At 41.0% G+C, this 49,588-nt stretch carries 40 protein-coding genes, 1 tRNA gene and 4 pseudogenes; 15 read left to right on the top strand and 30 right to left on the bottom strand.

Features of this window, described 5'->3' with window-relative positions; translation table 11 throughout:
* Positions 1 to 118: 118 nt before the first annotated feature.
* Together IQ244_RS24445 and ssuE are read left to right on the top strand one after the other, a co-directional pair.
* Positions 119 to 1,054: pseudogene (locus IQ244_RS24445) on the top strand (LLM class flavin-dependent oxidoreductase); the annotation flags it as partial.
* Between the two features lie 82 nt (positions 1,055 to 1,136).
* Entirely contained in the window at positions 1,137 to 1,703 is a 567-nt protein-coding gene (gene ssuE, locus IQ244_RS24440; protein ID WP_193898799.1) for an NADPH-dependent FMN reductase, read from the top strand.
* A gap of 365 nt (positions 1,704 to 2,068) precedes the next feature.
* Here the strand turns inward: ssuE and IQ244_RS24435 are convergent, their stop codons facing one another.
* Positions 2,069 to 2,434, bottom strand: a complete 366-nt coding sequence (locus IQ244_RS24435) for a hypothetical protein (protein WP_193898797.1) — start codon at positions 2,432 to 2,434, stop codon at positions 2,069 to 2,071.
* Positions 2,435 to 2,772: 338 nt separating this feature from the next.
* Between IQ244_RS24435 and IQ244_RS24430 the strand changes: the two genes are divergently transcribed.
* Positions 2,773 to 4,428 (top strand): alpha-keto acid decarboxylase family protein, encoded by a 1,656-nt coding sequence (locus IQ244_RS24430; protein ID WP_193898795.1) that lies wholly within the window; start codon positions 2,773 to 2,775, stop codon positions 4,426 to 4,428.
* 145 nt (positions 4,429 to 4,573) lie between these two features.
* On the opposite strand, the gene IQ244_RS24425 is transcribed toward IQ244_RS24430, so the two are convergent.
* The 4 genes from IQ244_RS24425 to IQ244_RS24410 all read right to left on the bottom strand — a co-directional run bounded on the left by IQ244_RS24425 (position 4,574) and on the right by IQ244_RS24410 (position 11,583).
* Complete coding sequence (locus tag IQ244_RS24425; protein ID WP_193898793.1) at positions 4,574 to 5,179, bottom strand: DNA-3-methyladenine glycosylase; 606 nt, start codon at positions 5,177 to 5,179, stop codon at positions 4,574 to 4,576.
* 60 nt (positions 5,180 to 5,239) lie between these two features.
* A complete protein-coding gene (locus tag IQ244_RS24420) occupies positions 5,240 to 8,542 on the bottom strand; it encodes a GAF domain-containing protein (protein ID WP_193898791.1) in 3,303 nt (1,100 codons plus the stop codon).
* Positions 8,543 to 8,866: 324 nt separating this feature from the next.
* The gene (locus tag IQ244_RS24415) at positions 8,867 to 10,054 is read right to left on the bottom strand and encodes a TRC40/GET3/ArsA family transport-energizing ATPase (protein ID WP_193898789.1); all 1,188 of its coding nucleotides are present in this window, start codon (positions 10,052 to 10,054) and stop codon (positions 8,867 to 8,869) included.
* 281 nt (positions 10,055 to 10,335) lie between these two features.
* The gene (locus IQ244_RS24410; RefSeq protein WP_193898787.1) at positions 10,336 to 11,583 is read right to left on the bottom strand and encodes a glycosyltransferase; all 1,248 of its coding nucleotides are present in this window, start codon (positions 11,581 to 11,583) and stop codon (positions 10,336 to 10,338) included.
* Between the two features lie 255 nt (positions 11,584 to 11,838).
* On the opposite strand from IQ244_RS24410, the gene IQ244_RS24405 reads away from it, so the two are divergent.
* A complete protein-coding gene (locus tag IQ244_RS24405; protein ID WP_193898785.1) occupies positions 11,839 to 13,245 on the top strand; it encodes a serine/threonine-protein kinase in 1,407 nt (468 codons plus the stop codon).
* A 107-nt stretch (positions 13,246 to 13,352) separates the two neighbouring features.
* Here IQ244_RS24405 and IQ244_RS24400 read toward each other — a convergent pair whose 3' ends face one another.
* The 4 genes from IQ244_RS24400 to IQ244_RS24385 form a co-directional block, all read right to left on the bottom strand.
* Entirely contained in the window at positions 13,353 to 13,754 is a 402-nt protein-coding gene (locus IQ244_RS24400) for a hypothetical protein (RefSeq protein ID WP_193898783.1), read from the bottom strand.
* Positions 13,755 to 13,913: 159 nt separating this feature from the next.
* On the bottom strand, positions 13,914 to 14,912 hold the full coding sequence (locus IQ244_RS24395; protein ID WP_193898781.1) for a glycosyltransferase: 999 nt from the start codon (positions 14,910 to 14,912) through the stop codon (positions 13,914 to 13,916).
* 6 nt (positions 14,913 to 14,918) lie between these two features.
* Positions 14,919 to 15,581 carry a DUF6391 domain-containing protein gene (locus IQ244_RS24390; RefSeq protein WP_193898779.1) on the bottom strand — a complete coding sequence of 221 codons (663 nt, stop codon included), beginning with the start codon at positions 15,579 to 15,581 and terminating at the stop codon, positions 14,919 to 14,921.
* Between the two features lie 382 nt (positions 15,582 to 15,963).
* Positions 15,964 to 16,227, bottom strand: a complete 264-nt coding sequence (locus IQ244_RS24385; protein ID WP_193898800.1) for a helix-turn-helix domain-containing protein — start codon at positions 16,225 to 16,227, stop codon at positions 15,964 to 15,966.
* Between the two features lie 474 nt (positions 16,228 to 16,701).
* On the opposite strand from IQ244_RS24385, the gene IQ244_RS24380 reads away from it, so the two are divergent.
* The gene (locus IQ244_RS24380) at positions 16,702 to 17,679 is read left to right on the top strand and encodes a carbohydrate kinase family protein (protein ID WP_193898777.1); all 978 of its coding nucleotides are present in this window, start codon (positions 16,702 to 16,704) and stop codon (positions 17,677 to 17,679) included.
* Positions 17,680 to 17,790: 111 nt separating this feature from the next.
* Here the strand turns inward: IQ244_RS24380 and sfsA are convergent, their stop codons facing one another.
* The gene (gene sfsA, locus IQ244_RS24375; protein ID WP_193898775.1) at positions 17,791 to 18,516 is read right to left on the bottom strand and encodes a DNA/RNA nuclease SfsA; all 726 of its coding nucleotides are present in this window, start codon (positions 18,514 to 18,516) and stop codon (positions 17,791 to 17,793) included.
* A gap of 98 nt (positions 18,517 to 18,614) precedes the next feature.
* Positions 18,615 to 19,796: an RtcB family protein gene (locus tag IQ244_RS24370; RefSeq protein ID WP_193898773.1), complete on the bottom strand. Its 1,182-nt coding sequence runs from the start codon at positions 19,794 to 19,796 to the stop codon at positions 18,615 to 18,617.
* 409 nt (positions 19,797 to 20,205) lie between these two features.
* On the opposite strand from IQ244_RS24370, the gene IQ244_RS24365 reads away from it, so the two are divergent.
* The 3 genes from IQ244_RS24365 to IQ244_RS24355 all read left to right on the top strand — a co-directional run bounded on the left by IQ244_RS24365 (position 20,206) and on the right by IQ244_RS24355 (position 21,993).
* Positions 20,206 to 21,108, top strand: coding sequence for a class I SAM-dependent methyltransferase (locus IQ244_RS24365; RefSeq protein ID WP_193898771.1), 903 nt, complete (start codon positions 20,206 to 20,208; stop codon positions 21,106 to 21,108).
* Positions 21,105 to 21,833 carry an HAD family hydrolase gene (locus IQ244_RS24360; RefSeq protein WP_193898769.1) on the top strand — a complete coding sequence of 243 codons (729 nt, stop codon included), beginning with the start codon at positions 21,105 to 21,107 and terminating at the stop codon, positions 21,831 to 21,833. The genes IQ244_RS24365 and IQ244_RS24360 overlap by 4 nt, the downstream gene beginning before the upstream one ends.
* Before the next feature lie 87 nt (positions 21,834 to 21,920).
* Positions 21,921 to 21,993 (top strand) — tRNA-Ala (locus IQ244_RS24355).
* Here the strand turns inward: IQ244_RS24355 and IQ244_RS24350 are convergent.
* The gene (locus IQ244_RS24350; RefSeq protein ID WP_193898767.1) at positions 21,967 to 24,531 is read right to left on the bottom strand and encodes an ATP-binding protein; all 2,565 of its coding nucleotides are present in this window, start codon (positions 24,529 to 24,531) and stop codon (positions 21,967 to 21,969) included. The genes IQ244_RS24355 and IQ244_RS24350 overlap by 27 nt on opposite strands.
* Positions 24,532 to 24,739: 208 nt before the next feature.
* Positions 24,740 to 25,753 carry an AAA family ATPase gene (locus IQ244_RS24345; RefSeq protein ID WP_193898765.1) on the bottom strand — a complete coding sequence of 338 codons (1,014 nt, stop codon included), beginning with the start codon at positions 25,751 to 25,753 and terminating at the stop codon, positions 24,740 to 24,742.
* Between the two features lie 282 nt (positions 25,754 to 26,035).
* Here IQ244_RS24345 and IQ244_RS24340 point away from each other — a divergent pair, with 282 nt between their 5' ends.
* Together IQ244_RS24340 and IQ244_RS24335 are read left to right on the top strand one after the other, a co-directional pair.
* On the top strand, positions 26,036 to 26,596 hold the full coding sequence (locus IQ244_RS24340) for a hypothetical protein (RefSeq protein ID WP_193898763.1): 561 nt from the start codon (positions 26,036 to 26,038) through the stop codon (positions 26,594 to 26,596).
* Between the two features lie 258 nt (positions 26,597 to 26,854).
* Positions 26,855 to 29,137: an FUSC family protein gene (locus IQ244_RS24335; RefSeq protein WP_193898761.1), complete on the top strand. Its 2,283-nt coding sequence runs from the start codon at positions 26,855 to 26,857 to the stop codon at positions 29,135 to 29,137.
* A 214-nt stretch (positions 29,138 to 29,351) separates the two neighbouring features.
* Here the strand turns inward: IQ244_RS24335 and IQ244_RS24330 are convergent, their stop codons facing one another.
* The gene (locus IQ244_RS24330) at positions 29,352 to 29,756 is read right to left on the bottom strand and encodes a peptidoglycan-binding domain-containing protein (RefSeq protein ID WP_193898759.1); all 405 of its coding nucleotides are present in this window, start codon (positions 29,754 to 29,756) and stop codon (positions 29,352 to 29,354) included.
* A 410-nt stretch (positions 29,757 to 30,166) separates the two neighbouring features.
* Between IQ244_RS24330 and IQ244_RS24325 the strand changes: the two genes are divergently transcribed.
* Both IQ244_RS24325 and IQ244_RS24320 read left to right on the top strand, forming a co-directional pair.
* Positions 30,167 to 30,370 carry a hypothetical protein gene (locus tag IQ244_RS24325; RefSeq protein ID WP_193898757.1) on the top strand — a complete coding sequence of 68 codons (204 nt, stop codon included), beginning with the start codon at positions 30,167 to 30,169 and terminating at the stop codon, positions 30,368 to 30,370.
* 92 nt (positions 30,371 to 30,462) lie between these two features.
* Positions 30,463 to 30,897 carry a cyclic nucleotide-binding domain-containing protein gene (locus IQ244_RS24320; protein WP_193898755.1) on the top strand — a complete coding sequence of 145 codons (435 nt, stop codon included), beginning with the start codon at positions 30,463 to 30,465 and terminating at the stop codon, positions 30,895 to 30,897.
* 171 nt (positions 30,898 to 31,068) lie between these two features.
* On the opposite strand, the gene IQ244_RS24315 is transcribed toward IQ244_RS24320, so the two are convergent.
* A complete protein-coding gene (locus tag IQ244_RS24315) occupies positions 31,069 to 32,475 on the bottom strand; it encodes a cobyrinate a,c-diamide synthase (protein WP_193898753.1) in 1,407 nt (468 codons plus the stop codon).
* 127 nt (positions 32,476 to 32,602) lie between these two features.
* On the opposite strand from IQ244_RS24315, the gene IQ244_RS24310 reads away from it, so the two are divergent.
* Both IQ244_RS24310 and IQ244_RS24305 read left to right on the top strand, forming a co-directional pair.
* Positions 32,603 to 32,842: a type II toxin-antitoxin system HicB family antitoxin gene (locus IQ244_RS24310; RefSeq protein ID WP_193898751.1), complete on the top strand. Its 240-nt coding sequence runs from the start codon at positions 32,603 to 32,605 to the stop codon at positions 32,840 to 32,842.
* Positions 32,839 to 33,072, top strand: coding sequence for a type II toxin-antitoxin system HicA family toxin (locus IQ244_RS24305; RefSeq protein ID WP_193898749.1), 234 nt, complete (start codon positions 32,839 to 32,841; stop codon positions 33,070 to 33,072). The genes IQ244_RS24310 and IQ244_RS24305 overlap by 4 nt, the downstream gene beginning before the upstream one ends.
* Before the next feature lie 290 nt (positions 33,073 to 33,362).
* On the opposite strand, the gene opcA is transcribed toward IQ244_RS24305, so the two are convergent.
* The 9 genes and pseudogenes from opcA to IQ244_RS24260 form a co-directional block, all read right to left on the bottom strand.
* Positions 33,363 to 34,733, bottom strand: a complete 1,371-nt coding sequence (gene opcA / locus IQ244_RS24300) for a glucose-6-phosphate dehydrogenase assembly protein OpcA (RefSeq protein WP_193898748.1) — start codon at positions 34,731 to 34,733, stop codon at positions 33,363 to 33,365.
* A 117-nt stretch (positions 34,734 to 34,850) separates the two neighbouring features.
* A complete protein-coding gene (zwf, locus tag IQ244_RS24295) occupies positions 34,851 to 36,380 on the bottom strand; it encodes a glucose-6-phosphate dehydrogenase (RefSeq protein ID WP_193898746.1) in 1,530 nt (509 codons plus the stop codon).
* Between the two features lie 118 nt (positions 36,381 to 36,498).
* The gene (gene tal, locus IQ244_RS24290; protein WP_193898744.1) at positions 36,499 to 37,644 is read right to left on the bottom strand and encodes a transaldolase; all 1,146 of its coding nucleotides are present in this window, start codon (positions 37,642 to 37,644) and stop codon (positions 36,499 to 36,501) included.
* A 379-nt stretch (positions 37,645 to 38,023) separates the two neighbouring features.
* Positions 38,024 to 39,073, bottom strand: a complete 1,050-nt coding sequence (gene fbp, locus IQ244_RS24285; protein ID WP_193898742.1) for a class 1 fructose-bisphosphatase — start codon at positions 39,071 to 39,073, stop codon at positions 38,024 to 38,026.
* 564 nt (positions 39,074 to 39,637) lie between these two features.
* Complete coding sequence (locus IQ244_RS24280) at positions 39,638 to 39,937, bottom strand: RNA recognition motif domain-containing protein (RefSeq protein WP_193898740.1); 300 nt, start codon at positions 39,935 to 39,937, stop codon at positions 39,638 to 39,640.
* 476 nt (positions 39,938 to 40,413) lie between these two features.
* Positions 40,414 to 40,632 (bottom strand): hypothetical protein, encoded by a 219-nt coding sequence (locus IQ244_RS24275; protein ID WP_193898738.1) that lies wholly within the window; start codon positions 40,630 to 40,632, stop codon positions 40,414 to 40,416.
* A 133-nt stretch (positions 40,633 to 40,765) separates the two neighbouring features.
* Positions 40,766 to 41,836 (bottom strand): annotated as a pseudogene (gene nrdJ / locus IQ244_RS24270) (ribonucleoside-triphosphate reductase, adenosylcobalamin-dependent); the annotation flags it as partial.
* 471 nt (positions 41,837 to 42,307) lie between these two features.
* A pseudogene (locus tag IQ244_RS24265) lies at positions 42,308 to 43,534 on the bottom strand (ribonucleoside-triphosphate reductase, adenosylcobalamin-dependent); the annotation flags it as partial.
* A 168-nt stretch (positions 43,535 to 43,702) separates the two neighbouring features.
* On the bottom strand, positions 43,703 to 44,089 hold the full coding sequence (locus IQ244_RS24260; protein ID WP_193898736.1) for a hypothetical protein: 387 nt from the start codon (positions 44,087 to 44,089) through the stop codon (positions 43,703 to 43,705).
* 124 nt (positions 44,090 to 44,213) lie between these two features.
* Between IQ244_RS24260 and IQ244_RS24255 the strand changes: the two genes are divergently transcribed.
* Positions 44,214 to 44,795 (top strand): Npun_F5749 family FMN-dependent PPOX-type flavoprotein, encoded by a 582-nt coding sequence (locus IQ244_RS24255; RefSeq protein ID WP_193898735.1) that lies wholly within the window; start codon positions 44,214 to 44,216, stop codon positions 44,793 to 44,795.
* A gap of 70 nt (positions 44,796 to 44,865) precedes the next feature.
* On the opposite strand, the gene cynS is transcribed toward IQ244_RS24255, so the two are convergent.
* The 6 genes and pseudogenes from cynS to IQ244_RS24225 form a co-directional block, all read right to left on the bottom strand.
* On the bottom strand, positions 44,866 to 45,306 hold the full coding sequence (gene cynS / locus IQ244_RS24250; RefSeq protein WP_193898734.1) for a cyanase: 441 nt from the start codon (positions 45,304 to 45,306) through the stop codon (positions 44,866 to 44,868).
* A gap of 67 nt (positions 45,307 to 45,373) precedes the next feature.
* Positions 45,374 to 46,072, bottom strand: a complete 699-nt coding sequence (locus IQ244_RS24245; RefSeq protein ID WP_193898733.1) for a L,D-transpeptidase family protein — start codon at positions 46,070 to 46,072, stop codon at positions 45,374 to 45,376.
* Positions 46,073 to 46,089: 17 nt separating this feature from the next.
* The gene (cysE, locus tag IQ244_RS24240) at positions 46,090 to 46,854 is read right to left on the bottom strand and encodes a serine O-acetyltransferase (protein WP_193898732.1); all 765 of its coding nucleotides are present in this window, start codon (positions 46,852 to 46,854) and stop codon (positions 46,090 to 46,092) included.
* A 111-nt stretch (positions 46,855 to 46,965) separates the two neighbouring features.
* Positions 46,966 to 47,844, bottom strand: coding sequence for an NAD(P)-dependent oxidoreductase (locus tag IQ244_RS24235; RefSeq protein ID WP_193898731.1), 879 nt, complete (start codon positions 47,842 to 47,844; stop codon positions 46,966 to 46,968).
* 388 nt (positions 47,845 to 48,232) lie between these two features.
* The gene (locus tag IQ244_RS24230; protein ID WP_193898730.1) at positions 48,233 to 49,429 is read right to left on the bottom strand and encodes a class I SAM-dependent methyltransferase; all 1,197 of its coding nucleotides are present in this window, start codon (positions 49,427 to 49,429) and stop codon (positions 48,233 to 48,235) included.
* Positions 49,430 to 49,447: 18 nt separating this feature from the next.
* Positions 49,448 to 49,588: pseudogene (locus IQ244_RS24225) on the bottom strand (IS982 family transposase); the annotation flags it as partial.

The raw sequence follows: 49,588 nt of genomic DNA, 5'->3' as shown, positions 1-49,588 counted from the left end.
TGTTGGGTGAGCGTCTCGACGTAAATGTTTCAGGATTTGTAATTCCACATCCATTGCCCTGCTTACCTTCCAGAGTTTTTTCTTTTAATCCTTTTATTTAGAATACTCGGAAAGTGACAGAAGAGGGTTAATGTCGCCAGCTGTAGCAGCAAGGATGGCGGCGACGTTTGACCGCCTTTCTGGGGGAAGGTTGCTGATTAATGTCGTGACTGGTGGTGATCCAGTGGAGTCAGCCGGAGATGGCTTGCATTTGAGTCATGACGAGCGTTATGAATTAACAGATGAATTTTTGACGGTATGGCGATCGCTAGTTAGGGGTGAAATAGCTAACTTTCAAGGCGATTACTTAGATATTAAACAAGGCAAAATCCTCTTTCCGCCTGTACAGCAACCCTATCCACCGTTGTGGTTTGGTGGTTCCTCTGGGATTGCCCAAAAAATTGCCGCCAAGCACGTAGATGTGTATTTAACCTGGGGTGAACCACCCGCGCAAGTCGCCGAGAAAATTGCCGCAGTTCGCCGACTGGCAGAATTAGAAGGTAGAACTCTGCGGTTTGGCATTCGTCTTCATGTAATTGTGCGCGAAACCGAAAGCGAAGCTTGGGATGCAGCTGATAAATTAATTCGCTATGTAGATGATGAAGCGATCGCCAAAGCCCAAAAAGTTTACGCCAGAATGGATTCTGAAGGGCAACGTCGTATGAGTCAGTTACATAAAGGTAGCCGGGAAACACTAGAAATTAGTCCAAATTTGTGGGCTGGTGTGGGTTTAGTCCGCGGTGGCGCAGGTACAGCCTTAGTAGGTGATCCTGATACAGTAGCCGCCAGAATGTTGGAATATGCAGACTTAGGTATTGAAACTTTCATTCTTTCCGGCTATCCCCATTTAGAAGAAGCTTATCGTGTTGCTGAGTTACTATTTCCCCGATTACCTTTAGAGAATTTGCCCACAGTCGAGACACAACAAATCTTGAGTCCCTTTGGGGAAATTGTTGCTAATGAAGAATTCCTGAAACAGCAGTCTCAGCAAAAAACTGCCTCTATATCCTCATAAATCAAGGAATAGAAGGTTAGCTGACGCAGACCAAAACTACAAAATCACAGTGAATTACTTAACCAATTAGGAGTTTAATTACATGACTCGAATTTTAGCGATCGCCGGTAGCCCTTCCCATCCTTCCAGAACCTACGGAATTTTGGAATACACAGCCAAACTATTAGAAAAGGAAGGCTTACATATAGATATTATTTCCGTGCGAGATTTACCTGCGGAAGATTTAGTGTTTGGCAAATATGACAGCCCCGCCTTAGAACACCCCAAAGCTTTATTAGCCCAAGCCGATGGTGTAATTATTGCCACCCCAATCTACAAGGCTGCTTACACAGGCATACTCAAAGCCTTTTTAGACTTATTACCACAAAAATCATTGACAGGAAAAGTCGTATTACCTCTGGCGACTGGTGGCACAATTGCACATTTATTAGCTATTGAATATGCCCTCAAACCCATCTTGGGAGAGTTAGGCGCACGGCATATTCTCGCCACAGTGTATGCAGTAGATAAACAAATTCAACGGCAAGCTGATGATAGCGTCCAGCTAGATGAAGAACTCGAACAAAGGCTAAAAGATGTTCTGCAAGAATTCGTCAAAGCTGTGAAATTTTCTGCTATTGAATCTCCACAACTAGCACACGCTAACTAAACCACAAGTTTATACCTCCGCTTACTTGCTACAGATGGGTAAATTTTATCCATCTGTTTACTTTTGGCAACAAATATCTTGCTTATTTTTCCGACAGCATCCCATAAATTTCTCGTTTTCTCCATGAAGATGCACTTAATTTTTTTACGAACCGCCAAGAACGCCAAAAGCGCCAAGGAAGACGAAAGTAATTATTTAGTGCAAGCTTACAGAGATTTGGTATAACGGCGAATGAATGAGGCAAAAATTATTGTTTTTCAACATTCGGGCAAAAAGTCTACGAGGCTGTTTGAAATAATAAGATGCCAAAGTTAACCTTGACATCTTTTAGCCTAATAGTTGTTATTTACCTATTATCTTTTTAATTATTTCTGAGATTTTTTCCCAATACTTTCTGAAGAATTTTGCGCTTGTTCCTCTTTTAGATTCTTTTCATAAGCCTTTTCTAAAGTATTTAAACTTTTTGAATCTTTAATTGCTTGCTCATAAGCTTCTTGGCGCTCTTCTTCTTGAATACCCACCCCTGGATCATATTCATAGGCACGGTTAATTTTTTCTTCAGGTTTAGGCTTATACTCAGGAGGTATTAGCTTTGTTTCTTCTAGTGTAGTTGCATAGCTAGGCTGTTGAATACCTATGAATCCACTTGATATACCGATAAAAATCAAAGAACCAAAAATTACGATACTTGCGCTTAATACCTGCTTTAAAGATAAGAAAAGTTTTTGCATTTTATCCTCGTGTGATTATGATATTAGCTGTCTTGTGATTGATTGCTCAAATCAACCACATCTTCAAGACTCAGAGGCATCCTAAAATTTTGATTATATTTTGACTTCTATCTAGAGATACATTAATTATAAAAGTCACCCTTTATTATTTTGGGTTTGATTACTGGCAACTTAAATTACAGTATTAAACTCATAATTAGAAATAATATAAAAATATGAAAAATGGAACTATACAACTAAATTTGTATAACTTATTCTTAACTCCTATTCTTACTTTCGGGATAAATTTCCTGGTTAAAGATTTCATACCCTAAAAGGGTAAAATCCAGGCTGACATCATGGGAAGCTTTACTATTGGCGACTATTTAGTACATCGTCTAGCACAGATTGGCATCAAGCATATATTTGGGGTGGCGGGAGACTACAATATGGAGTTTCTCGACTCAATTGTTAAGCACGATCGCATTGAGTTAATTTCTACTTGTAACGAACTCAACGCCTCCTATGCTGCTGATGGCTATGGTCGAATTAATGGTGTTGCAGCATTGGTAACTACCTTTGGTGTTGGTGAACTCAGCGCTATCAATGGTGTAGCTGGTGCTTACGCTGAACACGTTCCAGTTATAGCCATTACGGGTTCTCCGTCCACGAAAATTCAAGCATCTGGCTCACTGGTTCATCATACCCTTGGTACTGGTGATTTCTCTTTGTTTGCCCGAATGTATGAACAGGTAACGGCCGTGCAAGCATATTTAACTACAGAAAATGCCACAACTGAAATTGACAGAGTTTTGGGTATCTGTCTTTTGAAGATGTTACCTGTTTATATTTCTATCCCGATGGATGTGGCTCAATATGAAGTGAATGCACCATCTGATTCCTTTATACCTCCAGTAGTTGAGAGCGATCGCACTACTTTAGCTGAAACAATTGATATCTGCGTCAGCATATTGGAAAAGGCTTCTCAACCCGTAATTTTGGCTGATATTGGTGTAGCTCGTTATCACTTGCAAGCCCAATTGCGAGAACTACTCAAAGTTACTGGATACCCTTATGCCACGATGAATATGGGAAAAGGACTGCTAGAAGAAACACACCCCCAATTTATCGGCATATATAATGGTGCAGCCAGTGAAGAATCTGTCAGACAAAGAATTGAACAGGCCGATTGTGTTTTGAGTATTGGTGCTTTGATGACTGATTTCAACACAGGTAAGTTTTCTGCCAAACTTGATCCTGAACGCACAATTGAAGTGCATGGACAATATGTCAAAGTTAAAAATGCTTTATACGAAAATGTAGCTATGGCAGATGTGCTTTCTGCTTTATGCCAACGCTTACAGCACCGCGATGCTCAAACGCTAAATTTCAAGTCAGCAACAGAGAATTTAGATGCTGGTTTTACAGATACTTTCACAGCTAAAGAGTCTGCACCAATTACACAACGGCGTTTTTGGCATAGATTTGCTCAGTTTCTCCAAGAAGATGACATAATTGTTGCCGAAACTGGAACTTGTTTATTTGGCGCTGCCATAGTTCCTTTACCCAAAGGAGCAACCTTTATTGGACAAGTACTTTGGGGTTCCATTGGCTACTCTGTTGGTGCATTACTTGGTTGTGCGATCGCATCTCCACAACGCCGTTCTATCCTACTGGTTGGTGATGGGTCTTTTCAAATGACTGCACAAGAACTTTCCACTACATTACGCTATGGTCTTAAACCCATTATTTTGCTGATTAACAACGATGGATATACGATAGAACGTGATATTCACGGTGAACGAATGCCTTATAACGACATTCAACCTTGGAAATATTATCAGCTTCCTGAAGTTTTCGCTGGTAATAGCTGGGGAATTAAAGTTAGTACTGAATCGCAGTTAGAGACAGCATTCCAAACAGCCGAGCAAAACCACGAGCAACTTGCTTTTATTGAGGTTGTTATGGATAGAATGGACAACCCAAAAAATCTCTTGAAGATGTTGCAGCAATAAAGCAGGCTATTGACAACAAAATAAATCATCTATCTAAAGTAGGAGATTTTACAAAATATAAACATTGATGCGATCGCTCAAATGATATGCTTAAATAGAAGTAATGAATAATACAGGTAGACGAAATATTACTGAGAGCGATCGCTCATCCTTTTTTAGATACAGCCTGACTGTTAAATAAATACCAACGCCAAGGCAAGTCTACTCCTTTGGTTAAACCAATCCGGGTAGTCTGAATTAAAGTGAGATTTCCTTGTTCTAACTGTTGTTGAAATTCAGGATGACGGTGTTCTAACCATAGCGGTTGACCAAACTGTAGCAGTGTTGCATTCAATGTCAAATCAATTTTCAATGCGCGGCAAAGTTTCCCCGGCCCAGCCGCAATGCGATGCGGTTTCAATTTTGCTTTATGGTCAACCCAGATAGGTACTTGCTCTAACTCCAAAGCGCGGAGAAGCACTGCACTAGCAACTCCATCTTGGTCAGTGACAACGTTGAAGCAGTGGTACATCCCATAAATTAAGTACACATAAGCTTTACCAGCAGCGCCAAACATCACTTGATTGCGAGTAGTCCGGCCACTATAAGCGTGCATTGCCGGATCATCAGGTGCATAAGCCTCTGTCTCGACAATCATTCCCCGCAAGATAGTACCGTCTGGCATTTGCCGTACTAGAGTACAGCCGATAAGTTCAGGTGCCAATACAGTTGAGGGACGACTCAGCCAAGTTGCATCAATCCCAGCCCTCATACTCTTTCACCACAAAAGTGCTGATCATTCACAAGTAAATTTTACTCAACACTCAACACTTTAAGTATGAATACTTTGCTCAATTGGCACTTCAATGCGAAATTCTGTACCTTGACCGGGTTGTGAATTGCATTTAAAACTACCGCCATGCTTTTCTACCACAATCTGGTAACTAATGGATAGACCTAAACCCGTACCTTTCCCCACTGGTTTAGTCGTAAAAAATGGGTCGAAGACACGGTTTTTCACAGCATCCGGGATGCCTACTCCATTATCATTGATGTAAATCACCACGCTAGGTATATTTTTATTCATCTCACCAACAATTGTGCGAATGGTAATTTGATGTTGATGAGTTGCTGATTCTGGCTGATATTCTAAAGCGTCGATCGCATTGCTCAACACATTCATAAATACTTGGTTGAGTTGTCCTGCATAGCATTCTACTAATGGCAAATCACCATATTCTTTGATGACTTGAATATCAGTACTATCTGATTTCAATTTCAGGCGGTGCTGTAAAATTAATAGCGTACTGTCCAGACCTTCGTGAATATTCACTACCTTCATTTCTGCTTCATCAAGGCGGGAGAAATTACGTAAGGACATGACAATTTGCCGGATACGTTCCACACCAACGCTCATAGAAGAGAGAGTTTTCGGCAAATCTTCCGAGAGAAATTCTAAATCAATATCTTCCAAGCGATCGCAAATTTCTAAACTGGGCTTGGGATATTGTTTCTGATACAGATGTAATATCCCCAATAAATCATCAGCATACTCCCGGACATGAGATAAATTGCCATAGATAAAATTCACGGGATTGTTGATTTCATGGGCGACACCAGCTACTAACTGACCCAAGGAAGACATTTTTTCGTTCTGGATAAGTTGGGTTTGGGTTGTTTGTAATTCATGTAACGCCTCAGCCAACTGTTGGGCTTGTTGTTTGGTTTGGGATAGTAAATCAGCTTGTTCTAGTGCTACAGAAAGTTGCGCTGCTACTTGAGTTGCAAATTGAATTTCCGAAGCTTGCCATTCACGCGGTTGGTCGCACTGATGAATGCACAATAAACCCCAAAGTTCATTTCCTTTAGCGAGGGGAACTACCAAATTTGCTTGTATTTGCAGCTTCTCCAGCATATTCAAGTAACAAGGGTTGTGTCCAGAATTGTGAACATCTGTAATTACATGCACCCTTCCCAGACGATGTAAAGCTACATATTTTTGCTTAAAGCAAGTGTCTTGAATTTTTAAAGCGATCGTCGAGATAAACCCAGGTAAAATATCTTCGGCAACTACTTCACCTTCATCTAGTTGGGAATTGGTATCAAAGCGATAAACTACAACGCGGTCAGCATTCAAGGTACGCCGAACTTCATGCGCTGTGGCTGTAAAAATTGTCTCTAAGTCCAGAGATTCTCGTAATTTAGCAACTACTTCAAACAATATCTGTCGTTGTTCGGCTGCTTTTCGCAAATCAGCAGCTTGTTGCTGAGTTTGTATAAGTAACTGAGCTTGTTGGAGTGCTATGCCTAATTGAGCCGCAATTTGGCTGAGAAAGTTCACTTCTGAAGGTTTCCAGTCGCGGGGGCCAGAATGTTGGTAGGTGCAAAGTAAACCCCAGAGTTTTTGCCCAACAAAAATAGGCGCTAAGACAAAAGCATGAATTTGATAATGTTCTAGATTATCTATGTGGCACTGAGTAAAGCCCATTTTGTAGATATCATCGACGGCAAATGTTTCGTTGTAACGGTACCGTCCTCCCTCGGTTTTTTGCAGGTAGGTGTCATTCCAAACCGTGTTTACCCGAATTTTGGCTTCATTTGTCCAATTGGGACTAGCAGCCTCAAAATCTCCGACAAATTCCCCACCCCATTCTTCTGTAAATCGATAAACCGAAACGCGATCGGCTTTGACTAATTGACAGACTTCTTTGGTGGTGATTTGAAAAATTGTGTCGGTATTTAAAGACTCACGAATTTTGCCAATTACACCAAACACAGCTTGTTGCTGTTCATGGGTGCGTTGCAGTTCAACTGTCCGCCTTTTGACTTGATGTTCTAAATTGTGATTAAAGCCTTGGACTTGTTGATAAAGTTCATATTGTTGAATTGCTGAAGCAAAATGTTTGGCGATTTCTCTAGCTAATTCAATTTCTGCGGCTGTCCATTGTTGAGCTTGGGCTGTTTTTGATTCTTTCCAGATATCAAATGACAGACGGGGATAAAGCTGGCGGCGATCGCGGTCAATTTGACCAGCCCACAAGGTTTCTGTGTCTATTTCATTCCGAAAAATACTCAAGTAGCCAACTAACTGCTGACGATAATAGAGGGGAATCATTAGCAGGCTGCGAATTTTGGTTGGTTGAAAAGCCAATTGCAAAGTTCGCAAATTGGCGGTTTGATAAATATCGTTAATTGCCCAAACGTCGTATTCACCAGACTGATAATGTTGTTGCCAGACGCTATATTGCTCCATCAATGGATAGATCGTATCTTCGGGAATTTCTGGCTGTTGTCCACAGGTGTAGACCTGAATGCAATCACTACCTGGAATTAAACATTCGTTGAGACTCTTAATTTTGCCATTGGAGAGTTGAAAAGCCTCGTTTCTGATGCAGAGTCTACCACCAGAACCTTTAAAGGCTGCCACAGCTTCTTCTAATGCTGGTTGTAAAACAATGGTAGGAAGTGAATGTAGCAGGGTAGCAATGCGATTAATTACACTTTCCCGTTCTGCTTTGGCGCGGGCTTGTGTGAGTAGATTACTTTGAGCGATCGCCACTGATAATTGATCTACTACCATTTGCATCGCTGCTAATTCATATTCTGAAATAGAATGCCCTTGGGAATGGTGAGATACTAACAACCCCCAAAGTTGTTCTTGATGGAAAATTGGCGCTACTACACAAGATTTGACACCCATCGCCGTTAAATATTCCGCATGGCAAGGATCTACGGGGCGGTAACGGATATCTTCTGGTTTCAGTTCGCCTGTTTCTAAAGAAATTACGGGACTGTGGCCAATCTGTTGCATTTCCACATTCACCACAGAACGTACCCTCGACTTCATAAACAGTTCACGGGCGTGGGGCGGAATATCATCGGCGGGAAAATTTAGTCCTAATAGTGAAGGTAAACGCTGTTCATAAATTGACTCACCAACAACTTGACCACTACCATCAGCATGAAATTGATAAATCATTACTCTGTCAGTACCGAGTAAGTAGCGCACTTCTGCTGTTGTTGTTGCAATAATTTCTTCTAACTCTAATGTTTGACGAATACGATTTGTAATCCGGCGTAGGAGACTCTCTTGATCAGGTCTTGTCCGCAAGTTTAGATCAGCTATTTGAGACATTGTTTTTAAATTTTAAAAAAATCAGAAATTAAATAACGAGTCATCCATAAATCTAAAATCATTGTGAGTTTTCTAGAATCTATTTGTCTACAGTAAAACCACGGTCAAAATACAGTAAATACTCTGAGGTTTTTGTTACAGGTTTTTACATTATTTTTTTTATAAAAAAGTTTTCATCTATTTATATATTTTTGATGAATTTTTGTTTGTTAACAAGTTTAAAAAGCAGCTATTTATATTTTTATAAAAAAAGTAGAGACCAGAAAAATCTGATGTCTCCACTGTTGAGGTTTAATTTCTATTTGAGCCTTTTTACCTAGAAAATTAAACTCTGGTATTATTGGCAAAACGAATTCTTAAATAGTCTTCTTCCATCTTGGCACCAGCAGGTTGTAGTGCTGCCAAAGCTTGGGGCAGAACAAGATTACGGCGATGGTTGCCAATTGTGATGTTTAATTCATCACCTACTTTACTGAGTTGAATTTGGTGTTTGGGAATACCTGGTAAATACAGTTCTAAACTATATTCGTTTTGTTCTTGTATCACTCTAACTGTTGTTTCTTTGTAATAAACTTGACTAGGGTCTTCGTCTTTGTAAAGAATATCCTTGAGTCTTTCTAGTGCAGGCAAGCCACACATTTCTTCTGAAAAAAGCGGCACTTCTTTCACAGGTAGAGGATGGAAATTTTCGTGAATTTCGTGACGATATTGTTCTTGATTTTGTTTCCAACGCTGGAAGAATGGATCTTCTACCTCTGGGGGAATAATCCGATTAGCAACTACTAAATCTGTGGCTACATTGTACAAGCTTAAGTAAGCATGAGCGCGTAGCGATTCTTTAATCACCATCTTCTCTGGATTAGTGACAAGACGCACAGAAGTTTGGGTATTATCTGTTAATACTTTTTCCAGGGCTTCTATTTGTTCATAAAACTCGTAAGGTGCATCCATTACCTCTTTATCTGGTAGAGAAAAACCGACAATGGGTTTAAAAAATGGTTCCACTAAAGGACGCAGTGCTACCGAGATATTTTGAAACGGTTTGTAGAAGCGGCGCATATACCAGCCACCAACTTCTGGTAAACTCAACAAACGCAAAGCTGTGCCAGTGGGGGCTGAGTCAATGATTAAAACATCAAAATCGCCTTCATCGTAGTGGCGTTTCATTCTTACCAAGCTGAAAATTTCATCCATACCCGGTAATATGGCTAATTCTTCCGCCTGGACTCCTTCTAAACCTCGCGCCTGTAAAACTTGGGTAATGTAGCGCTTCACAGCACCCCAGTTACCTTCTAGTTCTTGTAGTGCATCCAGTTCAGCGCCCCACAAATTTGGGCGAATTTGTTTGGGTGCATGACCCAGGTCTAAATCAAAACTATCAGCTAGGGAGTGGGCGGGGTCTGTACTCAAAACTAGTGTGCGGTAGCCGAGTTCTGCACAACGAAGTCCGGTAGCAGCAGCAACAGAGGTTTTACCCACACCGCCTTTGCCTGTCATCAAAATTACGCGCATTATCTCGAATTGGTAAGGTTTTTAGCTTGTGAGTCCTCTAAAATGCTTAATTAATGCTCAAAGAGGCAATCATTAGTTTTTAGCGAGATATTAAGTATGAATTTTATAGCAGCAGACAGAAGTCAGGAGGCACGAGACTGGAGTATGAATATTCCTGGTATTCATGCTGAAAAATATCCTAATTTATCTGAGCTACTAGCTATATGTTCAATATCTCTGCTAAAAAAATACTCATCTTTTATTATTACGTAATTTTCTAACTCACAAGTTGCCCGCAGTCTTTACCTCATCAATCCTATCTCGTATAAACCTTGGCGCAGTCTTTTGGCTTCTTCGAGATTCTGCTGCTGTTCGTGTAGCAAAATCGCATTTTTAAAAGCTGTCATACTAGCTTGGAGATTGCCAACTTTTAGCTGCACTACACCTAAATTCTGATATGCTTCGGCGTAGTAAGGATTCAAGCGGATGGCTTTTTGATAACAAGCGATCGCATCAGTAAACAAATTCAAAGCTTTTAATGTCATCCCCAGGTTGTAATGTCCGGTAGCAAAATCTGGGTCAATCTTTAAAGCTGTTTCGTAAGCTTTTTTGGCGCTGTTTAAATCTCCTGCATCTTTGAGTAAGTTACCTAAATTGTTATATGCTCCCAATTTGAGGATATGATAAATCGGCAATTTAATGGCAGCTTGATAGTGTTCTAGGGCTTGTTGGGGCTTTTTTAAATGATTATAAGCAATGCCTAAATGATAGTGCAGTTCATATAAGATTTCGTAGTTTTCTTCTGATTGATTTACCGCCATACAAGCTAAATTTGTTTTCTCCATCGACTGACCCATTGCTTGGTTGAGTCCACGTTGCAATAACTCAATACCTTGAGAGACTTTGCCAGTTTCAACGTATAGCGCCCCTAATTTACTGCAAACATAAGGATCATTGGGATGGGTGGAGAGAAACTCTAACATTGCGGCTTGCGCTTTGACCGATTTATTATTTTGGGCGATCGCTCTTTTTTGATATCCTGTATGCAGAATCGCTACACCCTGCAAATAACCCACTTGCCAATGAGGTTCTTTTTTGATAATTGCCGCTACACTGTCATCCACTAAGGCATGATAAGGCCGTTCAAAGCGAATTTCTGGATGATTGCGAAACAACCGCGAAACTAAAGAATAGGGAGATTGAATTGCCCCAACTTCTTGGCGAATCAGGTTAATTAAGATATATTCATCACTTTCGATTGCTGCCTGCATCTGTGGCACAATGCTGGGTGTAAGAATTTCATCCGCATCTAAAACCAGCACCCAATCACCCGTAACATATTTTAAAGCTGCATTGCGGGCAGTACTAAAGTTATTCGACCATTGAAAATGATGCACTTTTGCACCAAATTGTTTAGCGACTTCGGGAGTGCGATCGCTAGAGCCTGTATCTAACACTACCATTTCATCAACAAAACTTTTCACACTATTTAGGCATTTCGGTAGCGTAGTTTCTTCGTTTTTCACAATCATGCACAGACTAATACTCATAAGCAAACTTCAACTTATTTATTTCAATTTATTAAGCATAGGAGATGCACTTTCAAAAATTCCGACACAATTTAGCAATTCTCAATGAGTTACCCACATATCTACTCCCTGTCTCTACGAGTAGTTTATAAATCCAACAGGATAGCTATATGTCAACTCTACTGGCTGCTAGTCAGCACTTAGCACTTTATTATGTGCAAAAATCAAGATTAACAAATCAGTGAGTGAGTTATTCTCAAAGAGAGGGGAAACTTCATGCTGGGTCAAACGGTCGGAGGACGCTACCAAATTCTGACTCAATTGGGGCGAGGAGGATTTGGCACGACTTTTGTAGCTCAAGATATGCAACGACCGGGAAATCCCCAGTGTGTTGTCAAGCAATTTAAACCACTTGCTAATGATCCCTACACCTTAAATGCCGCTAAACGCTTTTTTGATTTAGAAGCAGATATTTTAGAAATGTTAGGGAAACATGACCAAATTCCGCAATTATTGGCGCACTTTGCTGAAAATGAAGAATTCTTTTTAGTGCAAGAATTTATTCCCGGTCATGATCTCAAACAAGAACTCCCGCCTTACAGTGATAAATTAACTGAGTCTGCTGTTATTCAACTGTTAAAAGATATACTGCTTGTTTTAGCATTTGTACATCAAAATCATGTTATCCATCGTGACATTAAACCTGAAAATATTCGCCGCCGAGAATCAGATGGCAAAATAGTTTTAATTGACTTTGGGGCAGTGAAACAAATTAGTACCCAAATGACTAACACCTCTGGGCAAACAAGTTTTACTGTTGCTATTGGTACTCCTGGTTATATGCCCAGTGAACAAGCTAATAGTAATCCCCATTTAAGTAGTGATATCTATGCAGTGGGTATCATTGCTATTCTGGCTTTAACAGGTATAAATCCGGCAGGTGGTAGTCATTCATTACCTAAAAACCCAGCTACAGGCGAAATTGATTGGCGTGACAAAGTAAAAGTTAGCCCAAAGTTTGCCAGTATTTTAGATAAAATGGTGCGCTATGATTTTCGTCAGCGTTACCCTACAGCCGAGTCAGTCTTGCAAGCATTAGAAATGCTAGACAAAGCACCATTAACTAAATTACAACAATCTTTGCCCAAAAGATTGTTTATGGGTTTGGGAATTACAGTCACAGCAGTTGCAGTCGGGTTAATAATTTTATCTCAACTGACAATTAACAAAACTAACTTTTTAAACTACGCTGCTCAGGGAATAAAAATTAACTATCCTGATAACTGGGCGGTACAAGCAACACCCAATGCTGTGACTCAAGATATAGTGACATTTTTATCACCTAAGCAAAATGATGCTGACCAATTTCAAGAACTTTTGACTATTAGAGTAGAACCACTTTCTAGTACTTTAGATGAGTCGAAAGATTTATTTATTCGGGAAATTCAAAATACTGTAGATGATGTTCAAATAGAAAGTTCTAGTGAAACAACACTAGCAAATAAACGGGCAAATCAGCTAGTGTTTTCCGGGAAGAGTGATGGTGGTCGGTTAAAAAGCCTGCAAGTTTGGACTTTGCAAAATGATAATGCATATATCATTACTTATACGGCAAACGTTGAAGACTATCATAAATTTTTACCAGTAGTGGAAAAAATGATTCAATCTTTTGCCATTGAATAAAGCCTAAAATTGTTAATTTCTCAAAAACCAAATCCCCGACTTCTTGATTAAGTCGGGGATCTAAAGCTGACTAATTTTCACAAATCAATATTTAGTTGGAGATTGTTTTAAAACTGTGTAACTGTCAAACTGACACCACCAGAATCTAGACGAGGAACTTTTAAGTAATCTACTGGTTCGCCGTTACGCTGATTCGGTTGGCTATTATTTGGTTTTTCGCATTCCTTAATTGCTGCTTCAGGATCATTAAGAATTTCTAAAGGTTTGATATTTTTACATCCTTTTTCTTCGTGGACTCGGCCGATAGAGTTAGCAACTTGTCTTAAGGTATGAGCGCGATCGCTGTCGTTAACTGCGCTACTGTTGATTGTAATTGGTTCAGTAATTAGGGTAGCAGCTTCGTTGCGTTCAATAGTTAATGGAGTGAGTTCGGCTGTTTGAGCTTGGACAGGACGAGCAAGGGCGATCGCACTGACAACCACAGCTAAAATTATAAATGGGCGTTTCATACTTTACCCCCTGAATGAAGTTATATGTGATACCTACAAGTGCAATTCCATGTTATCCGCAACCAACTCAAATGTAATCTCCTATAAAGCTTACTATGTTCCATTAGAGAAACTGGCACAGATAGCTAAAGATGTAAGTATTTTTTCTGAGATATACAATTAAACTCGCAAATATTTTTTCTTTACTTTATTAAGTATACTTTTAATAATTAATGTGCTTAATCTTATTTGCGTCAAACTTTTGATATTAGATTGATGATGCTGTTTGTGGTCAAAAAACTCATTTAATTCATCGAGAATTACTTGCAGTCTTTGCAGTATATTTTCATGGCGGTACTCTTGCAGCACATGTTCCGACAAACTTAAACCTGTTGAAGATTGAATTACTTTGAGAATCCTACCAACATCATACTCTTGGGAATAACCAGCAATTTTATAACAATTAAATCCCGGATCTAAATAATCGGCAAGCCCACCATTGATGCTAGAAAATACCTGACACCCGCAAGCTAACGCTTCCATTGGTTGCAATCCAAAGCCTTCACTTACAGCCTGTTGCGCCCAATATTCTGCCGAATCGTAAAGGTAAACCTTAGCTCGATTAAATAATCCCGGTAAATCTTCTACATAAGAATCCACAACCTGCACATTGCATTTTTGTTTTAATGTGGGAATTAACTCAGTTAATAAATACTCAGAAGATTTTCGCGCCTGTACTAACACATCTATATCTCGCGCTAGATGTAAATTTTTAAATTCAGGACTAATTTCATTTGGTAAATAATAAAGTAACGTATTGGGTGACTTTTGACCCCAATAACCCAAGGTGTTGCGGCTCACAGTAATAATGGGAATACTCGCAGGTAGATTAAATTTGTAACCAGAACTGTGGGCATGATAAACCACATTGTATGGCTTGAGTTTGGTTGCTAATTTAGCTACATCAAATCCCCAACTAATCACAAAAATTACATCATCTAAATTTGCTTGTTTGAGCAAATCATTCAAGAACACCTTACCTGTTTCCCTTTGGCGGTAAGTGACAACTTCCGCGCTACAAATTTGTTGAGTAAGTTTCAATGTTTTTAATTCTGCCCAGAGACCACCACAGGCAAATTTGCCACTGGTACCAGGAAGCAGGAAGTACAATTTTCGCATGACAAATTACAAATTAGGTTCTTGCCATTTTACCTTGACAAAATGCCCTTGCCTGCCCCAAACATCACGCGTGATAGTAATATTTTCTACCGTCAGATTAAAAGGAATAGCTGTTGTCAGATAACGTTGGGCTATTGAGCCTATATCTGGGGCAATTTCTGCTGCTGTTGTAGCGGCTAGTCCTAAACCAATTAATTGTTCAACTGGGCGGAAGGGTAACAACAAATGCACACCTACAGCCAGTCCCGCTGTTAACAACATTGTGACTGATACATTTGTCCCGCAACGGGGATGAACTGCCAAATCCCATTCACCATGTGTCAGGCGATGAAGGGCTTGGCTAACGGCACGCCGCAAGTTGCTAATATTGACTTCACCATAGAGATAAAATCCTTGATCAGTGGACAAACCACCTAATAATTCATTATCGAGTTGAATGGTATTGGGTCTTCCTGGGGGAGTATGGGCGTTTTTTGTTTCACTCAGAATCCAGACAGTAGCGTGTTCTAGGGCGTGAACTTGCCGTAGCATGAGTATTTCTTTCAAACCCGGAACGAATGATAGCTGTCTGGCTAAATCAGCATCTAGGGTAGATTGAGGTGTAGTGAAGTCAAAGTTAAAAAAGTTAAAGGAAGACAAGCCACCTTGAATAGAAGCAGAAGTTTCCATAGCAACACTGCGCCTCAAACTGATGGAGCAACATAGATTTCTTACAAATGTAGCGTTTGTGGCCAGGGTTTATTGCTAATTTTTATTGATGACTGGATAAATATCTTTTTAAATATGGTGAAATGTACCATTGATCCAGTTTTGTCAAACTGAATCAATGGTAACAGTCTTGCACGATAACTAATAACTGAGTAATCTGTTCTGCTTGGTGTTGATGCGAGCGAGAACTAAGGTTCACGCTGAAATAGATGCGTGAGGAGGAAAACAAGCAGTGAACCGTCTAAATGTCGTAACTGCACGCCAGACGAAATTTATCGCAATATGAGACGCGATTTATGGCATCTGCCAAACGCCATTGACCGCATCTGTACTAGGACATAACTCATTCGTTCGGGTTAGGTAGAGAACAGCAATTCACATCATTCAAGCAGACCTTACCCCACTGTAAAGCCCAGCGGACAAGAGCCACTCGGTTTTCGGTTTGGGTTTTGGTGAGAATATTGCTGATGTGGTTATCAACTGTTCGTTTGCTAATTTCCAATTTTGCTGCAATCTCTTGGTTAGTTAAGCCAGCGGCCACTAAGTCGATAATTTGCAGTTCTCTGTCTGACAGAGTAACAGGGGTCTGAGACTCGCCACCAGCCATGACTGATTCTATCCTCTCTTGGTATATGTACTTAATCACTCTATTTAATTCTAGAAGATTCTTTTGTTGGTAGGGATTTGAAGTGTTAGCTGCAATACGATTGACAATAATTTTTTTCAAGTTCAACTGAATGAAAAATTTGACCTTTGGAGGATACAAGTATTTTTTGGCACTTATTTTTACAAAAAAATAAGTATTCTTATCAAGAAATAAAAGCAGAAATTATAGCCTACACATTCTGTAAGAGTAATAAAAATTGCTATTGAATTCTATGAAGGACTGGCGACAGATAATGAAGATTATTGTAGATTTTATACTGACCTCACAATAACTGAAAAGTCAGGGGTCAACAGGGAAAACTCAGAATTTAAAATTTAAAGTTCAGGCAAAAAAACTCTGAAAAGCATTTATTTTTGAATTCTGACTTCAGGATTCTTCTCAACTTTCTCAACCAAATCTAAAATCTAAAATCAGATGAGCAATCCCCGTGTTTTGTGTCTTGGTGAAATTCTGTTCGATTGTTTAGCCGATCAATTGGGACTAAAGCTGGAAGAAGTGCAATCTTGGACTCCTTATCCAGGAGGAGCGCCAGCTAATGTGGCCTGTGCTTTGGTGAAACTGGGAACTTCCACCGGATTTGTCGGAGCCGTGGGTGAAGATGAACCAGGAAATGCACTGGTTCAGTTACTACAAGAAGTTGGTGTAGATATAACGGGTGTACAACGTCATCCGACTGCGCCAACGCGACAAGTGTATGTGACACGGGATTTAGCAGGCGATCGCACTTTTGCTGGGTTCGGTCAATATGATACAGCTGAATTTGCCGACACCCGCCTACAAGCCAAGCAATTACCTGTTTCGCTGTTTCAAGAGGCAGATTTTCTCGTTTTGGGTACTTTGGAGTTAGCCTATCCCGACAGTGAACAGGCTGTTCATCGGGCTTTAGATTTAGCAGAACAATTCGACCTGAAGATTATACTGGATGTCAACTGGCGACCAGTATTTTGGCAAGATGAAAATATCGCGCGGCAAAAAATTCACGACACATTTAAGCGCGTTGACTTTCTCAAACTCTCCAAAGAGGAAGCAGAATGGTTATTTGATACCGCAGATGCAGGAGCTATTACTTACCGTCTAGGTTCTGTAGAAGGAGTGTTGGTGACAGATGGAGATAAAGGTTGCGCCTATTGTTTAGGTGGTAGTGAAGGTGTCTTACCTTCTTTCCCTGTGAAAGTAGTTGATACAACTGGTGCAGGAGATAGCTTTTTGGCAGGATTTATCCACCAACTAAGTCAGCATGGTATCCAGAGATTAGCAGATGCAGACACAGTAAAGCGTATTGTTACTTATGCTAGTGCGGTGGGAGCATTGACTACGATTAAACCAGGTGCGATCGCTTCTCAACCCACCGCCGCTGAAGTCGAAGTTTTCCTCGTGGCTTATCAGCTTTAACAGGACTTTTGTCTGTTGAGAATTGGTTTGAGGGGGTAAGGGTTTTGAAAATCTACACCCCTCACCTCCACTAAAACCTTGATTCTTCGTCTGACTGCATACGTCCTGAGTTTAAATTATGAGCTTTGCCAAACCTAAATAACGAATACCTTCGGGGGAGATATCAAACCGACAAGGCAATACTTCTAAACCAAGGGCGATCGCTTGCCGCAATAATTGACCATATACTGGATCTGTAGTATCACCAGGGGCAAACTCTGTACAATCACCCCGGTTGATAAAGTACAGCATGACAGAACGAGTTGCAGGTAGCAGCGCCATTAATTCTCGTAAATGCTTTTGTCCTCTGGTGGTTTCTGTGTCGGGGAATAATGCTAAAGTTCCTTGCGCCCAAGTTGTATTTTTTACTTCTAAATATATTGAGCGTTCTACATCACTACCTGTCAACAAGAAATCTACACGACTTTTTTTATTTAAGCCATAAACCACTTCACCTTTAATTTGGCTGTAGTTTCCTAATTCGGGGAATAAATATTGTGCTAAAGCTAATTTGACGATGCGATTAGGTAAGGCTGTATTGACACCAACCCAAGTTGGTTCGTTATCGTGTACTTGAATTAGTTCTAGTGTATGAGCTAGTTTACGCTTAGGATTCTCACTTTTAGACAACTGCACCAGACTCCCAAGGGTTGAGACTCCAGTCATTGGCCCTGTATTGGGACAGTGTGCGGTCACTATTTCCCCATCAGTCAGTTGCACATCAGCAAAAAAGCGCTTGTAGCGCTTGAGTAAAATACCAGGGTAGAGAGTAGGGTAACAATAAAGCCAATCAAGCATTATTTTGCAAAACCAAGCGCAACGCGCTTGGTGGATTTTGTTTGTACAGCCGAGCTAGTTGAGTAAAATTCGGGTCTAAGTCTTGAATTTTACCTCAATTAACCCTTCACGCAAACAACTTGCTTGAGTGTGGCGACAACTTCCACCAGATCAGATTGATTTTCCATTACTTGCTCAATTGGTTTATAAGCACCGGGAATTTCATCTAAAACATCATTATCTTTCCGGCATTCTATACCTTTAGTCTGCTCAATTAAATCATCAAGTGTATAGACATTTTTTGCCTTATTTCTTGATAATAATCGGCCTGCACCATGAGCGCAAGAACAAAAACTCTGGGCATTACCTTTGCCTTTGACAATGAAAGATTTTGCCCCCATTGAACCAGGAATAATCCCATAATCTTCTGTTTGAGCGCGGACTGCACCTTTACGAGTTACATACACATCTTCGCCAAAATGTACTTCTTTTTCGGCGTAATTATGATGGCAATTTACCTGTAATAAAGGTTTAGTCACTTTTCCACCCGCCAGATGTTTTTCAATGATGTGCTTAAAACGCGCCATCATGACATCTCGGTTGAAACGTGCATAGTCTTGCGCCCACTGCAAATCATTCCAGTACGCTTGAAATTCTGGTGTACTAGCAATAAAGTAAGCTAAATCAGGATCAGGTAAGTTATTACCTGCCATCTTGGCTAATTCTTTAGCAGTACTAATATGGCATTGGGCTAATTTATTGCCAATGTTACGTGAACCAGAATGTAACATTAGCCAAACTTGATTCTCTGTATCGAGGCACACTTCAATAAAGTGATTTCCGCCACCGAGAGAACCCATTTGTTTCATCGCTTTATTTTCTAAATCCTGCACACCTGGATGCAAGTATTGAAAATTATGCCAATGTTGCCAGTTAGTAACTGATTTTTCAATCTCCTTGTTTTCGTTGAAACCTGTAGGAATTGCAGCTTCAATTTCTAAGCGAATTTTCTTGAGTTTGCCTTCTAGTTTTTCGCCTGTGAATGGCATTTTAATGGCACTCATACCGCAACCAATATCCACGCCCACAGCGGCAGGAATAATGGCATCTTTGGTGGCAATTACAGAGCCAACTAAAGCACCTTTACCTAAATGCACATCTGGCATTAATGCTACGTGTTTAAAGACAAATGGTAGAGATGCCACGTTTTTAGCCATCTTGGTTTCATCACTGCCTAAAGGATGATTTGCCCAAGATAAAACGGGTGCTGGTGTATTAATTTCTAAATTTTCGTAGGGCATATTTTTTTGATATTTAGATATGTTCTGTAGTGATAATTTGCATGATAGTAGTTATTAGTCATTTGTCAGGTTTTGAGACATATTTGTATTGCTTAATACCAATTCTCTATAAAGATGCACTTAATTTTTTTACGCACCGCCAAGCACGCCAAGGAAGACAAAAATAATTATTTAGTGCAAGCTGACAGAGATTTGGTATAACTAAGTTCTATTTCTTTCCACCGACTGATTTAAATCAAGTTTTGCATTAGGTTCTGCTGATGGCTTGCATGATTTTACTTGTAATACAGTTGTAATATGAAAGAATGCTACGTGTCAATCCTCACGGCTGGGAGGAAAAGCAGATTTTGGCGAGATGTATTAAAATTTGTAAATAAAAATACTAATTTATCAAGTCAGAATTGATTTTATGGCATCAGGTCAAGATACAATCTGGGCGCGTTTTCTATCTCCAGTAGTCAGTTTTTTGATTGATGAGGAGAAACTAAAACAGTATGCTTTAAGTATTGATTGGGAAAGAGAGATTAGTCGTCTCAGTTCTGCCAATGTGACAATTCCTGCGTACTACAAGCAAAATTTTCACGGTATCAAAGGCGGATATCTCAATTCTAGTGCGGCGGTGAGTTACGACCCAATTACGGAATACGTCCTACCACCGAATGAAACTTGGGTGCGTCAAGGGTTGATCAATGCGGTAAAAGTTCAACCACGGCGCATACTTGATTTAGGTTGTGGTACGGGTTCCACCACTTTGATGTTAAAGCAGGCTTTCCCCCAAGCAGAAGTGATTGGTTTGGATCTATCACCATATATGCTGGTTAGAGCAGAAGATAAAACGATAACAGCGAATTTAAATATTCTTTGGCGACATGGAAACGCAGCGCAAACTCATTTCCCTGATGCTTCTTTTGATTTAGTCACAGCGTCTCTGCTATTTCACGAAACACCTAGTGCAGTTACTCAAGCAATTTTACAAGAGAGCTTTCGCTTATTAGTAGCTGGTGGACAGGTTTTAATATTAGATGGCAATCAAAAAACCCTGCGCCAGTTAGATTGGCTGAATAATATCTTTGAGGAACCGTATATTTATGAGTATGCTGCTGACAGTCTAGACGCGCGCATGGGTGCGGCGGGTTTTCAAGCAGTACGCACCGAAGATATTTGGTGGATACATCAGGTAAGTAGTGGGATAAAACCAACTCTTATTACAGGTTCATCGGTACAAGCCACAAGTCAGAGATCAATAGACAGCACAATAGATAATAATGATTTGGAGGGTTTAGGATCTCCAGTTTTTGGCATAACAGCATGAGTTTAAAGGCAATTCTGTTTGATTTTAATGGTGTCATCATCAACGATGAGCGAATTCACCTGCAATTAATAGATGAGATTCTCATTCAAGAGAATCTCCAACCCCAAAAACCCCAAGAACGACAGAATTCTCTAGGAAGGAGCGATCGCGCTTGTTTTCAAGAACTGCTGGCAAATCGCGGTAGAGTAGGAAAAGAAGATTATCTCAATCAGCTACTTAACCGCAAAGCTGAAGCTTATGTGCTGGAACTGGAAAAATTAGAGAAACTGCCAATATATCCAGGTGTAGAAGATTTAATCTATCAGGTTCGTTCCCAAAATATCAATTTAGGCTTAGTCAGTGGCGCACTCCGCAAAGAAATTGAATTGGTACTCAAGCGCACCAAACTCACAGAATACTTTAAAGTTATCATTGCCGGTGACGACATCACCACCAGTAAACCCCAACCGGATGGTTATCTTTTAGCAGTCGAACGCTTAAACCAACAATATCCCGAATTAAATCTGCAACCGTCAGAATGTTTAGCCATTGAAGATACCCCCGCAGGTATCCAAGCAGCCAAACTAGCACAGATGAAAGTTGTGGGTGTAGCGAATACCTATCCCTTTCATATGCTTCAGCGTTGTTGTAACTGGACGGTGGATTATCTGACCGATTTAGAATTAGATCGAGTGCAGAATGTATTTTCTGGCAGAGAACCGCAGCCCAGCGTAAGTGAATGTTAGAATGTCAGATGATGGCAGAGCGTTGATTGAATTGCTAGTAAGTTTCTTAACTCAGCACATACAACTCAGCACTCAGCACTATTTTAAGGGGAATTAGCTCAGTTGGTAGAGTGCTGCGATCGCACCGCAGAGGTCAGGGGTTCGAGTCTCCTATTCTCCATTGCACAACGGAACGACGTAATAGTTCTACTATAATTCGCCAACTTCCCTCAGTTTCTGCAACTACATCATGACGTTTTAAAGTATCTAACGCTGCCTGTAAACTATGACCGTTCATATCTGTAGACTGAGCTAAGATATCAAAACTTAACCCTTCTACATGAGGTGCAAGTACCCTTAATATATCCTGCTGACCCTCAACATCTTGTGCCGCTTGACCCCAAACCCCATCAAAATAGTAGCGTCCGCGCTGGAAAAACTCAGGGTCATTAATCACAGCTTCTACATCTTCAATTGTAAAAACAGGGTCACGCGATCGTCCTTGCTCAAATACTTGGTCATTGTAGCGCCGCACTAAATAAAATCCCACCAGTTGCACTAAATATGGTTGACCATGAGTTAAAGCATAAATTTCGTCTAAAGCTTCTGGGGTGTAGTCAAGGAGAAAATCTTCATCTGGGTTAGCTAAAATTTGGCGAGTAGCTGCATATTCTTGAAAATTGACATGAATAGGAATAATGCTGGCGAAAAAAGGTTGAAAGTAATCTGAGGTCATTTCTTCTAAAGTGTGCAAGCCAGCAAAAGCAAAAGCAATTTTAGAACTCATTTGCACCAACCCCCGCAAATAACCCATAAAATCTGGAGGTATTTTTCCGGCTTCGATAAGTTCCTCAATTTTTTCAAATTCGTCTAAGGCAATAATTAACCCGGTTTCTAAATTTGTTTCTACCTGTTTTAAATAACGTTCAAAAGTTCTATAGGGAAGATTCAATAAATCTGCATCATTTGGTGACGGAAGTTTCACTGTTTGAGCAATTTCATCACTAATTGCTATTAGCACCTCACCCACACCTTGGGGTACATTTCCCAACCGCAGCAGGTTGACGTAAGCTAACTGGATGCCTGAACCTAAACATTGAGATGCATTCAGCAAAATTGAAGTTTTACCCATGCGTCTGTGACCATAAAGAACTACAGACTGGAGTTGATTACCCATCACCCAGAGTTCTTCTAGTTGTCTGATGATATCGTCCCGCCCAACAAAGAGATTACCTTGCACTGGGTCGCCTATGATATATGGATTATTTACAGGCTTGGTAATGGAAATTTCCCCGACTTCGCCAGCGATTTTTAATAGGCTTTCTTGCCAAGTTTGAGCAATATCTATAATTAAGCCGCGCTCGGCTTGTGGTAAGTTATCGGCTTTATTTAGAATGTTTATAAGTTCACCTAAAGCACGGTTAAGAGCGAAAGACCGTGCTGAACGAGATACACTTTTGTTAACAAATTGGATATCTTCTATTACGCGACTTAGAGAGGTAAGAACTTTCCAGGTGTTTGGGAGTAAAACTGGTTCTTGTGGAAAAGCTGGTATTTGCAGATTAGCAATAGTAATTACTTCTTGTGCATTTTGAAATATTGCCAAAGTTTGGGCAAGAATGTACATTTCCTCCCCATAAAGCAAAGAACGTACTTCAGTAAAAGCCTCCTGTGCTTCTTCTGGTTTTTGTTTATGGAGATACCAAAAACCAGCCGCAGCTGTACGAACAGGTGTATTTAAGCGAAGAGAAATTGAAAAACTACCTATAAATCGTGATTTTAAGCTTACCTTTAAATAATTTGAAGCAAAACGTACTATATTCCAGTCAAAAGGAGATTCAGCCAACCGAGAAACACGCCAAATAATTTGCTCTGATGGAGTTGTGGCAAGTACTTTATTAACTGCTTGAATAACAGGAATAAATTGCAGTGTATATGCTAACAATTGATTAGTATTATATAAACCTGTTTCCCAATCTTGTTGCAGCCAATTTTGCAAGCGCCTATTCAGATTCGGCAGAGGAATTGGACTAATACGTGGGAGTAAGTAACTACTTTGGATGCTTTGCAGGTTGAACAGTAAGCCAATTAACCAATTTTCTGGACGCATAATTGCTAAGCTTACCGCCAAGCCTCCCACTAAGCCTCCCACCACGTCAAACGCCAAGTTTGCCGTTACACCTAACGCTATTCCTATCAAGGCTTTAGCCCCATCTCCGGCCAAGGCTGCTGCCACGCCTCCGGCCAAGGCTGCTGCCACGCCTCCCACCACGCCAAGCGCCACGCCAAACGCCACGCCTCCCACCAAGCCAAACGCCAAGCCAAACGCCAAGCCAAACGCCACGCCTTCCGCAAAGCCTCCCGCAAAACTTACCGCCAAGGCTACCGCCACACCTCCCGCCACACCGAACCAATCAACGCGAAAGTTAAGCGCCTGCAAAATTAGCCCCACAACCACAGGAGTTACAATTGTCAATACCAATCCTTGCAAAAGCAATTGACGCTGGATAGGATTTTTCCGCAAGAATTCCAATCCCTTTCGCCAGTTCATTTCTTTTTCAGCAATATACCCACCCCCAAACTTATCCACATACCACCGCAAAGCCTGGGGAAAGAAAAACACCCAATACAACAGGTGTAGATAATCTAAGGGGTTCCACAGTGAAAGGGGTCGCTTCAATTTTGGTGCTAAGTTGAGGCGAGGTACAGGAGATGTCATGATTCAGCCTCCACCTTTATCTGTAACAGACCTAACTTCCCTATAAGCGAAACTTTACCCCTCCCTAACCCTCCCCTTATAAATGGGAGGGAACTATATTTTCTTATTTCCCCCCTTGGAAAGGGGGGATGAAGGGGGGTAATTTTACTTGTGTATACACCGTAGAGAGGGGTAATTCGAGGTAGGGAAGAAGACAAAATACTACCTTTCATCTCGCACCTGCCAAATAACGCGAGTAAGTTTGATAACACAACTGCATCAGTTTGCGAGGATGTCCACCACTTTGTTGAATCAGTTGTATGATTTCTTCCTCCGTAAACCTGACTGAAGTCATTGCTAGACGACTGGTAATCAAATCACGGATGCTGGTTTCATCCCACAGCTTAATATTTTCCTCTTGGCAAATACCTGCTAATGGCGATGTTTTACCATTATCTTGACTATCGTTAAATAGCTGATCTAAAGGTTCAGTTGCAGCTAAAGCCAACCGCAAATTACTACCCTCAGCTAAACCCCGCAAATAATCTCGCACTTGGCGAGTAAACCCTTGCCAAGTCAACTTACCCACATTATCTATAGCCAGCAGCACTCGTTTATCTTTTAAATTGCGATTCAGCATATAACCCTTACTTTCAGGGATACCTATCTCATGGCATAAAGCTTGATAAAATTCTTCTTCATCATTAACACAATTCAAATCTAAAAATGCTGACTGACGCTGAAGCTGATTTTCTGCCTGCTGACAAATCGCCCATAACAGAGAAGATTTCCCAATTCCTTCTTCCCCTACTATAACTACACTACTCCCACTGTTAAACAATTCAAATATCCGTTGTATTTCCTGCTTCCTGCCGAAAAATAAATTTGCATCTTCTACTCTCACTTGTTGGGGAATAAAAGGGTTAGTCAGTTCTAAGGTTGATGGTAGAATATTTATAATTTGTGTAGATTGCTGGTTATATATTTTCTCTACTGAAGATTTAAAGTTATGTTTCTGAACTTTGATGTTTTCTTGAGAAAGTTTAGAAATTTTATTAAATAATTTATTATTGGCTATTTCTTTTACGTATTGTTCCGTCAAAGAGATTTTTTCAGCAATGACAGGGTAAGTCTTCCCTTGCCAGATTCCTAGAAACACGGCTTTTTCATAATCACTCAGACCAGCCCTTTCGTTGGCAGCAACAAGGCGATCAATCAAATCAAATGCGTCTTCTCCGTTCATTAGTTGCAGCAAATGACTGGTAGTTACTCATACTACACCAAAACTGAAGATATTTTTACACAACAAATCTTAGTCAATCTTAAATCAATCGTGGTGTCAAAGATGCCCGACTTCTTTAAGAAGTAAGGGATATCATGCTACTTGAACCTACCTAAACCTACTTTTACCTACCTACTTTAAAAAATAGCATTAGTAATTATTCCTACGCTCACATACTGCTAAATGATAACTACCCAGATAAGGTAATACATAAGAAAGAAAAATTCCGGGAGTTATCCAAATATGAAACTTTCTCAACCAAGCATTAATGATACTATTCTGGTTGCCCTTATTAGTGGTTGTGCAGCTTTAGGAGTAGCTTTAATCAATAAAAATAGTCCACAAGAAAATATTTCGCCTAATCCCACTTCTACTAATCTATCAACTTCTCCTACTGCACAATGCCATTCAACTATTGCTCATAAAGTATGTATTGCTAACTTGACTGTGCAGATTAACAGCAATGAACCGCAACAAGTTAGATATGGTGAACGTCTGCCGCTAAAAACAGAGGATAAATTGAAACTGTTAAATTTAACTTTTTGCATCCCCTCTGAAGCTAGACTCAATAAGTTAGAAGCAAAGGCATATTTATTTAACAATGGCATTGAGAATTACCAAAATATGCTGTCAACTCCTAGCAATTTTCCGATTAATGTAGGCTGTCATAATATCAGCAATTTTCCACAATCATGGACAATTGCCGCAGGGCAACACACAGTGATAATTCCTATGATTAAAACGGACGGCAGTTATAGAGTTGTTGATAAAAGCTTTTACCTGAACTTAGATGTGGGTGATTAATAAGCAGTTATAGCCTTTCCGACTCTGGTGAGGTACAAAATTACCCCTCCCCAACCCTCCCCTTGGCAAGGGGAGGGTTGGGGAGGGGTGTATTTCATGTGCTTGGAAATTGCTATATGCGATCGCTCTCATCTTGTATTCACACTACTATTTTTTGGCGATCGCAGTTTTAATCCCTGAGACATATTCCCTAGAGGCGCTGATTTCTGCACAATAAATCAGTAATCAAACTGGATTTTTCTCGTCGCCAGCATCATAATGCCATCCAAAAATAAACGTTCTTTTAGTTGGTTGTTGCAGCAGTTTCAACTTAAGCCAGGGAAACCCGCTATTTTCTTAGGATTTCGGAGTCTTTTAATTCTGGGTGTCCCCATTGGCTTTGGCTTCATGAGTGGGAATGCAGCTGCAAGTGCGATCGCTACTATGGCTGCTTGGTTCGTGGGGATGGTAAATGTTGACGGTACTTATCGCCAGCAATTAAGGGCGATGATTGCAACTACCATTGCTGTAACAACGGTATTTTTAATTGCTAGTTTGGTCAGTGGTCATCCCTGGTTAGCTATCCCGGCGACGTTTGTGGTGATATTTATCGCAGGTTTAGCTGGTCTGTATGGCAATGTAGCCTCATCTATCAGCTTGGTCACTTCCATTATGTTTGTGATTGCATTGGCTCGATTTGCTACATTTACCAATTTCGCAACGCTGATTCAACACTGTGGGCTATGTCTAGCTGGGGGAACATGGACAATTTTGCTGTCATTAGGAGTTTGGGCGGTAAGTCCCCATGACTTAGTAATGGAAACTGTTGCTAATTGTTATCTCTCCTTGAGTAAATTCGTTGACTTAGCCAGGGAAAGAACATTAAGTTACCACGATCGCCAGCAGTGGGCAGAACAATTTTTACAAGCGCAAGATACTGTCATTCAAAACTTAACATCGGCGCGGAGTCTTTGGACTGCTAAGTGGACTGTGCAGAAAGGCGCGAACCAGCAGGGAAATAACTTATTGGTGTTGATTGAAGATGTCAATCAAATTGTCAATTCTGTTGTGGCTTTAAGTGAATTATTAGCGATCGCCTCTGAACATGAATTATTTTCTCAGTTACAAACCGAAATTCACCAAGTTATCGAACAATTGGCAATTTCCTTACAAATGTTGTCAAAAGCCATTGTTCAAGGCAAAAACTCAGTTCATCTTGGAGATTTAGACCGCACCGTTGAAGCATTACAACACCAATGGCAAGTTCTGCGTTCTCATCTCCTCCATCCTACAGCTAACCCCCACACAGATGACTATGGCGATTTAATTCATTTGCGGAAGATTACTACAAGCTTGATGAATTTGGCACAGCAAATTCATACTGATGCAGAGATTATCACAGATTTAAGTCAAGGAAAACAGCGTCCCATTACTCAGGAAGACATTTCCCTTCCGTCTCCATCAACGCCTTTGGCAATTATTGATACATTGCGAAATAACTTCACGTTTGATTCCATCATCTTTCGCCATGCCTTACGTTTAGCAATAATTACAACATTCGCCGAGTTTCTGGCTTCAGTATTGCAACTACCCAGAGGTTATTGGATAACTTTAACAGCCTTGGTTGCCCTCAAACCCAACTTTGGCGGCACATCTGAGACGACAGTGCAAAGAGTCATCGGTAGTATTTTGGGCGGGATGATGGGGATTGTGCTGATTTTATTAGTTCAAAATCAAAGTGCGATCGCCTTGTGTTTACTGCTGTTAGTGTTTATTGCTATGTCGGTGCGGCCTTTAAGCTACAGCATCTTTACCCTATTGCTCACCCCTGCCATTATCTTACTTCTCAACTTAATTAGTGCAGGTGGTTGGCAGGTAGGAGTATTACGGATTATCGATAGCCTATTTGGGGGTGTTTTAGCCTTGCTTGGTAGTTATGTATTGTTCCCCAGTTGGGAACGACAGCAACTTCCAGCACAATTAGAAAAAACAATCCGCGCCAATCTTGCCTACTTTCAACAAGTTATCGCTAATTATCTACATCCAGAACAAAATGTATTTGCTGCTATCAATAGCCTACGCCATCAAGCAGCCCTAGAGAACGCCAACGCTACCGCTGCGGCTCAAAGATTATTTAGCGAACCTCGTCATGTTCAAGGAGAAATCGAACCTGTAATGACGTTAATGCTCTACATTCGTGGCTTTTTCAGTTCGGTAACAACATTAGCAGAACATCTCCGAGAATTTAGCGGCGAGTATCAATTTATTGAACTCCAGCGACTTACAGATATCATTGTGCAAGTTTTGGAAAACTTAGCAGATGCGGTGAAACAGGGACAGCTACCCCAACCATTACCAGTACTGGATAATTATCTTGAAGTCATACACAACCAAATTGAACAGTTACATACTGCTCGTTTATCAGAAATTGCCACAAATACCCACACTTTAACTCCCACATTAAAAGCTGTGCGAGAACAGACTACTCTATCTATAGAACTAGAGCGCATTATTAATGAAATTAAAGTGCTGCACTGTGTAATTGCTCGTCTCCAAAGTTGAATAATTTAGAATTCATCTCAATTCACTCAAATCTTGATACATATAAAAGTAGGGGCGTTCGCTCTTAGCGTTCCCGTAGGGTACGGCCGTTCGCCTAGTTAATTTTAGGCAGTTCAATTGAAATTATTGCAGTATTTCAATATGCTTTTATCCACTATTTATGCACAATAAATAGTGGATTTTAATTACTGAATTATGAATTATATTTAGCTAATTATTTAAGAGCAGCTAAAGTTCTATTGCCAATTATGCCATCTGCTCTTAATTTTTTAGACTTTTGAAATTTGATAACTGCTGCGCGTGTATTCTTATCAAAGACACCATTAACACTGGCGGTATAGAATCCTTGCTGCTTCAACAGATTCTGAGCAGTTTTGACTGACTCTCCCTTACTCCCAACTGTTAATACAGTACTGCGGCTGGCGACATTAGTCGAGTTGCGTTTAACATTGGGCTTTTGGACAACAGGAGTCTTTTTCGCCGTAGTAATTGGTTGGGTCTTTTGCGGTGTTATGTGGGTATTAGTAGTTGGATTCGGGGCTTTTTTAGTTAAAGAATATGCAGGTAAAGTAGTAGCTAAAGCGAGAGCCGGGATTAAAGCAATTACTTTCCAATTCATTTTGTTGTTCCTTCTTAAATATGAGTCATCTTGCAACTGTGATTTGAAGAGTTAAATGAAAGTATGTGCATCATTTAACTCTTCTGCGTCAACTGGAATGAACTTAATACATCCATCCAGAGCTATAGCATCACATATCCTATTGACAGATCTATTGCAAAACTATGACGAAGCTATGAATTGTTTATTAAGGATTATGTCGGCTTAAACTTGGTTCTAGATTGCAGAAAATATATGTCAAGTTGTCTCGCAATTATTAATATGCTATGACGCTGCTTCACCACTGTTATTCTCTAGACTGAATAGCAAAATAACACCAGTGAACATAAGCGATCGCAGTTTCTCCGCATTAAGTCTATATTTTAAGCTAGTAATTATTGTTACATATAAGTATAAATACGTAATAAAAAATGTTGTGCCTAGCAGTCAAAATTCGGACTAAGCTTGGTGGTATCAATGTTAACGGAATCTACTTCAGAACACCCAATTCGTCCTCTGGTCGTGATAGATTTAGCTACAGCAGCTACCAGCCTCATTGTTTAATGGATGTAGTTGTGGTTTTGGAGAACTGGGTAGAAAAATATGATCATCAAATTAATGAGACTCTGTACTGAGTTGTGATTTTTATCGGTTAATATGGCGATCGCATATTCAAAAATACTAAAATTGCCCGATATCTTTCATGGGTGTGTCTTAACTCTTAATTATGCTCAGTAGTGTTGACCGATTGTTATTTGTGCGACGAGTCCCGATTTTTAAGGAATTGCGGGATGATTTTATAGTGCGCCTGACTTCAGTGATGCACGAGTTGTCATTTCCAGCAAATTATACGATTTTTCGACAGGGAGAAGAAGGGCGATCGCTTTACATTGTGGTATCAGGTAGAGTTAAAGTCCACATTGGCAATAAATTTTTGGCAGAAGTAGAACAGGGAAAATACTTTGGCGAAATGGCAGTATTTGATACACAGCCCCGTTCTGCTACCGCCACCACCATCGAACCTTGTGAATGTCTAGAACTCACACAAGAACAACTTTATGACGCGATTGAAGAAACTCCCGAAATTGCAGTCAATATCATTCGTGAGTTATCCCGGCTCATCCGCAGATTGAATGAGAGTATTGAAGTAACTCATTCATAACAGTCATATTAATCATTTCTCCAAATGATGCTGGGTAGATGTCCATACTCATCTCAGAACTACTCACCCGCGTGGGCGTTTATAAACCAGCTTCATTCAGTGCCAGACTAAAAACATCAACTAAATTTAACTGTTCAGCCCATTCTGTCAGGTATGTGTAATTCTGGGGATTTATCGACATTGCTGAATAAATCTTTGGGGAATCTCTAAACTAGCGCCCCAATGTAAATGTATATATGAAGCGTGAAGATTGACAGGTAAATTCCAGCCTTCAAACCCCATATTTTCATCACAATCATAGCGATAAGCTTGAAACAATGGTTGAGGGGAATTAACTCTTAAGCTTGAGCGATGAAATTCATGTCCGTAAATATTTGTTCCAGCATTTACTAACAAACTATCTTGTAAAGCTACGGCTCGACGATAACCCAAAGTTAAACGTTTATCCATACAAGCAGATGTAGGAATTACGCCTACCATTGGGTAACTTTTACCCTCAAAATCAATGATTTCTTCGCATAAATACATTAATCCACCACACTCGGCAATTGTGGGCATACCTTGAATAATAGCTGTTTTGACTGCCTGAAGAACATTGGTAGTTGCTGCTAATTGTTCAGCAAAAACTTCCGGGAAACCACCGCCGAAATACATTCCCTGGATATTTTGGGGTAATTCTGAATCGGCTAAAGGACTCCAAAAAACTAACTCTGCACCTAATTGTTGGAGTATATCGAGATTATCTTGATAATAAAAATTAAAAGCGCGATCGCTTGCAACCGCAATCCTAACTTTATTAAGTGCTGAGTGCTGAGTGCTGTTAGCGGTAGCGGGGCGTTCAGCCCGTACTGAGTGCTGAGTGCTGAGTGCTGAGTTAGGAGTTTTTAATAAAGGTAATAAACTTTGCCAGTCGAAGCAATTATCACCTAAATCAGCTAGACGTTCTACCACAGCATCCAGTTCGCTGAGTTCGGCGGTGGGGACTAAACCGAGATGGCGGTCAGGAATTGTAATATTATCTTGACGACGCAATACACCAAGAATGGGTAATTGTAGAGATTGTAAAGCATCTTTGAGTAAAGAGAGATGGCGATCGCTCCCAACGCGATTTAGAACTAAGCCAGCTATTTTAATTTTAGGGTCAAAGGAACAATAACCGTGAGCGATCGCCGCCACAGAACCCGATAACCGACTGCAATCAATTACCAACACTACAGGTAAATCTAGTAACCGCGCAACATGAGCCGTACTAGCAAAAGTGAATGGGTGTAGACTAGCTTCTTCTGTACTCCCCATCACCCCATCAAACAACCCCATCACTCCTTCCACCAAAGCATATTCACTTGCTTGGTGATGTTTAGCAAAACATTGCTGAACGTAGGCTTCACTAGTCAGAACTGGGTCTAAGTTGCGACAAGCAAGACCAGTCACGTACTGATGAAACATGGGGTCAATATAATCCGGGCCGACCTTAAAAGATTGCACCTGACCACCACGACGACATAAAGATGCTAAAAGGGCGAGTGTGACTGTTGTTTTACCCACCCCGCTGCGTTCGCCAGCAATTACTAAAGCCATTGAAAAAAAATACTTTATAATCTAGTTTAACTTGCGATCGTACTGTTTTTATCAATATTTAAAAGCGTTTATTATAAAATTCAGCATAAGCTAAAAGTAGCTAAATCACTCATGAATTAAAAACATAATGCAGAATCACAGCAAACAGATTTACAATTATATCGTTCTTTTAGAAAAAGAATCAGATGGAGGTTATCACGCATTTTGTCCTACCTTAAAAGGCTGTCATTCTCAAGGAGATTCTTTTGAAGAAACGATTGAGAATATTACAGAAGCTATGGAATTATATATTGAAAGTTTAAAAGCTGATAATCAACCTATTCCCAAAGAAGATTTAATTGTTAAGCCTTTGAGTATACTAGTATGAGTAATTTTCCTAGTGTCAAAGCGAAGGATTTCATTAAGGTTGCCGAACAATTAGGCTTTTATTTCGACCGTCAAAAGGATAGTCATGCTATTTACAAAAATAGTCAAGGACATAGGGTTGTAATTCCTATCCATGCTGGAAAAGACATAAAACAAGGAACTCTAATGGGTATGATTCAGGATATAGGCATTGACAAGGAGACTTTCTTTAAGTTGCTAGGAAAATTATAGTATCATGTAAAGTCTATAATGCTGTACCCTGGATTGATGTTTCAGAAGAAGAAATGCTTGATTGGATGGTAGATTACTACAACGAAATAGTTAATTACTATGAAGATACTGTTAGACAACAAAAAGCACTCCTGCTTTATTTGACGTAACTAAATATTGAAGTAAAAGTACGAATTATCTTAATAAAACCTTCGCACAACTTTGCGCCAACCTCCACGTATCTTTGCGTTTAAAAAAGCCCCCCATTGTAAAAATTGGGAGGCTTTTTGGAAAAATTAGCTGAGATTAATCTAACCTTTCACTAAAGGTTTAACAGTTTGGGCAATAACTCCTAAGCTATCTTCAAATAGAGTCTCACGTCCCCAGCGTTGTACTTGCTGACTCAGCAGTGCTTCCGCCTTTTGTTCTGACAGTGAACTCACTTGTTGGAACAAACCAGCAGATTGAGCGCCGCCGTGGGTTTCCATCCGCATACAACCGCCAGTTTCCGAGCAAATTACTGTGCTACAGTCGGCTTTGGTATTAGTGGAACTCAGACGTAAAGCAATCAAGTCACCGGAGATATCACCTGCATCAGCAACCGGAACTCCAGCTAACTCGGCTTCTATTTGTTTTTGGTCTTGAGCCACAAAACGAATCCGCGTGATATCGTAATCATTGCTTTCCTTTTGATAGGAAATCGGCATCCATTCTAAGCGACTAGCCAACCAACCTAAAAATAATAGTGCTTGGGCAGGGTTGCCTTTTTCATAATCAATTGTTACGCGGTCAATGTCTTTTAAGGCTGTGCGACGATGCGGGGGGTCATAAGCTTCCGCAGTTAATTCTTGCCATGCTGCTAAACGCCGCCAATTCAAGTCAGCCACAGGTACGTTAGTTTCGACTAACTCATATAAGCTGAGTAAATCGCTTTCTGGTTCGTTAAAGTTGCAAGAATCAACTATGACGTTATTGCAAACGGCTGCCAGTCTCTTGAATAATGGGTTGTTGGGGTCGGGAGTAGCTTTCCACCAGAGAAACTTCGGCAGACCACCAATTAATAATGCCGGAATCATCCCCCCAATTCTTTCTAAAGCTGAGGCTGTACCAGAAAGGGTGATGTATTCACAACAAACAAGGGTGCTGGAAGATTGTTTTTGGATCGGGCAGTAAGCAGAAACTTGTGCTTTTACACCTTCATCTTCGCCGGCGATGGGACATAGGGCAATGATGCGGCAAGGGTTACGTAAAGCAATTTCATCAGCAATTCTGGGGCTGGTGACACTGACGTTATAGGAACCATTGCCATTTTCCGCAACAACTCCATTACCTTGGCGTTTGGTGTATTCTTCCCGCAATTTTACCAAAGTTTCTGGTGTAGCCGTACCAGTTTCTAGTAGTTCATATTTTTGTTGGGCTTGCCGTAGTGCGATGTCTGTCTGTGGCCCTAAAATCCCATCAATGGGGCCGTTATAAAATCCTAGAGATGCCAATAGATATTGGGTTTCTTCTGGTTCGTAAACCACTAAGGTAAAAGTTGTGGCACGAGTAGCAGCAGGTAAGCCACCATCTTCACCAGTGATGCCGTAACTTTGCCAAATTTGATTCAGTTCCGCTTCGATTTCATTCAGCGAAATGTCCTTGGGTGCCTGAAGTGAAAAAATGGTAGGAGCTTGGGTCATAGCTTTTGAAGTATGAATTGTGAAGTATGTAGACACCCTTTGGGTGGCTTCCCGGAGGGTAGTGTGAATTATGAAGTCTGAAATTTTTTCAGACTTTAGCCTTCAGACTTCAGACTTTTACAGTCTGCGCCAGCGACGGCCGTCTTGGTTAATCAACAATTCGGCTTCTGCGGGTTCCCAAGTACCGGCTTCGTACTGAGGAATAATTGTTGGGTCTGTGGGTGCATCCCAAACGGAAAGCGCGGGGGTAACTATTTGCCAAGCTGCTTCCACTTCGTCTGCCCGTGTGAACAATGTTTGGTCGCCCATCATACAATCTAAGAAGAGGCGATCGTAGGCATCAGAAGTACCGGAAATTCCAAAAGAACCGTAGCTAAAGTCCATATCTACGGAACGGGTGCGGAATTCTGCCCCTGGCATTTTCACATCAAAACGCAAAGAAATTCCTTCGTTGGGTTGAATCCGCATTGCCAGTACGTTGGCGTTTCTCTGTTGGGCGGCAGACTGGAACATCCGTGAAGGAACATCGCGGAAATGAATCGAAATTTCGCTGACTTTTTTCGGCATCCGTTTGCCAGTCCGTAGGTAGAAGGGTACACCTTGCCAGCGCCAGTTATCCACCATGAATTTCATGGCTACATAAGTGGGTGTACCGGATTTGGGATCAACTCCTGGTTCTTGGTGATACCCTGGTACGGGTTGTCCTTTCATCCAACCAGCACTATATTGACCGCGAATGGCGGAATGGGACAAATTGTGAATATCGGCTAGGCGGGTAGCTTGGAGTACCTTGACTTTTTCTGTGCGAATACTGTTAGCATCCATTGAGTTCGGTGCTTCCATTGCCGTCAAACAGTAAAGTTGCATTAAGTGGTTTTGCAACATATCTCGGAGTGCGCCGGCTTTTTCATAGTAACCAGCCCGGTCTTCTACCCCTACGGTTTCAGCAACGGTAATTTGTACGTGGTCAACAAATTGACGGTTCCACAATGGTTCAAAAATCGCATTGGCAAAGCGGAACACGAGCAAGTTTTGCACGGTTTCTTTACCTAAGTAGTGGTCAATGCGATAGACTTGATTTTCTTTACAATACTTCTGCACAATCAGGTTGAGGCTCTGGGCAGAAGCCAAGTCTCGACCAAAGGGTTTTTCAATTACTAGGCGGTGTTTTTCTGGATTGTCCAGCATTCCGCCTTCCCCTAGTTGCTTGATGGCTTCGGGGAAAAAGTTGGGAGCGACGGAAAGGTAGAACATACGATTACCGCGTGTTCCCCGTTTTTCGTCTAATTCGTTTAATAGGGTTTTGAGTTTTTGGTAACTTTCTGGGTTATCTATATCACCAGGACAATAGAACAAACCCTGAGAAAAGTCTTGCCAAAGTTCTTCTAGTTCCACACCACCGTGTGCTTCTTCCATGCCTTTACGCATTTGTTCGCGGAAGTAGTCGTGGCTCCATTCCCGCCGGGCCACACCAACAATAGTGATTTCTGGTGGAACCCGCCGTTCTCGCCGTAATTTGTATAATGCTGGAACTAGTTTGCGCCAGGTAAGATCACCAGAAGCGCCAAAGATAACTATAATTTGGGGTTCGGGCATCCCTTGCTGTTGCAGACCAACGCGCAAGGGATTTTCTAGCAGACTGACCATAACAATTTTTGGATCTTGGAGTTGAGATTTGGATGAGGCAGAAGTATGAAGTATGAATGATGAAGTATGAAATTTTAGACATTAGACTTCCGACTTCAGACTCCACACTTCAGACTTCCTACACAGGTGACAATAGCTTGACTTTGTTTTCTAAAGAGTTCATCAAGGACTTGAAAGGTTGGACAAATTTATCAATACCTTCAATTAACAGTTCATCCATTACGGTATTGATATCAATATTTATGTCTGGATCTTTCAAGCTTTCGATGAGTTGATAAGCTTCTTTGACTTTGGTTTCCACGCGATCGCCTACATCGCAGTGGTCAACACAAGCTGCTATTGTCGAGGGTGGTAAGGTGTTAACGGTATCGCGGCCAATTAACTCATCAACATACATCACGTCGCTATAGTCTGGGTCTTTGGTACTGGTACTAGCCCAAAGTAACCGCTGGACTTTTGCCCCTTTGGCTGCTAAGACTTGCCACTGTTCGCTTTCAATAATTTTTTTGTATTCTTGATAAGCTATTTTGGCATTAGCGATCGCTACTTTGCCTTTTACGGCTCTGAGTTTGGCTTCTAGGTTAATATCATCAACGCCACGGTGCAATTTAGCATCGATTTTTGCGTCAATGTTACTATCAATGCGACTGAGGAAAAAGCTGGCTACAGAAGCAATTTTGCTAATGTCTTTCCCCTCAGCTAGACGTTTTTCTAAGCCTCGAATATAAGCCCAAGCCGTATTAATGTAGCTTTGTACAGAAAATAACAAAGTAACATTGACGTTGATGCCATCGGCTATTACTTGTTCTACGGCTGGTAAACCTGATTCTGTACCGGGAATTTTAATCATGATATTTTCCCGGCCAATTTCTTGAAAATAACGACGGGCTTCGTTAACGGTGGCTTGAGTATCATGAGCAATGGTTGGCGGTACTTCTATACTCACATAACCATCAACTCCATTCGAGGCTTCATATACAGGGCGCAGAATATCAGCAGCGTTACGGATATCTGCAAAAACCAAAGATTCGTAAATTTTGTAGGTTGGTAATTTAGCGCGAACTCCTGCTTCTATGTCCGCATCATAAATCGCATTGTTGGCGATCGCTTTCTCAAAAATGGCTGGATTCGAGGTGATCCCGGAGATTCCTTGATTTTCTACCAGATTTTTCAATTCCCCTGATTGAATCATGTCTCGCGTCAAATTATCTATCCAGATACTTTGACCGTATTGTTGAATCTCCTGTAGATGATTGGTGGCCATAGCTTAGTTCCCTCCGTTTAATGATGTCTCCAAGTGAACTTGGCAATCCATCCCGTGATGGTGACTTTTGCATTTTGGCTTTGCCAATCACTTAGCGCATCGACCAGCTGAAATAATCTCTACTTCATCATTTGTAGTAGTGATCTATTCTCTTTCTCATCCCAAGCAGACACTAGTACACCACGGCAAATATAAATTCACGGTAAGAAACAGTTAAAAGTGCTGTTAGCGATAGCGAGGCGTTTAGCCCGTGCTGAGTAAATCAATTTTTGATTTTAAATTTTGGATTTTAGATTAGGACAATCTTTCAATCTAAAATCAGCAATCTAAAATCTAAAATTCTTCTGCCTCCTGACTCCTGCCTTCTGCCTTCTTCACCCTAGTGACCGTTTTGAATAAAAGACTCCACTTTTGCCACAGACTCTTTACTACCAATAATTAGAGGTGTTCGCTGGTGTAGTTTTTTCGGCACTACGTCTAAAATATCCACTAGTCCCGTAGTCGCACGTCCGCCTGCTTGCTCAATTAAAAAAGCTAGAGGCGCAGATTCATACAGTAAGCGTAATTTGCCTTCTGGCTTTTGAATTGTACCTGGGTAGAGAAATACACCACCTTGAACCAAGATTCTATGGATATCACTCACCATCGCTCCACTATAGCGAGCAGAGTAACCCTCTGTACGATGAACGTACCGAACATATTCTCTAATTGATTCTTCCCACTGCCAGAAATTTCCTTCATTCACACTGTAAACAGAGCCATTATCAGGAATCCGAATATTTTCTTCAGTGAGGATAAACTCGCCCAAGCTGGGGTCGAGAGTAAATGAATGCACCCCTTTACCTATAGTATAAACCAGCATAGTGCTTGGCCCATATAGTATGTAGCCAGCGGCAATTTGCTTGCGTCCATTTGTAAGTAAATCTGTAGCTAAACCATCAGCATCATCGCCTTCTTGTTGGCGTATCGCAAAAATGGAACCCAAGCTGAGATTTGTATCTGTGTTAGAAGAACCATCTATTGGGTCATACAACAAGGTATAACGACCAACGGGACAGTTTTCTGGGATGTAATAAGGGTCGTCCATTTCCTCAGAAGCTAGGCGACAAACTAAGCCACTTTGCTTAAATACCGAGATAAAAACATCGTTGGCATAAACATCCATCTTTTTGACGGATTCTCCTTGGACATTCACATCCCCGGTAAATCCGAGAACACCTTCCATTAAGCCTGCTCGGCTCAGGTGACGGGCAATTAATTTCCCGGCAAGGGCGATGCGATTCATCAACGCACTTAAATCCTGGGCATCAGGAGAAAAGCTTTGTAGTTGCTGAAGAACATGACGGGATAAAGTTGTACAATCACGATCCAAGCTTTTATCTGTATGATTGTCAATTGGCAACTTCAGAGATTCTGGCGCTTTAGCCATTTTTACTTGCTCCCTAGCGACTTGCTGGTAGTTGGGTTAGTAAATTTATGCGTAGCAACTTATAGCTGCTGCTTCTATCTTAGAAAGGTAAGTTGATAACCTGGATGTGGCTTTAGATAAACTAAAGAAATGGATAAATTTTTGCTGAATTTACTAAAGCAGAAAAGTGTTGTTACCTATTGAAGCGTAGACGCTTTGTGCCTTGTTGTGAGATATCACCCTGAAAAATACTCAATAAAGTAAATTTACTTAATCTACTCACCAATTTTAAACTCAGTCAAAGCAAGCTTTTGCCATATACCAAGATTGGCAATATCACGCTAATATCTACCTTCTCCGTAAAAAACCGACTGCTTGTGAGATTGGTCTGTAGCTCACAACAGCCGGGTATAGTTTTCTTGGATTCTTTAATACTTACAGCAATTTGCTACCAAGTGAGCTACAGAATTATTCAGCCTGGGGTTCTTCCAGCTTTTAAATCCAGCGGTTGTTCTTAGTCAAATTTAGTAAGTGAAATTCTTGTGTAACAGCAAAACAATTTGCTACTATTACTTACTGCATTGTTTAAATTTCCTGTTTTTTCGCCCAACCACCTCGCCGGGTATCGTCTTGTCGGTTATCTTCTCGCGGTTTTGCTTTGTTAACTCTGAGTTGACGGCCCATCCATTCTGCGCCATCTAACTCAGTGATAGCTGCATCTTCTTGAGCGTCTTCTTCCATTTCCACAAAAGCAAAGCCTCGCATCCGCCCTGTTTCACGATCAGTAGGTAAGACAACTCTTTTGACCTCGCCATAATCTGCAAATACTGCTTTTAAATCTGCTTCAGTAGCGCGGTAGGAGAGATTTCCAACGTAAATAGTCATGTGGGATCACGTAATTATCAACAAACAGCGATTTGTTCAGCGAAAAAACAGAAATCAACAAACTAAAAATCTTGCGTTGCCGCTTCTGATTTATTTTTATTGATGGCGAATGTTGTGGCGCAGCAATCGTGGTGCTGGCTTGACTTCAACTAAACTGTCCATGCGGCTGAACTTACGCTTACGCTCATATAATAACTGATTGTGACATTTTTCAAAGTATGGGATATTACAATCCCAAATAACATAAAATAAGCCGAACTTATAGATTTTTCTCTAAAAACTTCTTGTGGTAAGTTAATCTGATATTTTATCTAATTTTTTGATCAGCTTGGGCTAGTAATAAGCAATATTTTATACAGTAGGATTATTAATCTTTATATTGTCACTGATTTGACAACATTCGCTAAATACCAAAAATTTACCTGCAACTTTCCTGACTTTGCCAGAGTAGGAGTTGCAGGTAAAAAACGCTGAATTTATTCAATTGAAATTGTTTGCGGGCCTGTGGCTTTACCATTATGAGCTTCGTTAGCGGAAGTGGTATAGCTATTGACCCCTGTCTGTTGATCTAGCCAACTTTTCACAGGATCATCTTTAAGATTAAGTCGCAGCACTCCAGAGAAAAAACCACCGAGAAATGAGACTGGGTGATGAGTTAACTCTTTAAATATTGGTGACAATTCATCAAGAAACATGAAAAATCTCCTGGCACTGCCATGAAAGTTATTACTTTTTTATCAATCGTAACGCGGGATTCAAAGTCAAAAGTAAAAAAGCAAAAGTCAAAATAAATCTTTTACCTTTTTACTTTTGCCCTTTGACTTACTCCTAGTTGGGTTGTTGATCTGGGAACATACATTTATCAGAATCACAACCGCTAGGGCCAGCCTCAGTTAACTCGCCGGAATCGTAGCGGCTGAGGACAGCACAGAAATCATCAGTTTTGCGCCGTGTTAGCACTTCTTGAGATAAACGTTCATAAGTGGCTTTGTCTATTGGCTCAAATGGGAGGCGGGGAAAGGATTGTAAATCATCAAATCTTGCTAACAGGGCTGCGGAAATATAACCTTCATCATTTTGGATGGCTTCGTAAATTCGCTGTCCTAAAGGTTCAACTTCATCAACACGTAGTTCCAAGGTAGCGGATGTGTTGTGGGTGACGTAATGGCGTTGAACTTGCATGACAAAATCAAATTGGGCTAAGACAGAAAACTTAGATACATCAATTTGATCAGCACCAGGTACATCAGCCCAAGGCACAGCAACCGGGATTTCCACCAACCATTCACTCACACGAGGATCAAAAGGATCGTTTAGTAAATTACCCTGTTCATCCTTGTCAGCTTGGGAGGGAATGACATTATAGCCGTATTCAATACAAGCTAAGGCTACTGGGTCATTTTTGCGGAAAGTAATGCGGCGAATAAATCTTTGGGCTTTGGGTGGATGCCAACCAGAACTAGCACCAGATAATAGAGCTTTAGTGCCACTGGGTTGGACTGTAGTACAACGATTGGGACGTTTAAGATCATGGCGATCGCAATAATCCCACACTGCATTTTGTACTACTTCTCTCCAAAAGCTGAGATATTTTTCTTCTTGGTGCTTAAATGCTAACCCTTGGGATGTTGCAGGTCTACCTTCTGTCCACCAGTGCAACCAGTCCACACCAAAAGCATGGACAAAGAAATCGAATAAGCCAGTAAAAGAAACCCCAACAATTGGGTCTAATTCCCGACTATATTGATAGCGCGGTTCCAAAAATTGATGATTTAGAAGTGTCGCTACAGATAACGCCCCCGCAGTGAAAGCTTCTTCTTGTTCTTTGTAATTAAATGGGTCAATTTGATTGAGATGAATCTCTGAAAGGTTGCAGTGGAAGTTACTACCGATTATTTCCATTTTTGTTAACCTAGAGGCTCTTTATCCTCTAGTTCTACAAGTTATTTTTTCCTCGTAGATCCGACTATATTTTCTACTAATATTTAACGTGAGTTCGATGACCTCTCCCCAACCCCTCTCCGACGCGGAGAGGAGCTTAAATATCTTGAAATATCGACGAAAAATTACGGTTTAGAAGCCTCTCTCCTTGCAGGGGAGAGGTTTGGAGAGGGGTTTTTTAAATTCGTCGAACTCACGTTAATATTTAGTAGCCGGAGACTCGTGGAGCCGTTTAGAAAAACGGGGGCAAAACCCAGATTATATTCTTTTTAAACTACCTGAAGTTTGTTTATTCATGGCTTAAAAAGTTTCACTCTCTAGTCTGTACAGTGTCTAAGGCTTGTTAATTCCTTTGATTACCTCGGTATTCCCATTCCAGGGTTCACCGATTTTCTCCGGTGTTTAACGTGAGGCAAATATCAGCTAAATACCACACGGGTTTAACCCAAAACGAGCTAAACGATGTTCTAATTCACTAGCATCTATTTCTGGGTAGCTTTGTTGCAACCAATCTTTAGCTGTTCCTTGTTCGTAAGCTTGCAAAAACTCTTTTTTCAATGCTTGGGTAGCAAGCAAATCAATGTTAGCTCTCGCTACAGCTTCACCAGCCCATTGAATCGCACCTTCGCCACTGTAATATTGTTTACGAACAGCTGCGATCGATTCTTCTAATGTTGGTTTGCGGTGAAAAACTCTTGTATGATTCGCCATACGTAGAGAGTCACGCTCAGGATCAATCCGCCAGTTGCCGTTTTCGTCTTGTTGCCATAAGTTATCTTTGGCTGTAGCTCCGAGTTCATCGTCAGCAGTAAATTGACGCATCCCCGCGCTTCTTCGGATATTGCCTGCAACAATTGTTACTGCGGCTTCATCAATTAATAAGCAGCACTCTACAGAATTTAATTGTCTGCCTAGGGCTTTATTTAAGATTCCGGCACAACGTTGATACAGTCCTGGTAATTTGACAGGATTGGCAACACCGCCAAAACCGTTGAGGGTTTCCCCAGCTTGACGGACATCGCTGATATCAACAAATACTTCTACATCATTTGTAAATCTTTCGTCTGTGGATAGTTCCAACAGAGTTTGATAAGATGCAACCCAACCTTCACGGCTATCACCAACATGAATGGTAACGCTGTTTCCTTCTATATGGGTTTGTGTAAATTCACGACGTAAGTTTTTCGGAGTGCTGCCAATTTCGCCTTGTACAGTGACATTGAGGCGATTGCGGATAGGAGGAAGTTGATTAATATATTGGGGTTCGATGATGGCTCCTGTACCGCAGCCCATCATCGCCAAGTCCATCATTAAACCGAAGGCTTTCCAGTCTTGGAGATTGGTAGAAGTGCAATTATATCCACCAGAAAAGTTTTTGGGTTTGTTAATCCAATTTGTACCGCCTACCCACAGCCAACGGCCACTAGGTAAAGCTTTGAGTTGGCGTTGTGTTTTTTCGAGGAGGGCAATTTCTTCTGGGTTGAGTTTACCTAATTCGATTAAGCCTTGGATAGTGCGATCGCACACTTCATCGTAAGATTCTCTCAGTCCTGCTCCAGTCCGACGGCTGTAAGTCCTAAAAAATACAGGATTGGCTGCTGGCGCGGTTTCGGGAAAAGTGACACCCTGACGTTTTCTTTCAAGCTCTCGAACCATAATCAAGTCGTGTTGCTTTTGAACAGACTATGACTATACGCCAAGTAAGTTGAGGATAAAAGATTGCAAAATTTTCCACTTTGCGCTACTTCTGTAGCTGTACTCATTGCAACTAAGAAATTTCAGATATCCAGCGATCGCACCACTGGACATCTGATTTAACTAACCCTACTTCTGCTGTTGATCTGAAGGAAGTTGACAGGCACCTTTTTGGAACTGGTACTCAATGCCTAGCCCTTTTAAGTAGAAGCTCACAGGGTTGCAACCAGAAAACGTGGCGGCAACGATAGGAGCCATCACAACAAAGACAAGGAACAAGTAAACCTTCCCAGACGGTAAGTTTCCCTTGGGAAATAGGTATGAGTTTTTCTTTTTGATGAGCATGGCTTTATGATGAAAGTGAATTATATTGATTAGCCTGGAGAACTCCGGGCTTTTTTCTGTGAATAAAAACCGCAAACGCAAAAACCCCAGGCCAAGACAGCCTGGGGCATCCACATTGAATGGCACTTGTTGAAGTAAATTCTGGTTTTTGTTTTTAAGCTCTCGAACCATAATCAAGTCGTGTTGCTTTTGAACAGATTACGACTATACGCCAAGTAAGTTGAGGATAAAAGATTGCAAAATTTTCTACTTTGCGCTACTTCTGTAGCTATACTCATGGAAATGAAAGTATACAATGTCTCTTGCTCCTTGGCGGGGTGCGATCGCTCACGCCTTACATCGCAACCGTAGTCTGGTTTATGCTCGTTACTTACAATTGGCTACAATCCGCGCAGATCATCGCCCTGCTAATCGGACTGTTGTCTTTCGTGAGTTTCTTCAAGATACCAACCAGCTAAAATTTATTACTGATACTCGTAGCGATAAAATTGACCAAATAAAAAATCAACCTTGGGCGGAAGCTTGCTGGTATTTCCCCAACACGCGGGAACAGTTTCGCATTGCCGGGCGTTTGATATTGGTTGATAGTCATGATGATTCTGGACTACAATCAGCCCGTCTTGCTACTTGGCAAGCACTGAGCGATGCAGCACGGTTACAATTTGCTTGGCCTCATTCTGGTAAGCCCAGAGACACAGCACCAGCAGCTTTTACACCGCCAGCACCCAATTCTTTACAACCAGTATCAAACTTTTGCTTACTATTACTTGATCCCGTCCAGGTTGATCATTTAGAGTTGCGTGGCGAACCACAAAATAGAAGGATTTATCAAATTGGGGAAAATCAAGAATGGCGTTGTGAGGAAGTTAATCCTTGAGAAGAGGTGACAGGTTACAGGTTACAGGTGACAGGTTACAGGTGATAGTCCAGTTTTAAATAGTTAGCACTTACCACTTCTTATAGGGTAAGAATTTACCATTCATGGTGACTTTAACGCGATCGCCTTTGGGGTCTTCTACTTTTTCGATGTCTAAAGTAAAATCAATTGCACTCATAATCCCATCACCAAATTTTTCTTGAATAACTTCTTTGATGGGGAAACCGTAAACTTGCATGATTTCGTAAAAACGATAAATCAAGGGATCGGTGGGAACAATAGGGCCTAAGCCTTTTGTGGGATAGCTGATTAGTTCTGCGACATCTTCGGAATCAAGCCCTAACGAATCAGCGAGTTTTTGGGCTTCTTCTAAGGAAGCTGTAGCTTGACGATAAAATAAAGCGGCAATCCAGACTTCATCGCGCCCTAAAATTTGTTCTAAGTCTGCAAAGCTTAATCCTTTGACTTTTTTGGCAGCAAGCAGCTTTTGAGTTAAGGGTGGAATTGACATAGTACACTCTGATAAGTCTGCTGGACAAGGAATAGTATACTTTGCCACGGCAATCTGTCAGTTTAGCTTAAGGTAAAATTTCAACTACTGTACCTTTTTCTACCCATTGATACAGTTCATCGACATCTTGATTTTTTAAGGAAGGACAACCCCAAGTCCAATTTGTGCGATCGTCAATCATTTTATCTGCACCCATAGGCACACCATGTATACCCACTTGTCCACCAACTGGAATATACCAAGGTAGTTTACCATCAGCCTTAGCTTGAAAATGCTTGCGCCAAGATTGGGTATTGGGATAGTCTAACCAAATGAACTTTGACCATTGTGGGTGGGGATAAAGGTCTTTAATTCTTAAGATACCTTCTGGAGTTTTTTTATCACCTTCACCATACTTATCACCTGTAGAGTTACCACCAAAAACTACTGGGTAAGATTTGACTGGTTTGCGGTCATAGTAAATTGTTAACCGGTGTTGAGATTTCTCAATCAAAATAGAGATTTTATTTTTGGTGCTATTTTTGTTAATTAATTGCTCAAGTGATTGGTCGTAATTTAATAATTGATTTGCTGCGATGGGCGTATGAAAATTTTGCTCAGGCTGGCAATTTTTAATACATAAGATTTGCGGAAGTTCTTGTACTGGAGCAATAAAACCCAAGCGAACTAATAGTAAATAAAGTAAAGAGCCACTGATTAGTAGTAATAGGATAGTTATAATCTGCTGACGATGCTGAAGAATTTTTGTCAGAGGCTCTGGCTTCATCACTTTAGTTAGATAATTTAAATCCCTGCGCCATCAAGGAATTCTTGAATTGCTTTATCTCTGAGGCTACATAAAGGCGCTTGTGGTTGTGGTTGTGGTTCGTTGACGGCTACAGCACCAACTAAAACAGGAGTTTTCGCAGCAGGTTGTAGTTGCTGTATTGATTGAATTTGTTGTTCTAATGCTTCAATGCGATCGACTAAAGCGCGAATTACTTCCGCTTCGGAGTCGGGTAAGTTGCTGTGTTCTAGAGGTGCAACTCTGACTCCAGAACGATAAACAATGCGTCCAGGAATGCCAACCACAGTACAATCAGAAGGCACATCTCTGAGAACGACTGAACCAGCGCCAATACGGACGTTATTCCCAACTTGAATATTTCCCAATACCTTTGCACCAGCACCAACTACGACATTTTCACCAACTGTAGGGTGGCGTTTACCGCTTTGTTTACCAGTCCCGCCCAAGGTGACACCTTGATAAATCAAAGCATAATCCCCAACGATCGCAGTTTCACCAATTACTACACCCATCCCGTGGTCAATGAATACTCCTTGACCAATAGTTGCACCTGGGTGAATTTCTATCCCAGTTAAAAACCGAGATAGATGAGAAATGAATCGGGGGAAAAAGGGAAGACCTAAATGATGTAGCCAATGGGCCAGCCGATGGAAAAGTAGGGCTTGCAAACCAGGGTAACAAACCAAAACCTCTAACCAGTTACGGGCGGCTGGGTCACGTTCAAAAATAATGCGGAAATCGGCACGTAGAGTAGATAGCACGCAATAGTACCCTCGGAAAGCAGAACGAGCTACCTTACCATATTATCTTTTTCAGTGCTTGCTTGATAGCGTGCTGAGTTTTGATTATTCTTTCCTTTTCCCCATAAGTATTTACTCAGCGCTGGAATCTCCCCATTCTTTAATAGCTGAAAATACTGATGAATAATCATCATTAGCAAATGACAATTTCATTGCTGTAGACAAAATCTGTCGCACAGACTCAATACTGCCAAGATCTAAACCTAAAGCTTTGGCTTCTGAGATGAACAAATCGGTATCTTTGAGCAAATGTTTCGTAGGAAAATTGGGGTTAGTGTAGTTTTCCTCTAACATCCGTTGCAGCTTTTTATCAAAAGTAGGCGCATAAAGAGAACTTTCGCGTAGAACTTGCATAAAAGACTCGATATTCACACCTTGACGCTGCAAAAACGCTAAACTCAGGGCAAAGCTAGTGGTCATGGAAGCAATTAATTGATTGAGGGCTAATTTTAACGCCGCCGCTGTCCCTACTGGCCCTACAAGTAAAGGTTCTGAGCCAAAATTTTTGAGTAATTGTAAATGGTTTTGGTATTGTTCTGGTGTCGCACCTACCATAACAATTAATTTACCGCTTTTTGCTTCGGGAATACTGCCCAATACAGGCGCTTCTATATATTTACCACCACCACCAACTACCGTATCTCGAATCTCTTGACTTTCTGTGGGTGTAATTGTACCCATCTGGATGATAGTGCGCCCTTCTAGGGTGCGCCAAGCTGTATCTGAAAGCAAGACTTGATAAATGGCTGCGGCGTTGGTAAGCATCAAAATAATGCAATCAGCAGCACGAATGGCCTGACGGGGATGGGTAGCTATTTCTGCGCCAGCGGCTTGTAATGGGGCTAATTTTTCTGGGGTGCGATTGTAAGCAACTACTTGTATATTGGCTGCTAACAACCTTTGAGCCATTGGTTGTCCCATCAGTCCAGTTCCCAGAAATGCCACCTTCATTGTTCACGTTCCTTTGATAAAGCGTTGGCGTTGGCGTAGCCTCTCTACGAGAGGCCTGTCTTAGACATCGCGTTTCCATAGTTTGCTTGTAATTGGCTGGCGAGTTGTTATTTGAGATTTAAGATGTCATCCCAAATCCCAAATTCACCCCAGATTGCTGATGACTCAGCACTTAAAATTCAACCACCAGCCGCAAAAGTTACCATAATGACAACAGAGAGTAAGATACCGGGTGTAAGCAGCATAATTAGCATCAACAGGTCATGAGTATTCATAGGTATTTATCGCTTTTGTAAATGCAGGATTTCGCAGTAATCAATAGTAATGCTAGTCCATATAACCGTGATGCTGCCGACTTACAGAGAGTTTTAACTTTTTCCCTTTACTTTTACTTTGGCACAATTAATCCTTTTAGGGGTTGAGAACTTTGATCATTTTGGAGTCCTTTACTTTGGACTAAAACTCCAAAGCCTCCTAATCCTGTGGGATCGAGCAGTTTATGCAGTGATTCCCGCCGTGGTAACAACTGAGCGATGGATATGTCTTGGTAAGAAAGAGATGCTATTCTTTCCCCTAAACCCAACGCCATCAAAAATAAACCCTGTTGCGTAAAACCAACTTTGGTTAAACCACACTGCTCACCCCAAAGTTCCAAGGCGGTAAAGTCGATATGGGCGGTGATATCTTGTCGCCCAATATTGATGTAGGGGTTGTTATGGTAGCGATGCTGGTAGTAGCACTGTAGGGTTCCTTGCGATCGCCTGGGGTTATAGTAGCGATTAGCAGGATAGCCATAATCAACTGTTACCACATACCCGCGCTGCAAGCGGTCTGCTACTATACTCAACCAGTCTAAAGTGGCTAAGTTAATTTCACTGCGGTAGCCATCTGGGTAGACATTTGCCGATAATTCGATGCCAATCAAATCAAAATATTTTGTTAAATGCGGTGTAGAAATTTCTCCAATTACTTCCCCAAATTCCCCTTCTAGGAGATAGTAATTTTCGTCTGGCTCTGTCAAAGATGGTAAGGTAACAAAAATTTCTGCCAGTTTCTCGGCTTGTAAAATAAATTGATGCACTGGAAAAGCATCCACTAATTCGTTAGAAAAAAAGCAACCAGTAATAGAATTGCTGGGTATATCTTCTAAACTGCACCAACGCACCGAGTAATTTTGCAACCGTTGCTGTTGTTCTTGCTGCAATTCGGGAGACTTTTCAACAATTACATATTCTAATACTGCCAACAAATCTGGATAATGTAGCTGATAATATGTGAGAATATGTAACGCCAGTAATCCTTGACCTGCGCCCATTTCTACCAAAGAAAAAGGGTTTGGTTTTCCTAGAATTTCCCACATTTGCAAAAATTGTTCTGCTAGTAACTCACCAAAATCAGCGCCAAGACTAGCAGACGTGAAAAAATCACCGCCTTTAAACCCAATATTTACGGCTTTGCTGGAATAGTAGCCATGTTCAGGGTGATATAACACCATGTCCATATATTCAGCAAAGGTAATTCGCTGTTGGGGACTATTTGTAATGCGATCGCTGATGGCTGCACATAACGTGGGGTTAGAATTCATAGGTAACCTGAGTTCGGGTTAAAGATAAGGAGGTAAAAGCCACTCCAGTTGAAGGCTAGGTTTCTTAGGTTGATGACAATAAGCGATTAATCCGCAAAGAACGTTAACGCAAAAATTAACAGGGCTTCGATGTCTGGAATGCTCAATTTGAGAAATATT

Source organism: Nostoc sp. LEGE 06077, assembly GCF_015207705.1.
In the GTDB taxonomy this organism is placed as follows: Bacteria; Cyanobacteriota; Cyanobacteriia; order Cyanobacteriales; family Nostocaceae; genus Nostoc_B.
Note: the sequence above shows the minus strand (reverse complement) of the source record. Positions and strands in the feature narration are given on the sequence as shown.

What these genes read in the sequence shown, in the direction of transcription:
- IQ244_RS24330 (WP_193898759.1), bottom strand. Translation starts at nt 29,756, where the DNA reads ATGAATTGGAAAGTAATTGCTTTAATCCCGGCTCTCGCTTTAGCTACT.
- IQ244_RS24365 (WP_193898771.1), top strand. Translation starts at nt 20,206, where the DNA reads ATGGCATCAGGTCAAGATACAATCTGGGCGCGTTTTCTATCTCCAGTA.
- IQ244_RS24400 (WP_193898783.1), bottom strand. Translation starts at nt 13,754, where the DNA reads ATGAAACGCCCATTTATAATTTTAGCTGTGGTTGTCAGTGCGATCGCC.
- IQ244_RS24340 (WP_193898763.1), top strand. Translation starts at nt 26,036, where the DNA reads ATGAAACTTTCTCAACCAAGCATTAATGATACTATTCTGGTTGCCCTT.
- IQ244_RS24260 (WP_193898736.1), bottom strand. Translation starts at nt 44,089, where the DNA reads ATGGTTCGAGAGCTTAAAAACAAAAACCAGAATTTACTTCAACAAGTG.
- zwf (WP_193898746.1), bottom strand. Translation starts at nt 36,380, where the DNA reads ATGGTCAGTCTGCTAGAAAATCCCTTGCGCGTTGGTCTGCAACAGCAA.
- sfsA (WP_193898775.1), bottom strand. Translation starts at nt 18,516, where the DNA reads ATGCTTGATTGGCTTTATTGTTACCCTACTCTCTACCCTGGTATTTTA.
- IQ244_RS24350 (WP_193898767.1), bottom strand. Translation starts at nt 24,531, where the DNA reads ATGACATCTCCTGTACCTCGCCTCAACTTAGCACCAAAATTGAAGCGA.
- IQ244_RS24280 (WP_193898740.1), bottom strand. Translation starts at nt 39,937, where the DNA reads ATGACTATTTACGTTGGAAATCTCTCCTACCGCGCTACTGAAGCAGAT.
- IQ244_RS24345 (WP_193898765.1), bottom strand. Translation starts at nt 25,753, where the DNA reads ATGAACGGAGAAGACGCATTTGATTTGATTGATCGCCTTGTTGCTGCC.
- IQ244_RS24335 (WP_193898761.1), top strand. Translation starts at nt 26,855, where the DNA reads ATGCCATCCAAAAATAAACGTTCTTTTAGTTGGTTGTTGCAGCAGTTT.
- IQ244_RS24385 (WP_193898800.1), bottom strand. Translation starts at nt 16,227, where the DNA reads ATGGCTGGTGGCGAGTCTCAGACCCCTGTTACTCTGTCAGACAGAGAA.
- IQ244_RS24420 (WP_193898791.1), bottom strand. Translation starts at nt 8,542, where the DNA reads ATGTCTCAAATAGCTGATCTAAACTTGCGGACAAGACCTGATCAAGAG.
- IQ244_RS24255 (WP_193898735.1), top strand. Translation starts at nt 44,214, where the DNA reads ATGTCTCTTGCTCCTTGGCGGGGTGCGATCGCTCACGCCTTACATCGC.
- IQ244_RS24320 (WP_193898755.1), top strand. Translation starts at nt 30,463, where the DNA reads ATGCTCAGTAGTGTTGACCGATTGTTATTTGTGCGACGAGTCCCGATT.
- IQ244_RS24275 (WP_193898738.1), bottom strand. Translation starts at nt 40,632, where the DNA reads ATGTTTCTTGATGAATTGTCACCAATATTTAAAGAGTTAACTCATCAC.
- tal (WP_193898744.1), bottom strand. Translation starts at nt 37,644, where the DNA reads ATGGCCACCAATCATCTACAGGAGATTCAACAATACGGTCAAAGTATC.
- IQ244_RS24235 (WP_193898731.1), bottom strand. Translation starts at nt 47,844, where the DNA reads ATGAAGGTGGCATTTCTGGGAACTGGACTGATGGGACAACCAATGGCT.
- IQ244_RS24390 (WP_193898779.1), bottom strand. Translation starts at nt 15,581, where the DNA reads ATGGAAACTTCTGCTTCTATTCAAGGTGGCTTGTCTTCCTTTAACTTT.
- opcA (WP_193898748.1), bottom strand. Translation starts at nt 34,733, where the DNA reads ATGACCCAAGCTCCTACCATTTTTTCACTTCAGGCACCCAAGGACATT.
- IQ244_RS24325 (WP_193898757.1), top strand. Translation starts at nt 30,167, where the DNA reads ATGTTGTGCCTAGCAGTCAAAATTCGGACTAAGCTTGGTGGTATCAAT.
- IQ244_RS24395 (WP_193898781.1), bottom strand. Translation starts at nt 14,912, where the DNA reads ATGCGAAAATTGTACTTCCTGCTTCCTGGTACCAGTGGCAAATTTGCC.
- IQ244_RS24435 (WP_193898797.1), bottom strand. Translation starts at nt 2,434, where the DNA reads ATGCAAAAACTTTTCTTATCTTTAAAGCAGGTATTAAGCGCAAGTATC.
- IQ244_RS24415 (WP_193898789.1), bottom strand. Translation starts at nt 10,054, where the DNA reads ATGCGCGTAATTTTGATGACAGGCAAAGGCGGTGTGGGTAAAACCTCT.
- IQ244_RS24310 (WP_193898751.1), top strand. Translation starts at nt 32,603, where the DNA reads ATGCAGAATCACAGCAAACAGATTTACAATTATATCGTTCTTTTAGAA.
- IQ244_RS24305 (WP_193898749.1), top strand. Translation starts at nt 32,839, where the DNA reads ATGAGTAATTTTCCTAGTGTCAAAGCGAAGGATTTCATTAAGGTTGCC.
- IQ244_RS24245 (WP_193898733.1), bottom strand. Translation starts at nt 46,072, where the DNA reads ATGAAGCCAGAGCCTCTGACAAAAATTCTTCAGCATCGTCAGCAGATT.
- IQ244_RS24380 (WP_193898777.1), top strand. Translation starts at nt 16,702, where the DNA reads ATGAGCAATCCCCGTGTTTTGTGTCTTGGTGAAATTCTGTTCGATTGT.
- IQ244_RS24315 (WP_193898753.1), bottom strand. Translation starts at nt 32,475, where the DNA reads ATGGCTTTAGTAATTGCTGGCGAACGCAGCGGGGTGGGTAAAACAACA.
- IQ244_RS24360 (WP_193898769.1), top strand. Translation starts at nt 21,105, where the DNA reads ATGAGTTTAAAGGCAATTCTGTTTGATTTTAATGGTGTCATCATCAAC.
- IQ244_RS24430 (WP_193898795.1), top strand. Translation starts at nt 2,773, where the DNA reads ATGGGAAGCTTTACTATTGGCGACTATTTAGTACATCGTCTAGCACAG.
- fbp (WP_193898742.1), bottom strand. Translation starts at nt 39,073, where the DNA reads ATGGCTAAAGCGCCAGAATCTCTGAAGTTGCCAATTGACAATCATACA.
- cynS (WP_193898734.1), bottom strand. Translation starts at nt 45,306, where the DNA reads ATGTCAATTCCACCCTTAACTCAAAAGCTGCTTGCTGCCAAAAAAGTC.
- IQ244_RS24425 (WP_193898793.1), bottom strand. Translation starts at nt 5,179, where the DNA reads ATGAGGGCTGGGATTGATGCAACTTGGCTGAGTCGTCCCTCAACTGTA.
- IQ244_RS24370 (WP_193898773.1), bottom strand. Translation starts at nt 19,796, where the DNA reads ATGCCCTACGAAAATTTAGAAATTAATACACCAGCACCCGTTTTATCT.
- ssuE (WP_193898799.1), top strand. Translation starts at nt 1,137, where the DNA reads ATGACTCGAATTTTAGCGATCGCCGGTAGCCCTTCCCATCCTTCCAGA.
- IQ244_RS24410 (WP_193898787.1), bottom strand. Translation starts at nt 11,583, where the DNA reads ATGAGTATTAGTCTGTGCATGATTGTGAAAAACGAAGAAACTACGCTA.
- IQ244_RS24405 (WP_193898785.1), top strand. Translation starts at nt 11,839, where the DNA reads ATGCTGGGTCAAACGGTCGGAGGACGCTACCAAATTCTGACTCAATTG.
- IQ244_RS24230 (WP_193898730.1), bottom strand. Translation starts at nt 49,429, where the DNA reads ATGAATTCTAACCCCACGTTATGTGCAGCCATCAGCGATCGCATTACA.